Source organism: Ensifer sp. 1H6 (genome assembly GCF_001976035.1).
Taxonomy (GTDB): domain Bacteria; phylum Pseudomonadota; class Alphaproteobacteria; order Rhizobiales; family Rhizobiaceae; genus Ensifer; species Ensifer canadensis.
On sequence record NZ_MOAI01000041.1, the window covers coordinates 1 to 50201 of the forward strand.

Consider the following 50201-nt stretch of genomic DNA (forward strand, 5'->3'; position numbering starts at 1 on the left):
AGCCGGTCTTCGTCATCAACGCGCAGAACTGCGTGCACTGCAAGACCTGCGACATCAAGGACCCGAACCAGAACATCAACTGGGTGCCGCCGCAGGGCGGCGAGGGACCGGTCTATCCCAACATGTGAGTGCCCGACTACGTTCGTCCACAATCAGGCGTGGTCGGGGGAGATCCTAACCGAAGTGCATCATGCCGGTTTTGAGGGTAGGGCTTCAGCCTCCATCTTGCAAATGTGCCCGGAACACTTCGGCCGGCGTCCTGTAGTCGAGGCACTTTCGCGGCTGGTCGTTGAGATTGCGAGCAAGCTGGATGAGCTTGCGTTGCGACACGGCTGCAAGATCGGTATCGCCTGGCATGAACCGTCGGATGCGCTTGTTGGTGTTTTCCACGGCACCCTTCTGCCACGGCGCACTGGGGTCACAAAACCAACTGCGCGCGCCGATGCCATCTTCCAAAGCCCTGAATCCGGCAAACTCCGTGCCGCGATCAAAGGTGAAGCTCTGCCGGGCAAAGGCTGGCAAGGAGAGAACGTTTCGATGATCTTGTCCATGATCGGTCGTGAGTGCCGGCTCTGGTTTTTGATCATGACGGTGTAGCGGCTCTTGCGCTCGATCAGTGAGGTTAGGTTGGCGTTGCCCAAGTCACGTTGGAAGATCAACAAGTCGCCTTCCCAGTGGCCGAACTGCGAACGATCACCAATGAAATCAGGACGTTGCGATATCCTGCAGTCAGCAGGAAAAGTGCCGTCGCGAGGTTTCCTCGAGCCACGGGGGCGGCGTTTGCGGCGGCCTTCCGGCAGATGCTGATAGAGCTCCAGCGCCTGATCTTCCTTGCCGTAGATGAAGCGATAGATCGTCTCGGTGCAGACCCGCACGGCGCTAACGCCATCGGCGAGCAGACGACCGGCGATCTGTTCCGAGGACCACAGCGCCTTCAGCTGCTCGATCACCAGTTCACGCAATTGCGGGTGCCGTACAAGCTTCCTCAAACGCTGCCGCCGCTCTTTGCGGATGTCGTCAGCAACTGTTGGGAAGTAGCCGCTATAGTCGGGCAGCTCGCGATCGTGGAAGGTGTTGCGTCTGATCTCGCGATAGATCGTCGTTCGATGACGGCCGAGTTCGCGCGCCATTTCTTTGATCGGCAGTTTGCGTTCGACAAAGTGGAAGAGGCGGCGTCGATCGGCCAGATTCAGTTGCGAATAGTGTTGCGACATTCCAAAATCTCCAAGGGGAAACCATTGAAATCATTGGCATGTCGCACTTCAAATTAGAATGTACCCGGCTGCCACTCAAGATCGCATAATGTATCTATGGGAATAAGGCGATTTGGCCTCGTGCAGTTCAGCTGGAGGATGCGAGCCGTGGGTGTGGCAACCGGGAGCGGGCATTCCGCGGTGCCAGTCAGGGGCAGTTGCCAGTTTGATGTCCCGCCAGCAAAGGTTTGGCGCACCGTGCACTACGGCGTCTGCTGCTTTCGTTTTCCTCGTCGTATGCGCGGTGGCCAACCAACTTGCTATGGGAGAACTTCGACCGTAACCGGCCGGTCCGCAAGCTTCTCGAGAGTTCCCGGCGACGCCTTATAGGTCCCGATGTGAAGCGTCTGGTCTGAGTAATCGATGCCGGCTGTATTGTAGTAAAAGCCGAGGTTTCCCCACGGGACGAAGTAGATGAGGTCGCCGTCTTCTGGGTCTGATCCGGGCGAGCCGATGTGCTTGAGCTTACGGGGCAGATAGCTGATTTTTTCGCGGCCGGCGAATTCCTCAAGCTTGAGTGTGAGCGGCAGCATCGAAAGGAAGTCGCGCACTGCTGGACTGTCTTCGCCAACTGTTACGTCCACCGTCGTTGCACCATCGGTGAACCGCACGACCGTACCGATCACTGACGTGGGATTGCGATCCTTTGTTTGAGCAAAGGACATGGTGGGCAATGTGACCGAATGGGCTGCGAGCAAGAGCGCAAAGATTTGACGATTGAACCGCGACATTCTTTCGTTCTCTCGACTGTTGGCACCGGCTACCTGTTTCCGGTTTGACATGATCGGGCTCGAGGGGCCTTCGTTCCTGCTCAAGCCGTTCGATACCGACCAATATAAACGGTCGAGCAGCATCCGATTACCTCTGCCACTTCGCTTGCCGTCATGCGCCCAGTCCATGAGTGCCGCTCGGTCGAATGAAGATCATCAGCCGACTGATCGATCCGCTTCATAAGCGCATGCGCATTTCCGGCGCTAATCGCGCAGCCAGATCGAAGGTACTGTCTCTTCCAGGTTGATCGTTGACCGCCAGCAATCGCCGCGAAGCCACACAACCCAACGGGAGGATCGATGAAAACCCGTTTTGAGCCAGTGTTGAAGCCTTGGACGACAACGCGGCGATGCGTTGCCCTTCTGATGGGGCGCGCCCGACGTCACTTGGCAGGTAAGGCAACCGGCCCCGTGGTCTCCGCGGAGGCGCTCGGCGATGCTATCGATCGTGAAGTAAAAGAGGGCCTTGCCTACATGTTCTGGGGCCGGCTGGTCGCGCTGGGAACGCTCGCGCTGGGGGCGATCTTTGCCGTCCCGCTCGACCGTTCGGGCCTATATGTGGCTGCCATCGTGGCTTTCGGGTTGCTCAATGCACTTTCCTTTGGCCTTGCCCGCAGCAGTCGCTTTGCGACAGTGGCGACATGGTCGTTCGTCGTCATCGACGCAGCGATATTGACTTACATCTTTGTCACGCCTTCGCCGTTCGCCGTCGAAGGCTGGACGTCCCAGCTCAATCTTCGCTTACCGAATTTCCTGTATCTAGGTGTGTTTCTGGTGAGCATGGCGCTCACCTACTCGCCAGCCCTCGTCGTCTGGAGCGGCGCGGTTACCATCGTCGTCTGGAACATCGCCTACTGCTGGGTCGCGATGCGGCCCGATTCCATCGCCTACGGGAGAGATTTGCTCGATGGCGGGTTGAGTGATGCTGAGATCATTGCGCTGGTGCTCGATCCGCGCTCCGTGAGCCTGATAAATCTCTCTTATCAGATGATGTTCTTGGTGCTCGTGACGATTATCCTCGCGATCGCTGTTTGGCGCGCGCGCCGGCTTGTTCGTAAGCAGGTCGCGGCGGAGGCCCAGCGCAGCGCCTTGTCGCGCTACTTCTCCCCGAACATCGTCCGCGAGTTGTCCAGCGGGACGAGCGGATTTGGAGAGCCTTCGCTCCAGACGGCCGCGATCCTCTTTGCCGATATGGTGGGATTCACCAGGATTTCGGAGGGGCTTGCACCAGAGGATCTCGTTAAACTGCTGAAGGAGTATCACGCACGTCTGGCGACGGTTGCCTTTGCCCACGGCGGGACCGTGGACAAGTACATCGGAGACGAAATCATGGTGCATTTTGGCACCCCTCGTCCCCGGAAGGACGATGCCGCGCGAGCGCTCGCTTGCGCGCGGGACATGCTGGAGCAGGTCCGGCAGTGGAACGAGCAGCGGCTCGCTTCTGGCGAATACCCAATCGAGGTCGGCATCGGCGTCCATTACGGCGAGGTCATCGTCGGAAACATCGGAGACGAGCGGCGCCTCGAATACACGGTGCTGGGCGACACGGTGAATGTTGCGAGCAGGCTCGAACGGTTGACGCGCACAATCGGGACGTCCCTTGCGGTCAGCGAGGATCTGCTGATCGCGGCACGGGCGCAAAGCGCGACGAATCTAGCGCCCACAATCGAGGAGCTGCAGCCCGATCAGATGCACTTCGTGCGCGGGCGTCGGCGACCGATCGTCGTCTGGTACCTTCCGCGGGCGCACAGGCAGGATAGGCGAAGCGTAGCGAGCCGCCGTCAACACTCCGTCCCAGCACAGTCTAGGCAAGTGGATCGAATCCTTTCTGTGACCGGAACTACGACCTTTGATATCTCAAGGCGTCTACCACCACCTTGAATGCCGGCGAGTTCTGATGCCGGCTCGGATAGTAGATATAGTAGCCGGAGAAGGGCGGCGACCAGTCGGAAAGCAGCGCGACCAGACGTCCGGCCTCGATATGGTCGGTCACCAGATCTTCCGGCAAGTAGGCTATGCCGTGACCTTCCAAGGCGGCGTCTACCATGGGATAGGAGGTGTTGAACGCGAGTTGTCCGTCGACCCTGACGCGAAGCTCCTGGCCGTTCTTCTCAAACTCCCAGATATAGAGACCCCCGCCGGTTGCCTGGCGCATGTTGATGCAGTCGTGCTGCATCAAATCCTGTGGATGCTCCGGGATCGGCCGATCTGCAAGATACCGCGGAGAGGCCACGGCGAGCATCCGCCAGTCGGGTCCGATCCTGACCGCGATCATGTCCTTTTCGATGCTTTCGCCGAGCCGAACACCTGCGTCGAAGCCGTCTTCGACGATGTTGCGCAGGCCATTGTCACGACTGAGCTCAATCTTGATATCAGGGTACTTCGACAGGATCGGTTTCAGCTTGGGCCAGACGATGGTTTCGAGCGCATGATCCGACAGGGTGATCCTGATCGTACCCGACGGCGTGTCGCGCAACGCCGTAAGTGCCGCCAGATCGCTCCTGATGGCGGATATTCTCGGCGACAGCGAATGAAACAAGCGATCCCCGGCTTCAGTCAAGGCAACGCTTCGCGTCGTCCTGGTCAGCAGTCTCAGCCCCATCCGGGTTTCGAGCCGCTTGATCGTGTGACTGAGCGTCGACTGGGTTATGCCAAGCTTGGCGGCTGCCTTGGTGAAGTTGCGCTCCTCGGCAACGGCGAGGAACCATAGCAGGTCATTGAAGTCTTCCTTGGCCATCGATTTTCGCTTGGTCCGCCTCGGTCGATTTATGGTGCGTGTCGATAAATGTAAGCGAAGCATGGCGTCTAATCCATAGCCGTCTCCTTTGTTAGCGTCTGTGCTGAGACAGTTTCGTTCGAGATCGTCGTGCGCATCCTAAGGAGACCGCCATGGAACTCACCATCAATGGGACCAAACACCAGGTCGACATCGAACCCGACACACCGCTGCTTTGGGTCCTTCGCGACGAACTCGCGATGACGGGCACGAAGTATGGTTGCGGACTCGCCCAATGTGGCGCCTGCACCGTGCTTGTCGATGGACAAGCGACGCGGTCTTGCGTCACTCCCGTTGAGAGCGTCGCCGGCGCCGACATCATGACGATCGAGGCGGTTGCTGATGACCCGGTTGGTCAAAAGGTCGTTGAGGCCTGGGTGGCCAACCAGGTCGCCCAATGCGGCTACTGCCAGTCCGGTCAGGTCATGGCGGCAACGGCGCTCTTGAAACAAACCCCGAAGCCGACGGACGAGGACATTGCCGGTGCGATGGTCAACCTCTGTCGCTGTGGCACCTACAACGCGATCGCGGCGGCTGTCCGCGATGCCGCGCAAGCTTGATCGGAGGTGAACCATGAACGACATGACACCCATCATTCCCGAAGCTCAGGCCACCGAGAACGGCAAACCCTTCAAGGTATCCCGACGCGGCTTTCTTGGCGCATCGCTCGGCGCGCTTGTTCTTGGCGTGACGCTTCCGGCGGCTCGAACCCGCGCACTAGCGGCCGCTCCGGCGTCCGTCACGCCAGGTTCCCGGGTTGCGGCATTCCTGGAAATCCGGCCCGACAGCACGGTACTTTTCCGCAGTGCCTTCATTGAAGGAGGCCAGGGGATCTTTACCGCCATGGCGCAGATCGTCGGCGAGGAACTGGACGTCGATCCGGCGAACTTCGTCGTGGAAGGCGCTCCCCCCGGCCCGGATTATCTCCTGACCGGTGGCGGGCGGTTCACGGGCGGCAGCATGTCGGTCCGCATGAGCTACGACACGATGCGCAAGCTCGGTGCATCCGCTCGGCAAATGCTGCTGCAGGCGGCCGCGACAAAGCTTGGTGTGCCTGCGTCCGAGCTTTCGACGGAACCGGGAAGAGTGGTCCACGCCGCTTCGGGTCGCGCAGTTCCCTATGGCGAGATAGCCGACGACGCATCGACGTTGCCGTTGCCTGCTGATGTCGCGCTCCGTGATCAGGCAAACTTCCGCTGGATTGGCAAACCTTTCGCGCGGCTTGACGCGCGCGATAAATCGACGGGCAAGGCGAAGTACTCGATCGACCAGACGATCGACGGCATGCTCTATGCCGCCGTCCAGCACAGCCCGCGCCTGGGCGGCGAGCCCGAGATGATGCAGAACGAAGCGGACGTGCGTGGCATGCCCGGCGTTCACTCCATCCATAAGCTACCCGGCGCTGTTGCAGTGGTCGCCAACAGTTGGTGGCGTGCGCGCCGCGCTGTCGAGGCTTTGCAGATGAGTTGGACAGAGGCTGCTTCCGGGATGTCGCACCCCATGCCGGCGGACTTCTCTTCCGAAGCGCATATGGCGAAGTTGAAAGCCACATCCGGCGATGGCGTAGCCTTCGAAACGGAGGGCGATGCGGCTGGCACGCTTGCGGGAGCGGCGCGTGTGATCGAAGCGGTCTATGACGCACCCTATCTCGTGCATGGACAGCTTGAACCGCCATCGGCGCTCGCGCGCTGGAACGAGGACGGATCTCTCGAGCTATGGCTCCCCAACCAGGCACCGGAGATGTTCCAGGCCGATGCCGCGAAGGTCGCCGGCATCGCACCAGAAAAGGTCATTATCCACTCACCGATGCTGGGCGGTTTCTTCGGACGCCACTTTCTCTATCAGACGGCGAACCCGTATCCCCAGGCAATTCTGCTTGCCAAGGCGGTTGGACGCCCGATCAAGCTCCTCTGGAGCCGAGAGGAGGAATTCCTGCGCGATGCGCTCCGGCCGATGGCTGCAGTCCGTTTCCGCGGCGGAATTGATGCCAGCGGCACGCCGGTGGCACTCTCAGCCGTTGCGGTCGGAGAGGGGCCCACGGGCCGGTGGTTCGGTCGCCAACCCGACAAGGTCGACAGTTCCGCCGTCGAGGGGATAGCCGGCAAGGTCTATGCGATCCCCAACCGACGTGTCGGCCAGATCCATGTTGACGACCCCGCGATGATCGGCTTTTGGCGTTCTGTCGGCCATTCGATGAACGACTTTTTCTACGAGACGTTCTTCGATGAGATGGCGGATGCAGGTCAGCAGGATCCTTACGAACTGCGCCTCCGTCTCCTGGCTGGCAGTCCACGTCACAGGAAGCTGCTGGAGGTCGTGGCCGATCTCTCCGGCGGGTGGAAACGTGGACCGTTCGCTGCCGAAGACGGCACCCGGCGCGCGAGAGGCGTCGCTATGGCCTCGCCGTTTGGCAGCGAAGTGGCGACGATCGCCGAGGTGTCGTTGCGCGATGGTGAAATCGCCGTACATGACGTTTGGGTGGCGATCGATCCCGGCAGCATCGTCAATCCTGCAATTATCGAAGCGCAGATGAACTCGGCCGTTGCCCTTGGACTTTCATCGGCTCTGCTTGAGGAAGTCGTCTACGTAGACGGCGTGCCGCAAGCACGAAACTACGACGGCTATCAGATCCTAACGCCAGACCGCATGCCGCGGGTTCATGTCCGGATCGTCGAGAGCGGTGCGCCCATGGGTGGTATTGGCGAGCCAGGTCTGCCCGGCGTTCCGCCGGCCGTAGCCAATGCCCTCTCAGTCCTCGCCGGCGAGCGTGTTCGAAGCCTGCCGATGTCCAAATTCGATCTCAAGGAGGTTGACGGTTGAAGACACTCGTTCTGGCCTCTTTGGCTTCTCTCATCGTGGCCGGTAGTGTTGCGCCTGGCTATTCCCAGGAGACGGATGCCGCGCCTGGAGCGCGGCTGTTCCAGCAACGCTGCGGCACATGCCATCAGATCGCCACCACTCGCAACGGCGTTGGGCCCCATCTGCAGGGGGTCGTCGGACGGACGGCCGGAAGTGATGAGGGCTTCAAATATTCTCCCGCCCTCAAGGCATCGGGAGTGACCTGGACGACGGAAACGCTGGATACGTTCCTGACAAACCCGGGCGCGATGGTCCGGGGCACGCGGATGACGCAACGCTTCAACAACGTGGAAGAGCGGCGTGCGATCATCGAGTTCCTCGGCTCGCGCTAGGCACAGGCAAGCATGCGGGGTGGCGGCGGCATTGCTCGGCGCCGCCACCACGCACTTCGTTGGTTCGCGGATTTATGCGCCTCTTCGATTAATGCAAGTGAACGATGTCGGCTAATTCGATTTCTTCCACCGTGCTAATCAGTTTCGCACGGGAGAAAACTCGCTGAATTGAAGGGCGAAACTGATGACCCACGTGACGTACGAAGAGACACTGACGAGACCCGCCGCGGCCTGGGGCGCCGTCGTCTCGATGGCACTTTGTGTCGCGGTACTGATCGCTTCAGAGTTCATGCCCGTCAGTCTCCTGACGCCGATTGCAAGCGATCTTGTCATGACGGAAGGCCAGGCAGGACAGGCAATTTCGATATCCGGGCTGTTCGCCGTGGTGACGAGCCTGTTCATTGCAGGGATCACCCGGAGCATCGATCGCAAGGTTGTCCTGTCATCGTTCTCGGTCTTGCTGGTCGCTTCAGGCCTCATCGTCACATTTGCCCCGAACTACACAGTCCTGATGATCGGTCGTGCACTGCTTGGGATTGCAATTGGCGGCTTCTGGTCGATGTCCACCGCAATTGTCATGCGCCTCCTGCCCGCCACCGCTGTGCCGAAGGGGCTTGCGATATTGAACGCTGGGAACGCGATTGCGGCGACGATTTCCGCACCGCTGGGCAGCTTTCTGGGCGACTACATTGGATGGCGCGGAGCATTTTTCTTCGTGGTGCCTTTGGCGCTGATCGCGCTTGTCTGGCAGTGGCTGAGCATGCCCTCGCTGCCGCCGCGTCGACGGAGCGCCGCCGGCAATGTTTTCCACCTGCTCAAGCGCAGACAAGTCGCGATCGGCATGACAGCAATCCTGCTGCTGTTCATGGGGCAATTTGCGCTCTTCACCTATCTCAGACCCTTCCTCGAGTCCGTCTCCGGCTACTCCGTTTCCGCCTTGTCTCTGGTGCTCTTGTTAATGGGACTCGCCGGCGTGGTAGGAACCTGGAGCATCAGTTCGCTGCTTTCGACGCGCCTTTACCCGATCGTGGTTGGTATTCCCCTTGTCATGGCAGCGATAGCTGCAATGCTGATTGCATTTGGCTCGGCGAAGATTGCCGTTGCGGCCCTCCTGATTGCCTGGGGCTTCTTTGGCACCGCCGCGCCCGTCGGCTGGGGAACCTGGTTGAGCAGGGTACTCCACGATGATGCAGAGGCAGGCGGGGGACTGCAGGTCGCCGTCATCCAGTTTGCCATTACCGTTGGCGCGGCTGCTGGCGGATTCCTGTTCGACTGGAGCGGATGGTGGAGTTCGTTCGCATTGGCAGGCATTCTCCTGCTTGGATCGTCGGCGGCAGCTTTTGCGGCGTGGATGGATTGGGAGCGTTCAAAATGAAACGGCAAGCCACCTCGATGACGCGCCGCACTCTGCTCGGCGCGGGTATCGTCGGCACGGCCTTGCCGCATCTCGCATGGGCTGAGGAGCAGACACACATGAAGGCACGTTTCATCTTCGCTGATCACGACTTTACGGTGACACTAAATGACAGTCCGTCTGCCCGTGACTTCGCCTCGATGCTTCCGCTGGATCTGACGTTCTCGGATTTCTCCAACGAGAAAATCGCCTATCTGCCGCGCAAGCTCCATCTGGAAGCAAGAGGACCTTTCCCCAACGAGGCTGCAGGCGACCTCTGCTACTACATCCCGTGGGGCAATCTTGCCTTCTTCCACGGCGATTACATCTCAACGAGAGATCTCATCCGGCTCGGTCGCATTGATGGCGGCATCGAGCCGTTGCTTACGCGCGGCGAGTTTCCGCTTCGCATCGAACGCCTGTCTTGACGCCATCGAAAGGGAGTGAAGCATGCTGGCTACGGTTCTGCACGGCAAAGGCGATATCCGTTGCGAGGAGGTCGCCGAACCAAAAATTCTTAAGCCCACCGACGCTATCATCAAGTTGGCGGCTTCCTGTGTTTGCGGCTCCGACCTATGGCCCTACCGTGGGCTCCAGTCGGTGGGCGGGCCGACACACATGGGCCATGAATATTGTGGCGTCGTCGTCGAAGTCGGCGAAGACGTCAAAACGGTGAAGCCAGGCCAGTTCGTCGTGGGATCATTCTGCATTTCCGACAATACGTGCCCCCACTGCCGCTTCGGTTTTCCGTCCTCCTGCGAACAGCGGGAGTTCATGTCTGGTGCGCAGGCGCCATATGCCAGAATTCCTCTTGCTGACGGCACCCTGGTGGCAACGCCGGAGATGCCGGAAGACGATCTCATTGCGAGCCTTTTGGCCGTTTCGGATGTTCTTGGCACCGGCTGGTATGCAGCCGACGCCGCGCGCGTCCAGCCCGGCTCGACGGCCGTCGTCGTCGGCGACGGCGCGGTCGGTCTGATGGGCGTGCTCTCGGCCAAGCAAATGGGGGCTGAGAAGATTATCGCCATGAGCCGGCACAAGACTCGTCAGGATCTCGCGCTCGAATTCGGTGCCACGCATATCGTCTCGGAACGAGGCGACGAAGGTGTCGCACGGGTCAAAGAGTTGACAGGTGGTGTGGGGGCTGAATCCGTTCTTGAATGCGTGGGGACGCAGGAGGCGATGACGCAGGCGATGAACTGCGCTCGTCCCGGCGGGCATATCGGTTTCGTCGGAGTTCCGCACGGTGTTCAGATCGACGGACAGACCTTGTTCTTTGCCCAGAAGAGCCTGATGGGCGGCCCGGCTCCCGTTCGTCGCTATCTTCCGTACTTGATGGATTTGGTGCTTAACCGGGAGATTAACCCCGGTAAGGTCTTCGATCTCGAAATTCCCCTCGCTGACGTCGCAGAAGGTTACCGTGCGATGGACGAACGCCGCGCGATCAAGGCGTTATTGCGGGTTTAAGACTTAGACTAGTTGTCGGGCGGGTTATACGGCCCGGGACGCCGTTGCCGCGCAGTTGAGGACGCTGCGCGGCAAGCCGCTATCTCCATTCTTGTGTTTAAACCTGGCGCCGGGGAGGTGGCGGCCTTCGACCGAAGGAATCTAATGTGAATGATATTTCACTTGACGTTCTGCCAACACCTGTCAGAGCCCTTCTCACGGATGATCCGATTGAACTCCTCACGTTTGCCGCTGACGCCTCCAGGGAAGGGCAGGTTGCGATAGCAACACTCGTCCAAATCAGGGGCGGCGCCGCTCGTGCACTCGGCTCTCAGGTGATCATCCTAAGCGACGGACGCTTTGCCGGATATGTTTCCGGCGGATGTGTCGAAGCCGCGGTTGCCGCTGAAGCACTGCTTGCCATGGCTGACGAACGCGATCGTACCGTGATGTTCGGCGAAGGATCCCCATTCCTCGACGTTGTGCTTCCTTGCGGAGGCGGGATAACCGTCTCGATCCACGTCCTGCGACGAGTCGAAGAAATCGAGAAAGCCCTCGAACACCTGAAGCAACGCCACGCCATCAGTCTCCGGTACTCGCCTGAGCGACAGCAGTTGCTGGCCGTGGCCCTACCGGCGGACAGGGCGGGATGGGTAGGTGACAGCTTTTCGACCATCTATCGTCCCCGCACAAAAGTGATCATCTCAGGGCAGACGCTCGACGTGCGAAGTGTTGCGCGCCTCGCCGAATGTTCGGGATTTGAGGTAACCGTTTTGGCGCCAGACAAGGGATCGAGTTTGATCCGAGAGTTAGTTGACCCGTTTTCGGCCGTGCTGCTTCTGCACCATGACCTCGAACAAGAGATTCCGGTTCTTGAGGCCGCGTTGCAAACCTCTTGCTTTTACCTTGGCGCTCTGGGGAGCAGGCGGACGCACCGACAGCGCGTCGACCAATTGTTGAGACTGGGTCACAACGAAATCGAACTCGCACGCATCAAGGCACCGATCGGCCTGTTCGGCCCTGCGCGAGACTCTGCGTCGCTGGGACTTTCGATCCTTGCGGATGTTGCGGCGTCCCGTCTGGAGACGTTTGGATGAGCCTTCGCGCGCTTTGGTTGTCAGCATGCTTCCCGGCTTCATGCATTTTCATTTCGCCCGACAGCTGAGGTGCGGTCCATGCTTCAAGCAAGCGCCTAAGCGGGTTCTGGCGCCGCAATCCGGACCGTACTATCCGCTTGCAACAGCGAGTGGAGCACATATTTGCTTTTGCAAAGCAATAGCGAACTTTTATCCATGACCTTCTACGATTTGCTAATGTACTCAAAGACCAAGTGACGCAATGGCCAATAGCTGGCCTGCATCAGACGGGGCGACACTTGCATTCCTTTGATACGGGCTGCCCTAGGGGAGCGCTACGCCATTACGCCTCCGTGATTTTCACGAATCCCTGTTGAACAAGCTGGATGGTACGCGCCATCGCATCCGTGTTAATTTTCACGTTAGGAAGTAGGTCCGCATTGCCCCAGCCGTTCGCCTCCGCGGTGGCCCCGCAGAGCTCTATCTTGACACCTCGCTTCACCAAATCGGCTATCAGGTTCTTGTTGGGATTTCCGGCTGCGATCTTCCGTGAGTCGTTGTACGCCTCGTCATGCAAAGTGAGGTGTCCCGCGTTCGTGTGGAATACCACTATCACTTCGGAGTCAGCGCCCCAGTCCGCGATATCGTTCGTGATGAGTTGAAGGTGGAAAATCGCGGCAGGCAGATCGCCTTCGAACTGAAGCGAGCCGATGCTGTGCACGGATTTTACAGACTTCAGTTCAACCGGGACATCGATAGTGATTGCGTGCTTGGCATCTGACATGTCGTGGCTCCCCTGTTGGCGAATAAGGCGCGAGCGGCTTACGATTTCCCACTGTGGAAAGATGCCCGCTTGAATAAAGCTACACATCGGGGCGGTCCCCACCAATCATGGGTTCATATTAGGTTTCGATTGCTGCAAGCGATGAACCAATTCCTCCAGGCCATCAGGACCCTTGAAGCACCACTGAAGCAGATCCGTCGGATCAACGTTCTTTCGCCTCATCGCCTCCGCAAATTCATCGAGGTCCGTTCGGTTGAGTTCGGCAATATGCGCGGCGTTCGCGACCGTCACCTTGCTTCCGAGGGCTTGCAGGATGAAGCTCCCGCCACTGCTGCGCGCGAGCCCGCCAAGCGAAAGTCCCACGGCGTCTGTCGCTGCTCGTCACCACGATAACGCGCGCGCCGTGCGCAACGGCAAACTGAATTGCGAATAACGCGACACCTCCCGTACTCTGGACTACAACGGTCTGGCCGGCTCTTACGTGGCCGAGCCCAACCAGCGCAAACCATGCCGTCAGTCCCGCGACGGGAAGAGTGCTTGCTTCGATATGTGTGAGATTTTGCGGCGGAGCAACAAGGCGCTCTTCGGGCACGCAGACATATTCGGCGAGCCTCCCAAGAAGCGGGAGCTATTGGTCTCGAACGCGGAGCGGGGCCATCGATCCAGTTCAAGGTATCCGCGGAGATAACACGGTCCCCGATCGAGAAGCGTTTGGTATCCGGTCCTAGTCGGAAAACCTCTCCCGACATGTCCGAACCCGGGACCAGAACGCCGCCTGGTCCGGAATCCATCGCTCCGTCGATCAAGGCGGCATCCCGATAGTTGAGAGACACCGCTCTCGCCTTGACGAGGACTTCCTTGGGCCAGGCTCCGGGATCGGGACATCACATAGCGCGAGACCACTCTCCTGCGGCCGATATTCCCATCGTTTCATCGCTTTATCCACCTGAGATCAAAAGGACCGGGCGGCCCAGAGTTTCGCCTGCTTCGAGTGCCCTTTGCGCTTCACCGACACCCGTGAAGGGTACCACCCTGTCAATGTGCGCCCGCAAGCCACCTCGATCGACGAGTTCGGCGATCTGGGCGAGCGCAGCGGTTTGGCGAAGGCGATGTGCATGGTGGCGGCTGATCTGCGGCAGACCGATGTTGACGAAGCTGATGTCCAGGTTTTTCCACTCGGCCTGCCCGTTTCCCTCGGCGGGCCAATCCGACACTACTGTGTTGATCAGCCTCCCATAGGCAGCCGTATGCCTGAAGCTCTCTGCGAAGTTGCCATGTCCTACAAAGTCGAACACGATGTTAGCTCCCGGTTCGCCCCGCCACGCCTCAAGGGCCTTCTCCACGCTTTCTGTCCGGTAATTGATTACGAGTTCGGCGCCGAGCACTCTCACCAATTCCGCCTTTGCCTCGTTCGAGATGGTCGTGGCGATCCTGGCTCCGAGGGAAGCGAGATATTGGATTGCGATATGCCCGAGCCCGCCCGCGCCGCCGTGGACCAGGACATGATCACCTGGGCTTACCGTCGCCTTCTCGAAAACGGCCTCCCATGCGGTGAGGGCCACCACTGGCAGGGCAGCGGCTTCCACGAAGGTCAGCTTTTCCGGCTTCGAGGTGACATAGTCTGAACGGACGACCTTGTATTCGGCATAGCTTCCCGGGTTTCCGGCGTAGCCGCCGTCCACGTACCAGACCTCGTCACCTACTCGGGCGTTCACCACCTCTCGTCCGGCCTCCACCACTACGCCGACACCGTCAATTCCGAGGATCGTAGGCTCTTTCTGAGACCTCCCGTCGCTATCGTAGACGGCTCCGTTCTTCCTGTTCTGCCAGTCAGCGGGATTGATCCCGGCTGCCTTCACTTGGACCAAAACATCAAGCTCGTCCCTTAGCCGAGGGCGGTCGACTTCGCGCACCTCAAGGACTTCGGGTCCGCCGGGTCTAGTGACAACGAGGGCCTGCATTTTCTCAGACATCGCGCCGTTCCCCGTTGCCAGAGGCGATGGCATCCAGAACGCGATGCAGGTTCACAGCGTCTTCGAATGTGGGAGACAGTTTGGTGTGATTTCTCATATCAGACGCGATGCGGGAATAGGCGACCCCGACGCTTTGGCTGAACCCATCCTCGAAGCCGAGGGTCTCGTAGAGAGGCGGCACTGGCAATTCCTGCATCTGCTCGGCCCCCTGTGCGCCTTTAACAGTGAAGCCGCCCAGCCCGACATAGCCGACGGGGCTGGTCAGGATGAGGTCGCCTTTGGTGCCGTTGATCTCGATATGGAAGTTCGTGCCGCGCGAGAGGCCACCGCGGAAATGTGCGCTGAGGGCTGCGCCGTTCGTGAGCAAGCCAGCGGCAATGATTTGATCTGGCGCTGTCAACGGAACTTCTTTCCCCGTCTCCGCTATTCGCGTCATCGCTCGGCTGTTCGACAGCGCGCCGCTGATGGACTTCAGTCTCGACCCGAGGGCGTAGAGGGTCGCGTCGAGCGTGTGCGCGAACGGCACGTGGAACATCGAGGCTCCATTTGCCATATCCAGGGTGTATAGGTAGCTCTCGTTGATCTCCTCACCCCAGATGATGCCAGAACCGATCATGGAAACAGACAGGACCTCGCCGACATAGCCGTCCTTGATCAGATCCTTGATGAAGTTGATGGCCGGAACCGAACGCGTTTGAAGCCCGATCGCCGTAAATGCATTCCTGCTCTTCGCCAGTGCTAGCATTTTTTCGGCGTCGCGCAGGTTCATGCCCAGCGGCCACTCCGAGAAAACCGCTTTCCCTGCTTCCAGGGCCAGGGTGACGAGTTCAAGGTGATGTGGAACCTTGACGGTCACGACGACCAGGTCGACGTTCGGGTCATTCACCAGCTCATCCGTCGTTCCATAGCTGTTATCCGCGCCAAACTTCTCGGCAGACGCGCGAGCTATTTCGGGCCTGTTGTGGCTTACAGCCGCGATGCGAAACTCAGGCAAGGCTTTCAGGGCGGGGATATGGGCGGTGGTGGCCCAGCCCTTGTCCGGATGGACGCCGATGATGCCGACTTTGATGGGATTGGTGGTCATGCCGCATTCTCCTTCGGCTTGATTTCTAGGATCGTGCGGCGAAGCTCCAGGTGCGCCAAGCGCCACTGTCCGCCTTCGAGCCGCCATGTTTCGTGATAGTGGCCGTACCCGTGCATCGAGGCGGGACGGCCATCATTGACATCGGGAAAAATCAGGTAGTCTTCCATGGACCAGATGGCGCGGACTTCCGTTTCCGAGACCACGTCGATCTCGTCATTGTGGACCTGATGGATTGTCCGGACCCCAGCGAGGTAGTTCTTGGTGACGGCCAGGAACTCATCAATGGAGTCAAACGCGGCGGCTGTGACACCGTCCTCGCCTATAAAGCGTATCGATGGATGACGTGCGAATAACGCAGCGAATTCCGGCCAGTTCTGCGTATCCACGTATCGGCAATAACGTGCTTTCAACGTGCGTATGGTTTCGACCAGAGCGAGATGGTTTTGCAATTGGAATCTCCTTTTCGGGCCACCATATAGCGACGAACAGCAAGAGCCTTCAGTCTCGATCGTCCCAAGTTTTGGCTCGATCGTCCATAATAGGAATGTTTAGTTGGACCCTTTGACCGACATCTTCTCTTCGATGCGAATTAGGAAAGCGAAGTTCACGACGCTGGACGCGACTGCGCCCTGGGGCGTTGCCTCGGACGGTGATCCGGCGATCAAATTCGTTCTCGTGGTCCGCGGATCTGGCGTCCTGACCACACGGGAAAACCCCCATGCGGTATCGTTGCGCGCAGGCGACGTCTTCATCATGTTCGGGAACGAACCTTACCAGGTCTACGATCATGCAGACTCGCGCACGGCGGACTGTCTTGATGTCGAGACCCTTCGGGTGGGCAACCGCATTCAGTTCGGAGGAGGTGGCGCGACGACGACTTTCATCAGCGGCTTTTTCGAGATCGAAAAGCTTGACGCCCAGCCCTTGCTGAAGGTGCTACCAAGATTGCTTCACCTTAAATCGGAGCAAAGCCGGAGCCAACAGTTCCAGTCGGTGCTTGAGTTGCTCGCGGCAGAAGCCGATGCTCCTGGGCTGGGTTCGGATGCCGTCGTGCGACGCCTGTTCGAACTGCTTTTCGTTCATGCGATCCGCGCGTTTGCGCAACAACGGTCGACGCCAAAGACTGGATGGCTGGCGGCCGTCTCCGATAGGAATCTGGCATTGGCGGTCGAAGCCATGCATGCGGAGCCACAAGTGCCGTGGACGGTGGGTCAACTCGCAAGTAAGGCTGGAATGTCGCGCTCAGCTTTCGCCGCCCGCTTCAAGGATCTAGTCGGACAAGCTCCGCTATCGTATCTGACAGAATGGCGAATTTACCAGGCTGCCAGACTGATTGAGGGGAATGCAAACAAGCTTTCTGTCATCTCGCGGAGCGTGGGTTACCAGTCCGAGGCAGCCTTCACCAAGGCCTTCAGAAAGGTAATGGGGACCGCGCCCAGCCAATACAAGAAAAGTCTCGCTGAAACCGGTTCGGGATCGGCGGATCCGATCATTGCCGAAATGCAAGAAGCCGCGTAATCGCCTGGAGAAGCACTTTGCTGTTCAGTGGTTTTCGCATGAAAACCCTGCGGTCATCGGCTCCCGCGAAACCACGATCATCGATATCGCTGCGACCCGTCATCAGTATCATCGGCATTTCAGGTTCCCGGCCTCTGACCGCCTGCTCCAACTCGAACCCGTCCATCGAGCCCATGCTGATATCCGTGATTACGCAGTCACACGCGGAGAGGTCTCCACTCGAGAGAAAAGCCGTCGGCGACCTATAGGTACGGGCCAGATAACCTACGGACTCAAGAAGCTCACGCAGCCCCTCAAGAACCCGCTTATCGTCATCCACAATTGCAAAGGTATGGCTCGCCTGCGCCATCATTCGTCAGTTTCCATGTCGGGAGTGCGTAATCGGTATGCTGAGTTTGGAGGCGATCCGCACCAGGTCGGCCAAGGAGTCGGCATGCATCTTGCGCATCATGTTGCCTCGATGGATTTGGAAGGTGATCTCGCTTATTCCAAGCTGGGCGGCACCTTGTTTGTTCATTAACCCACTTACAACGAGTGGGAGGACATCGCGTTCCCTGGCGGAAAGGCATTCCAGCCGAGATTGTAGTTCACTGAGTGCGGCTCGATCGTGTCGCGCCTCGCGGTCGCGCGCGAGTGCCAATTCGATCGCAGCGCGCAGGTCGTGCTCCCTGAACGGTTTCGCAAGGAAATCGACTGCGCCCAGCTTCATCGCGCGGACCGTCATCGGTATGTCCCCGTGGCCCGTTATGAAAATGATCGGAGGATGCGGTTCATCCGCCAACCGCGCTTGGAGCTCGAAACCGTCGATATCTGGCAGCCGTATGTCGAGTACGAGACATGAAGGATTCTGGGGCTTTGGGGCATCCAGATATTCCTGCGCCGTTGCGAACGTCGCAACGTTGACCTGCCACGATTCCAGGAGCTCGGAAAGGCCGTCCCGGACGCGCTTGTCGTCGTCTATCACGAAGACTGCATGATCCTCACTGTACATCGGTTATTCTCCGGACAAGGGGAGTGCAAAGCTGAATACCGTGCCGGTGGGCTCCGCGGGCGAAGCCCATAGCTTTCCGGCGTGTGCGCCGACGATGCTTCGGCAGATCGACAACCCGATCCCCATGCCGTTATGCTTCGTGGTGTAGAATGGTTCGAATATCTTCTCATTGTCGTGCAGCCCGACCCCGCTGTCCCGCACATCCACGAGGATTGTCCCGTCATCGAACCGCGAGCGGATTTCCAGTAATCGTATTGCCCCGTTCAATGTCGCCATCGCATCCATCGCGTTCTGAATGAGATTGACAAGCACCTGGAGGATGAGGCCCCTGTCGAAGTTCGCCGTCGGCAGGTCCGGCTCCAGGCGAGTTCGCAGATCGCATTTCGAACCCGAAATCCTTTCGCGCAGCAGCGTGCAGGCTTCCTCGATGACCTCGTTGATGTTTCCCGGGCTTTTCACCCCGCCCGATTGCCTGAAGAGAGCCTTTATCCTGCTGATCACTTCGCCTGCGTCGTTCGCGGCATCTGCCGCCTTTCTTGCACTGGATTTCGCCCTGTCGATGTTTGGCGGCATCGCACTGAGCCAGCTTTCGGTGGCACTGCTGTTTGTGACGACGGCCACCAAAGGTTGGTTCAACTCGTGGGCAATTGAAGCGGATAACTCAGATAGACTGGCGGCACGTGTCGCGAGTTCAAGCTGATGTTGGGCCTTCTGAAGCTGCGCCTGCGCCTGGGTTTCTTCCTCTACGTCGACAATGACACCGTACCACTGAAAGAGCCTGCTTTGGCAGTCGCGCAGGACACGTGCCCTGCAGTCGACAAGGTGATATTGGCCGTCGGCCAAACGATGGCGGTATTTCAGTGCAATGGGTTCGCCGGACTTGAAGCTTTGCTCAAAGCGATGCCGCAAAAAAGGCGCGTCCGCCGGGTGAACGAGACTGCTGATCATCGGCGCGAAGCCTGAACCGTTTACCCCACGAAGCTCCTCGAGCGTCACCCCGGAATATTTCATCAATGGCTCGTTGAAATAGGTGGGCTGTCCCTCCGGACTCGCGCACCACACAAAGGCAGGAAGCGTGTCGAGCATCAATCTCAGCCGGTCGGCGTTCGCCCGGAGTTCCTCCTGCGTCCGATGAAGCTCCTCGATGTCGACGTTGGTCCCATACCACTCGATGATTTCACCGTCCTCGCCGAGGAGCGGGGCCGCGTCGATCCTGTTCCAACGGTAGGTGCCGTCCTTATATCGCAATCGGCAGACCAGTGAGAGCGATGCCTTTCGTTCGACGCAGGCCGCCCACGCCGACTGGAAACCTTCAACATCATCCCGATGAACGACACCGAAATTGTTCGCCCTGATCTCTTCGAATGTCGCTCCGAGGTACTGGAGGGTCTTGGGGTTCTGGTAGATCGGCACGCCCGACGGGGAGGCGCACCATATCATCACCGGCATCGTATCGATCAGTGTTTGAAGCTGCCTTTCGCTATCCTCCAGCCGCTGCTCAGCGCGCTTCTTCTCATCGATGTCGATTGTTGTTCCGAACCACCCGAGTGTGTTGCCCTCCTTATCGACATGGGGGCGGCCGTAAGCGTGAAACCAGCGATACTCGCCGTCCGACCGTCTTATGCGATGAATTGACTCGAAGGAGGTACCGGTCCGCATGCTCGTAAGCCAAGCCTCGGTTACGCGCTCGACCTCGTCCGGGTGAACGGCCTCCAGCCCTGTTCGCCCTGTCGCGTTGAATTCGTCGGTCCGCTTGCCGACGTACTCGACGACGCTTGGATTCACGTAGACGAAGTTTCCCTTGGCGTCGGTGGCCCAACCTAGGCCGGGCATGCTTTCCACGATCAACTTCGCGTCTTGCAGGTGTTGGTCGACATCAGCACGCGCTCGCCAAATGCTCGCAAGCCAGAAGGCGCCCAGGGCACACAACAGAAATGCCGTCGGTCGGGCTATGGAGGCGAACCCATCGGACGATAGGAAACGATCAGAGCGCCGACGACAATCAAGAGCAACGCAATTGCCACAGCGACCTGCCTGCGTTTGACAAGCATGAGTGCCGCAAGGGCTAGGAACAACGCACCGTACGGCTCCTGTTCCATTATCCCCAGAGCAGTTCCGGCGCATCCCGTAGCAAGTGCAGGTGCGTATTGCCGTACTTGATGCACCCTCACGACATTCTCCCAGGTTGGCACCATTGGAGTTCGGTGAAACTATACTTCGATCAATAAGATCAGGCTAGTTGCGCCTCCACGACTAACGGAAACATATGATTGGCCGAGCGGGGTCTCCTGTCTAACATTCAAAACACCGAAAGCGACCGACGCACGCGATTGAAATCCCGTCGAAGTCGCTGTCCCAGCCGCCGTCCAAGCGATGGCCCACTGAAGGATGTAGGTCATGGCAGAACGAAAATCAGAGCTTCCTCCGATCTCACGTCGCGCCGTATTGGGCAGCGCCGCAGGAGCTGTCGGAGCTTCCCTCCTTGGGTTTTCACCAATTGCTCCGGTATCGACCGCGAGTGGACAGACACAGCAACGATCAGCCGAGGAAAAGACAATGGGCACGATCACGACCAAGGACGGAACGCAGATTTTCTACAAGGACTGGGGAACGGGCCAGCCTATAGTCTTCCATCACGGTTGGCCGCTTAGCGCCGATGACTGGGACAACCAGATGCTCTTCTTCCTCAGCAAGGGCTACCGGGTAATCGCGCACGACAGGCGCGGCCATGGCCGTTCCACGCAGACCGCGACCGGTAATGACATGGATACCTATGCGGCCGACGTCGCCGAGCTTGCAAAGGCGCTCGACCTGCGTGACGCGATCCATGTGGGTCATTCAACAGGAGGCGGCGAAGTCACTCGCTACGTTGCCCAGCATGGAAAGGGTAGGGTGGCCAAGGCAGTGATAATCTCGGCGATCCCACCGGTGATGCTGAAGTCCGACGATAATCCGGGTGGCTTGCCCATCGGAGTGTTTGACGATCTCCGCGCCCAACTCGCAGCCAACCGCGCGCAGTTCTACCTCGACGTTCCCACGGGTCCTTTCTACGGCTTCAACAGGAAGGACGCCAAGGTGTTCCCGGGGCTGATCCAGAATTGGTGGCGGCAGGGAATGATCGGCGGAGCGATCGCGCACTATGAATGCATCAAGGTCTTCTCGGAGACAGACTTCACTGACGACCTGAAGAAGATCGATGTTCCGGTTCTGGTAATGCACGGCGACGATGACCAGATCGTTCCGATCGCCGACGCTGCCCTCTTGTCGATCAAGCTACTGAAGCACGGTACGCTGAAGGTCTACAAGGGGCTGCCGCACGGTATGTGCAGCACACATCCCGATATCATCAATCCCGATCTGCTGGCGTTTTTCCAGGCATGATCGCCCGGCGGGAAAGGCGGCTTCAGGTGATACCCCAAGCTCCCTGGAGCCGCCCCGCCCGTTTCCGAAAGGATCTGTGATGACCCAGGACTTTAAATTTTCTCGCCGCGGGTTTTGTCTATGCTGCATGGCAGCCTCCACGTTCGCGGTTTCCGGAGGCTGGCTAAGTCCCCGGCAGGTTTTCGCGAAAGCCCAAGGTATCGTGGACATGATCCGCGACGAAGCGGCAAAAGCGCCGATCAAGGTTCACAAAACTAAGGCGGGCGTTTCGATCCTTGAAGGTTCAGGCGGGAACATAGCAGTGCTGACCGGGGGCGACGGAAAGGTCCTGATCGATGGAGGCATAACCGCGTCCCGTCCTCGCATACTCGATGCCTTATCCGGCCTCGGAAAACAGCCGATCAAGCACCTGATCAACACACACTGGCATTTCGATCACACGGATGGAAATGAGTGGCTCAACGCCGAAGGGGCCGCGATCCGCGCGCACGAGAACACCAGGAAACATCTGATGACCGTTCAAAGGGTGGACGACTGGGACTTCGAGTTTCCACGCCCGCCGCTCGCCGCGGTGCCGTCGGAGACGGTCGGCGACGAAATGTCGCTCGAGCTCAACAAGGAAACGTTGATGCTGAAGCACCATCCGAACGCGCATACCGACGGCGACATCTCGGTCACCTTCAGCGACGCAAATGTCGTCCACACCGGAGACCTGTACTGGAACGGCATTTACCCATTCATCGACTATTCGACTGGTGGAGGGATCGACGGCAAGATCAAGGCGGTTGAAGACATTCTCTCTAACATCACCGAAGAGACAGTTGTCATACCGGGGCACGGTCAGCCTCTCAGCAAAAAGTCCGAATTAAGTGACTACCGTACGATGCTCGTCGACATCCGCGGAAATGTGGCAAAGCTGAAGTCCGAGGGAAAGCCCATCGACGAGATCATTGCCGCGAAACCGACTGCCGACTTCGACGCAAAGTGGGGGCAGTTCGTCATCAGTCCCGAGTTCTTCACGCGCCTTGTCTATCATGGCGTCTGAGTTGCGAAATCACGAGGGTATGTGATGTCTATGATCGATTGGAATGCCTATCATCAGCAGGTGCTTGCGGGGGTAGGCGAAATCGCCGCACTGAGTCCGGACGTGATCAGAGGCTACCAGGCAATCGGCGGAGCGGCCCGTAAAACCAATCTGCTGGGTAGCAAGGTCAACGAACTGATCGCTCTAGCGGCTGCGGTCTCGCTGCGCTGCGATGGCTGCATCGTTGTTCACACCGACGCCGCGCTTAAAGCGGGTGCGACGCGCGAAGAGATCGCCGAGGCGCTCGGGACGGCTATTGGCGTCAACGCTGGAGCAGGACTCGTTTATTCCACGCGAGTGATGGATGCCGTCAAATCAAAGGCTTCATGACAACCTCAGCGGTTACATTGAGGCTCAGCCCACTTTGGCCCTGTCAGGGAAACCCGCAATTGGGTGAACGGAGGTTCGGTTGAGAAAAGAAAGATTCGGTTCATGCTCAGGCACTCCCGAAAGCTGCCTGAGGCCATCGTGGGCGACGAAGACCTGCCTCGATGTGAATTGCAGGACTCGGCTAAGCCGGCATACCAGAGCCAGATCGCCTGAGCCAGGAGGCCCAAGTGTCCGTGCTGTCATCATCTGGAAATCTCGGCGAGAAGCGCTTCGATATCATCGACAAGGTCCTGATGATCTTCAAGGCCAACACTTATGCGCAAGACGAGATCATCTGCGTCCCACCTCCGCACGGTGCGGTAGGCCTTGACAGGCATGGGCGCAATGAGACTGCGCGTTCCGCCCCAGGATGCCCCTATCGCAAATGTCTTGAGCACATTGAGAGAAGGCGAGACGCGATCGGACAGGCCTCTTTTGAAAACGACGCCAAAGACACCTGACGCCCCAAGAAAGTCCCTCTTCCAGATCGAATGGCCAGGATCGGTCGGCAATGCTGGATGGATAACACGTTCCACGATTTCCGCTGCCTGTATCGTTTCGATCAACTGCAGGGCACCTTGACTTGCATGTCTCATGCGAACGCCGAGCGTTTCTAGTCCTCTTAAGACCAAAGAGGCGTCATCCGGTGACACGCAGATCCCCATTCGTCCGAGCGTTGACCGTATCGGAGCGGTTAGTTGTTCATCGCGGACCGTCAACGATCCCAGCAGTACGTCTGAATGCCCCGAAATGTACTTGGTCAGCCCCTCTGTGACGATGTCTGCTCCGAGCGTCAGGGGTTTGTAGTTCAGAGGTGTCGCCCAGGTATTGTCGCAGCCAACCAGTGCCCCGTGCCGATGGGCTATGTCCGCAATAATGGGTAGATCTTGGACTTCCATTGTCGTCGACCCAGGAGATTCGCACCAGACTATCTTGGTTCTGGCGTTGATTTTAGCGACGAGATCGGATGGATCGACGGGATCGTAGTAGGCAACCTCGATACCGAAGCGCGCGAGTTCCGTATTGGCGAAATCGCGCACCGGGGGGTACACAGAATCGGCTATGAGGATGCCGTCACCCGCCTTGAGAAATGGAAGCATCGCAATCGCGTTGGCCGCCTGGCCCGAGGGTACGAGGAATGTTCTGGCACCGTTCTCGAGAGCTGTCAGTTTTGCCTCGAGCGTTCTGGTGGTCGGTGTTCCGTAAAGACCGTAACTGTAGCCGTCAGGTCCGCGTTGTCCGCGGTTTGCGCTATCCTCGGCGGTGTCGAAGACGATCGTTGAGGCACGATGCACTCCAACCCCGAGCGTTGCGAAGCCTTCGGCATTTACGTTGGGTGTCACGACACAGCGCGTGAGGTCCTTCATCGCATTTTCCTTTTCACCGAGGCGGAAATCAGCAGTGTCCACCATATCCGGCCCCTGCAAGTGCGTGGTCGGGTGCGAACTCTAGGCGACCGAAAATTCCAGACCGCTTACATCAATGGATATCATCAAGCGAGACAAATCGGGCGTGAGGTCTGCTAGGCGAGGGTACCCACGTAGCTTCGTTGGTATGTTGACCCCATGACACTCTTCGTAGTGAGAAAGCAATTCCGTGATGGTTATGCCCGCGTCGCCATCGACATGGTAGTCATGCCTCCGCAAGAGGAAGTTGCCGTCAAAGAAGTAGTCGTGTACGCGGGCAGCGGTTGCAAGGTCCGGCGGCAACTGGGCCCTGAGAACCCGCCATTGGTTTCCACCTTCGTTCCAGGGAACCAGTTCGCATACCTCGACACCTTCCAGCATTAAATGGAATGGAGCGGTCAAAAACGACCTAACAGTGGAGCATGCCAGCAAAACTCCGACCAATGCATCGACTGGCAGTTTGAAGTCATATTGCAATTGCGCGGAACGCACGTCCTCGACTCCGGTAACAAGGGAGCCGTCGTCACCCAGGATGGACAAGCGGTTGCGTTCGAGGTCGCTTCGGCAATTGACGCATCCAAGGGGTTCAATGATCGCTCGTTGCAGATGCGGGAACACAGTTATCTGTCGAGGCGCCAGGTCGCCAAAATTCACACATAAATCGCCACCCAGTAAAGCCGTTGCCTTCGCAACATTATGTGCGCCCCAGTTTGTTAGCCCCCCATGAGCAACGATGGCTTTGTCGAGCAGCTTGTTCAAACTTTCGCTCCCGATACCAAGTGGCAACGACCCGCTCGATCATGTCTGATCAGCTCTTCCTATAAGGTACACCTCTGCTGAAAATCCGAAATCATATCTTCCATTAGGGCGAGAGCTCTAACCTGAACTTGCAACCGCCGGGCTCGGTTTCCACTTCGTCGAAAGCGCGTATCTAAAGGTATATATGATTTCCGCCACCAGGAAGTTGGCGCACAGTCTCCCCCGACGAACGCTACAAGGAGACGCGAGATGCCGACGATGCGAGCAGCGGTGGTCGAAGCCGCGAATGGTCCTTTCCGGATTTCTGAATTGGAGCATCCGGTATCCAAGTCTGGCGAGGTGTTGGTTCGTATCAGGGCTAGCGGTGTGAATCCCCTGGACACGAAAATCCGTGCCGGAGCCGCGGCGCATGCCCGACATGAATTGCCTGCGATACTTGGAATCGATCTTGCCGGGGTCGTGAAGGAGGTTGGTGAGGGTGTGACGAGGTTTTCTCCCGGTGACGAGGTCTACGGGATGGCCGGAGGTGTGGGCGGCAATCAAGGATCGCTTGCGGAGTATGCGGCGGTTGACGAGCGCCTTCTGGCAATCAAGCCGTCGAACATCTCGATGCGCGAAGCGGCGGCACTGCCACTGATCTTCATCACCGCATGGGAGGGGCTCGTCGACCGAGTGAACGTTCAGGCCGGACAATCAGTTCTCGTAATTGGCGCCGGCGGTGGCGTTGGGCATATCGCCGTCCAGATCGCTGTGGCGTTGGGAGCTGACGTCTGTGCCGTCGATTCGGGGAGCAAGGCAGACTATCTGCGCAGTCTGGGAGCAACGCCGATCGATTACTCATCCGAAGACGTGGAGACCTACGTTGCAAAGCACTCCGGCGGTAGAGGATTCGATGTCGTTTACGATTCTGTCGGCGGCGCGGGATTGGACACCGCATTCAAGGCCGTTGCCCGATTCGGACACGTGGTGAGTTGCCTCGGTTGGGGAGCTCATGCCTTGGCTCCCCTCTCGTTCAAGTCTGCTACCTACTCTGGTGTCTTCACTCTGATCCCACTCCTGACCGGTGAGGGGCGTGAGCACCATGGCGATATCATGCGGGAGGCTACGAAACTGGTGGAGGCAGGGAAGGTGTCGCCGCGCCTCGATCCGAGGACATTCACGCTCGAGACCGCTGCAAGCGCCCACGAGCTAATCGAGACCCGAAAGGCCAACGGCAAGCTTGTTGTCGCGCTCGATTAGTTGCGGTCGGCCCTGTCGAATTTCCCTAACCAAAGAAACCAGAGGAGAATACGATGCCCTTTGTGAACATCAAACTCGTGGATGGTGTGTTTACAAGCACCCAAAAACACGCGCTGGCGAAGGCGATCACCGATGTGATGGTCAAGTTCGAAGGCTCCGAGGCGTTCCGTTCCGTTACCTGGGTTCTGATAGAGGAGCTTCACACCGATGGCTGGCACATTGGCGGGCAACCCTTCGCCGTGCCATCCTCGCTAATGGAAACCCTTGGCCGCTCTAAGGCCGTCTACGAGATGATTGACGGGAACCCGACGTCTCGTGACGAGTTTGCAGCGGCGTTGCCACCCAAGGCCGAGGCCAGCTAGCCTTCAACAGCATCCATCTCGATTTCGATGGTGAGGGAACGGATACATGACCATCGACTACAACGAGACTACCACTCCTGCGCTCACCGGACTAAAGGGGCGTTGTCCGCGTTGTCAACGGGGACACCTGTTTAACGGGCTCCTGTCATTGGCGCCGTCTTGTGAGGTCTGTGGTCTGGACTATGCGTTCGCTGACCCTGCGGACGGCCCCGCATTTTTCGCCATGAGTATCGTCGCCGTTCCTGCGCTTGCTTTCGCTCTGTGGCTCCAACTGACATTCGAGTCCTCGCTCTGGGTACATCTCCTTTCAACTCTACCTTTAACCACGGCAGCATGTGTCGTGCTGTTGAGGCCTTTGAAAGGCTGGCTGGTATGCTCCCAATACTTTCATAAAGCCGAAGAGGGCCACATCGATCGGGACTGGCGAAGTTGAATGGAAGACCTCGCGTCGGCGCGGAGGCAGTCTTGTTCGCCGTCGGGATCACGGTCCGTTCGAACGACAGGTCCTTTGCTGCTAAACCAGACACACCAGATCTGTTCCACCCAGCCGTCCCGCATGATCTTTTGCGAGCGAGACAAAGAGAAGGACATCCTCGCGTCTGGGTGTATGCAGAACTCGATGGGATTGCAGGGCAAACGGGTCCCGGCCATGATGACGCGGGACCCTGGCCTTTAAGCGATGTCTACGACGAGCTTTCCGTCAACCTTGCCGGCTTCAATCAACTCGTGGGCCGCCATCACATTCTCAAGTGTGAAGGACCGACCGTCGAGACGCGGCATCAACTGACCCCTTTCTACAAGGCGCGTTGCTTCCCGCATGATGTCCCCGTGATGCTCACGACCTTCGCCAGTGAGTAGCGGAAGCAGTGTGAACACGCCGGAGTATGTCGCCGCCTTGAATGAAAGCGGGGCGAGGGCATGCGAGCCCCAGCCGAGGCAGCTAACCACATGCCCAAATCGGGTGACTGCCTTGAACGCAGTGTCCAGACCAGCGCCGCCAATCGTGTCGTAGACGACGTCGAATCCTTGCCCTTGTGTGTATTTGGCGACGTATTCTTCGACGGTTTCCGTGGCGTAGTCGATCGGCGTCGCATTGAGGCTCTTGATGTAGTCAGCCTTCCGGGCTCCATCGACTGCATAGACGTCCGCACCAAGAGATTTGCCAATCTGAACTGCTACGTGACCAACGCCACCACCGCCACCGATGACGAGCAACTTCTGGCCAGCCCGGATGCCGACGCGATCCACGAGGCCTTCCCACGCCGTGATGAAGATGAGGGGTAGAGCGGCCGCTTCCCGCATGGAAAGGTGAGATGGCTTAATGGCCAGCAACCGTGCATCGACGGCCGCAAATTCTGCCAGCGAACCTTGAACGGCACCCACACCGCCTGTCATGCCGTAGACTTCATCTCCGCGGCGAAATCCGGTCACGCCTGCGCCGACTTCTTCAACGACCCCAGCAAGGTCGATACCCAGGATTGCGGGAAGAGGATGTCTGGCATGAGCGGCTGCTCCCGCGCGGATTTTCGTGTCCAGCGGATTTACGCCGCTCGCCTTTACTCGGACGAGCACCTGGCCTTCGGCCACAGCCGGTCGTGCGATCTGCGCGATGCGGAATTCGGTACCGTGATTTTCAAGAACTAATGCTTTCATCGTGCCCATAGGATTGATCCCTTTCAGTTGATGTCAGCACTTTGATATGGAACTTTCCGAATGGAAATCATATAGATTGTATGTTGAACATGCATTTTTGAATGGGCCGTAAGTCATGATGGAATGGAGCGACATCCGTCTTTTCCTTGCGATCGCGAGGGAGGGAACGCTGGGTGCGGCCGCGAGGAAGTTGGGCCTGACGCAGCCGACGATGGGAAGACGGCTAAAGACCCTTGAGGCCGCGGTCGGCCACTCGCTGTTCCAGCGCACACCGGACGGGTTTGTCCTGACAGATGAGGGCACCGTCGTGATGGGGCACGCCGAACGGATGGAGGAGGAGGCGCTGGCACTCCAGCGGCAACTTGCGGGCACCGAGAACACGTTGTCCGGAACCTTGCGGATATCGTGCTCTGACTGGTTCGGCATCCATATTCTCGCCCCCATCCTTGCCGACTTCGGACGTTTGCATCCCAGTGTAATCATCGAAATTCTCACTGACGCCAGGCTTTTGAACCTGGCGCGTCGCGAAGCCGATCTGGTTTTCCGCATACGGTCTTTCACCGAGCCGGAAGTCATTTCACGCAAGCTGCTACATATTCCCTATGGCCTGTATGTCGCAAAAGGATCGGACGACCCTTCGCCCAGCACTGGAGCGGGATTCAGCGTGATCATTATGGACGAGGCATTTGGAAGCATGCCCGACGTAGGTTGGCTTAAGAGCCGGTTTCCGAATGCGAAAGTTTCGATGCGAAGCAACAATCGCGATGTTCAGGCAAGGTTATGCGCAGGTGGTGCAGGGATGGCCGTTCTTCCGAGACCGCTGGGGGACTCGATGGAGGGATTGAAGCGTGTCGACGTGTCGGAGACTCCCCCTGGAAGGGATACTTGGCTAGGATACCATCAGGATCTCCGGCGCCTTCCACGGCTACGAGCTCTTATTCAATTTGTTGGTGAGCATGCACAAGTGATACAACGCCAATATCGATAGAGCCGTCTACGCGGGCGGCTCGCGCTGAGAACAGCCCTAGGATGCTCATGATGTCGGACACCTGTACGCCATCTTGGCCGTCATCATAAACTGGCGTTCGGCGGCGGCGATCGTGCTGTCGCTGGTGACGTTCTTCACGCTACGCGCCCTCTCAAACCTGAAAGAAGAGGGCGGCGACGATCGAAGAAACTCCGAGTAGACCACATCGGCAGTCGACAACGTGTAGATGCAGCCATGGAGTCCGATATGGATACCGCTTTGGTCGTTGGCTATCTTGCGTCGGTTTGTTCAGTTACGAGCTTCATTCCGCAGGTCTGGAAGAGGACCCGAAACACCGCGGCAATCTCGCCAGGATGTACACGCTGACTGTAACCGGGTTCGCACTATGGACGGTCTTTGGCATCCTGCGCGTCGAGTGGCCGATAATCCTTACAAATCCAGGCGGTCCGCGCCAAGAACACATAACATCACAATGGTGGTCCTGAGCTCCAGCGCCTTGAGCCGCGTGAACATCCAGTAGCCGCCTATTTCAATAAGCCCGTTTCAAACATGCAGCGTCCAGGGAACATCGGCCTTTCAAGCGAGTTAGCCTCGCGATGATTCCCGTCCCCCTCGGTGGGATCATGATTTGATTCGGCGCGGAAAAGGAGGCTGGTCGATGACGGATATTCGCAAGCACGGCTTTGACAGCGATATGCAGTGGCGTGAATACTTAGCAGAGATAGAAGAGGCGGCCGTCGCGAATAGCCCCAGCGAGCCGCTTGAGCCGAACGTCACCCAGGAACTGGCAGATCTCCGTCGACAGGTTGCTGCGCTACGCGAGCGGGTAGTTGCCTCCATCCGGCATCAGCGATCGGGACGGCCCTGGTGGGTTATCGGCGCGGGTGCCCTTTTGCTCGTTCTCATGACAACCTTACGGTTGGCAAAAGTCTCGCGCCCGTGATGCGGGCCGCAATCTGTAGAGGTGGCGATGGCTATTTCCCTAGCCCAGCGGCACGGCACCATAGCGGCCATCGTGGCGCATCTGGTGATAAAGTTTCGTCGCGGATGCCGAGGCGGTGTCAAAGCAATTAGGTTGTCAGGGCGACCGGAGCGGATCTGAAGAACGGTCTTCTGTCCATCGATCTCGTTCGTGAAATTCCGGAGGCACTGAAGCCGAGGAAAATCTCCATTAAGAGCGATCCAGCTCTGGCGCCGTCGGCCGCTCCGGCACAGATCAAAGCAGAGAAGGCCGCTTAAGCAGCATGCAGTGAGGGGCGCCGGTGCGTCGGCGCCCTATGACACTTCGGGTAAGAAAGGAGAGAGCGATGAAACCCGATATGTTCAAAGAGCCTGTACCCATTCTCGTCGGCCTCGGTTGTCCCGCGGAGGTTCGCAGTGTCATGGACGCCTACCGATATCTGTCCGAGTGTCCGGCGTCGCTTAGAGACGCGGCACATTCTATTGCCTTGAAGGCATGTGGAGCCGCGCTTCGCGGCGAAATTCAAGCAGAGACCGCCCGTGGCTTGTTTACCGCCTTTGCAGAGAAACACGATGTGCTGGCGCCGAACACCAAGTCCATCGTCGTGTTGCGCCTGGCGCGCGATAGAGATCCGCACGTGCGTTGAGGTGACCCAATGACCCACAAAACTTTGGAGCACGCGGTCAACAATGCCATGACGATAGGGCAACAGTTCTGGCCTTGCAAAGGCTGGAGTTCCGACGACCAATCGATGTTGTGATGGCGCCCACACTTTCTGCCGATGAAGCGCGCGATCCTCGCCGACTGGGCTTCGGACTATTACGCGAGAGGCTCGCAACCGATCCTCCCCCGTCGCTTGCCGTAGCGTTCAGTTCGGGCTTGGCTCGAGCGGCCTCTCAGACAGTTTGATCCATAACCAGCAGGCCGGATCAGATGGGGCGACAATCAATCGGCGCGATGTTCCGGGGTTGTAATCCACATGCAGACCGCCGGACGCATTGTTTTTTGCCGTCGCCCCGCCACGCATGCTGCCCGTCGGGTGCTGGCCAAGCCGAAGCCGAAACTGAGCACGCGGTGGCGGTCGAACTCTGGGAGAATCGTCCCCGCTCCTGTTCACGTTGATGTCCCTTCACATCTGAGGTGACGCCCACTGATGAGCCAGTGTGAGTGTGGGCGCGTTGCGATCGACCAGTAGATCGGGCCACAATTAACCGAAGCGCAAATGAATCGACGCCTTCGTATCAGTGCGCGATTTCTAAGGAGAAAAGGGGCACTAAGACCGAAATCAACGAATGTCACCGACCTTCAAGGGTCTTTGGCTGAAACCTCTGTCTTGGCTGTAGCCCTTTAACGCCGCATCGCGAACGTTTCAGCTAGGCAAGAAGCCGTGCGTACGGAACCAGGCCACTTCATCACGCAGGGTTTCGGTCACCGGCCGGAACTCCAGACCCAATTCTCGTGTGCTCTTCGCACAATCGTAGCGAGAGCGGTCATTCTCCGTGGCAACTGTTCGCGCCATGGCCCAACTCAAGAGTACAGGCTTGCCAGTCATCCGCGCGTAGAGCTCATTGCCGGCGCCGATCAGGTAAAGGAAGAAGAGTGGAATGCGGCGGGTCGGTGCCTTTGCCCTGGTGGCTTGTGCGATCAACGGCAACAAATCGGCCATGGTCATATGCTGTCCGGCGGCGAGGTAACGTTCGCCGCGTTGCCCCCTGTGGCTAGCGAGGATCATCGCCCGCGCCACATCGCGCGCATCGACCACCGAGAAGGAGCCGGGTGGAACGCCGGGCAAGCGTTCGAGCGCCACATCCAGCACTGTCTGGCCAGCCGAGGTCGGCCCGATATCCCCCGGCCCGTGCATCCAGCCCGGAAGCACCATGGCTGCCCAGAAATCGGGATGTTTGTCGAGAAAGTCAAGCACCACGCGGTCCGACAGGATCTTGCTGCGGTAATAATCATCGGCATCCCGCTCATCCCGCAACATGGACTCGTCTATGGTTTGTCCCTTTGCACCGCGCAGCACTGCAACCGAGCTGGTATGCACGAAGCGCCGCACGCCGGCACGATAAGCGTGATCGAGCAAGCCACGCGTACCCGCGACATTGGCCGCGTAGAGCGCGTCCCAATGCTTCCCGCCCTTGTAGGAGTCGCGGAAATAGGCCGCTGTGTGGAAAACCACGTCCACGCCCTTAAGCGCGTTCGCAAAACCCGGCACGTCGAGCATGTCGCCGGTGATGATCTCCAAATCCAGCCCGGCGAACTGCAATGCTGCTTTCTCGTGCGAGCGAACCAGCGCTCGCACGCTCCAGCCATCGGCGATTAGTTCGCGGACCAGATTGTTGCCAAGAAGGCCGGTTGCCCCAGTCACGAAGGCAGTCGGCTCATGGAAATCGTTATTGGGATGGTTCAGCATGAAAGTGTTCCACAATTGAGGGAACGCATCATATAAGGCTGGACTAAGGTCCATGGTCAACAGCTTAAGGGGTGAAAATATGCTGATCGGAGAATTCGCCCAGCGGACAGGATTGAGCCAGGACACTGTCCGCTTTTATGTCCGCAAAGGTCTGCTCAGGCCGCAACTCGGCGCCAAAGGTGGTCGCAATCCCTATCAGATCTTCACCGACCAGGACGCCTCGACGGTTCGGATGATCCGTTTCGCACAATCACTGGGTCTGCCACTCAAGGAGATCGCGGAGATTGCCACGGAACTGCAACGCGAGGGCTTATCGCCGGCGCGTGAGATCGAGATCATGGACGTCCAGCTCGTCAGGCTTGAGCAGAAGGCAACTGAATTGGCCGAGCTGACCAATTACCTGCGGGCGAAGCGCGACTGGGTCGCGTGCGGCAAGCCGGGCGATGAACCGCGATTTACCGATGACACGCTTTGCTAACCTCAACAGTGGCCGACTTCCGGTAAATGTACCGCGAGCGGCGGCGTTTGGCGTAATTGTTGCTCAGAACGCAGCGACATGCTGTGCAGTCGACCAGGTTGCCGAAGACACCACCGCAAACGCCGATAACGGCAATCACTGGCTTGAGGGGACGAACGTTTGGCGTAGTAACCATCGTCGATTCCATTGAAGTTCAGCTCCCGGACAAGATTTCATGACCTGGTTGGGCGAAGATACCCGTCAGCCAATGGAAGATGAGCGAGGCACGCTTCCACCTGGCCAACGCTTGAAAAGTGCGCTGGCATTGACCCCGCCAAAGCCGAAACCGTTGGATATTGCGTATTCTGCGTCTAATTGGCGCGCGTGGTTCGCCACGAAATCGATACCGTCGGCTTCCGGATCCGGAGCGTTCAGGTTGAGGGTTGGCGGCGCGATCTGGTTCTTGAGTGCCAGAATGGTGAAGATCGCTTCCAGCCCTCCCGCCGCGCCGAGCAGGTGTCCTGTTGCCGATTTCGTGCCGCTGACGGCTATGGATTTTTTGGAGCCAAATACACTTTTGATAGCCCTCATTTCACCGAGATCTCCCACTGGCGTCGAGGTGGCATGCGCATTCAGATGTCCGATCTCACGCGGGGCTATACCGGCCTGCGCGATGGCGATCTCCATGGCTCTGCGCGCGCCGTTTCCGTCTTCGGGGCCGGAAGTTATGTGATGGGCGTCAGCTGTCGTGCCGTATCCGACGAGTTCGGCAATGGGCGTTGCGCCGCGAGCAAGCGCGTGACTCAATGCCTCGATGACAAGTATGCCCGCTCCTTCGCCCATGACGAAGCCGTCGCGTGACGTATCGAAGGGGCGCGATGCCTGGCTCGGCGTTTCGTTGAAGCCAGTCGACAGCGATCTGGCGGCGGCAAAACCACCGAGACTGACGATATTCATGCAGGCTTCTGTTCCGCCGCATATCGCAATGTCGGCTTCGTTGGATCGGATCAACCTGGCGGCATCCCCGATCGCCTGAACGCTGGCGGCGCACGCGGTTACCGGTGCGCCGAGGGGGCCTTTGAAGCCATGACGGATCGAGACTTGTCCCGCTGCGAGGTTGACGAGAAACGGCGGTACTGTGAAGGGTGAAAGACGACGCACACCGCGTTGATCGACGGTGCGGACCGCTTCGGTTATTGCAGGGAAGCCGCCAATGCCCGACGCAACGATCGTTGCGGTTCTCAGCCGGTCTTCATTCGAGGTCGGCTTCCAGTTCGCCTGCGCGAGGGCTTCTTCAGCGGCCGCCAGTGCAAAGATGATAAACCGGTCAACCTTGCGCTGGTCCTTCGGAGCCATGATCGTATCCGGATCGAAGCCGCCTTCTGGATCCTCCGTGAACAAGGGGACAACTCCCCCTATTTTCGAAGGGAGATCCCCGACAACCTCTTCACCCAGTCGACGAATGCCGCTTTGGCCCGCGAGGAGCCGTGTCCAGGAGATATCTACATTTGCACCAAGAGGGCTTACGGCTCCCATTCCCGTGACAACAATACGACGCATCTGTTTTCCACCTGTCTTCACTGTAAAAATGGGCATGCCTTCAGCCTCCCGACGATGCGGTCAGGGCCTGTTCTCTAAACATGCGGTTTATGCAGGAGCCTTGGACGCTCTCAGCCAAACCGGGTGGCAGCTAAACTTCGGCCCTTATCCAGGCCAGGCCATCGAACCCGGCTTAGCCTTCAGGCAACATCGTCACCGCGCGCAATGCGCCTGACTTCGCCAGCCGCTGCGTCGAGGATGCCTTGCGACATGTTCCGGTCCTCCGTGATGCGGGAAAGCGTGACGGCACCCACCATGATAGACAGTATTGCCATCGCCTTGCTGCTGGGCTCGGAGTTCTTATCATCGCCCATTAGTTCATCGAGTACTTCGAAGTGAGCGCGGACTCCGTCCTCGAATGGACGTCTGACCTCTTCACTCTGCCGAGCGGCGTCCGATCCGAGCGCCACCAAAGGGCAACCTTCCGCCTTTTCTCCACGATGGTCGGGGGAGAGGTAGAATGCCATCACAGCCTCGAGGGGATCGGAACTGTCCGCGGCGGCCGCTGACCATCTCCGGGTCGCACTTTCCATGGCGCGCCTTGATGCAAGTGCAGCAAGGTCGTCCTTCGATGCGAATTGCTTATAGAAGCCGCCTTGCGTAAGGCCAGCTCCCTTCATCAGATCCTTCAGGCCAATTCCGTCAAAGCCATGCTCTCGGAACAGACGGCTTGCGACGTTGATGACCGTCTCACGGTTCTCCTCAGCCTGTGCCCGGCTCACTCTCATGACGATCTCCAATTAGATTTCATTTGACATCTATAATGCGAATAGAGTTAGATCGCAATCTAATTTGTTTGGATCGCTGGTCAAGAAGAGAAACTTAAAATGAAACGCAAACATGTCCTGACTTTCGTAGGTCTCGTGGCAGCGGCCGGGGCAGCCGGTGCCTTTTTCCTGGCTTTCGAACCCACAAAGTCGGAAGCCGAGGCTGCCGACCCAAGGACTGTTTCACCGTTGGTCAGGGTGGCAGAGGCGACAACGACTGGATCGGCGGAGCGCTCGTTTACCGGAACAGTCGCATCACGAATCCAGAGCAACCTCGGTTTTCGGGTTCCGGGCAAAATCATCGAACGAATGGTGGATGTGGGCCAGCAGGTCAGGCAAGGCCAGGCTCTGATGCGCATTGATGAAACCGATCTCCAGCTCGCGCTGACAGCTAAGCGCAATACGGTCACCGCAGCACGCGCTGTCCTGGTCCAGGCGCAAGCAGACGAGAAACGCTATGCGGTGCTGGTGAAAAATGGCTTGGCAGCCACTCCACAACGTTATGAACAGGCGAAGGCTGCTCTCGACATGGCTGCGGCACAGCTTGCTGCGGCTGAAGCCGATGCAAAGGTCGCAGAAAACGAAGCGGCATATACGGTCTTACTCGCAGACTCGGATGGAACCATCGTCCAGACGCTTGGAGACGCCGGACAAGTCGTGTCAGCAGGCCAGACGGTCGTTCAACTGGCGCAGGCGGGGCCGCGCGAGGCTGTTGTCTGGCTGCCGGAGACGCTGCGGCCCGACATCGGATCCGAAGGACAAGCCACTGTTTATGGAGGCGACGGCCTCAGCGGAAAGGCCAGGCTGCGACAGATTTCCGATTCTGCCGACCCGCAAACCCGGACATACGAGGCGCGTTATGTTCTTGAAGGCGCCGCTGCCTCTGCCCCCCTTGGTTCGACAGTGACGATCAAAATATTGGATGCGGACAGGCAAACGGAGGTCGCTGTTCCAGTCGGTGCTATCCTTGACGACGGCAGCCGGACAGGTGTGTGGGTTGTCAACGGCGCCACGTCCACTGTGAACTTCACGCCTGTTGAGATCAAACGGATCGGCGAGGAGACTGCATTTGTCACCGGCGTCGTGGTTGGTCAACAGGTTGTTGCTCTGGGTGCGCATCTGCTTGAGAATGGCGCGAGCGTCAGGGTTGCCTCGCAGCAAGAGGTGACAAAGTAATGAACTTCAATCTTTCCGCCATCGCAGTTCGCGAACGCGCTGTCACACTGTTCTTCATCGTTCTGTTAGCGGCCGCGGGGGTGTATGCCTTCGTCAAACTAGGCCGCGCCGAGGATCCCTCCTTTACCATCAAGACCTTGACGGTCACGTCGGTTTGGCCGGGCGCCACTGCACGTGAAATGCAGGATCTTGTGGCCGAGCCCCTAGAGAAGCGTATCCAGGAACTCACATGGTACGACCGTGTCGAGACGACAACGCGGCCAGGCTACGCATTCCTCACAGTTACCCTCAAGGACAACACGCCAGCATCTGCCGTCGAAGATGAGTTCTATCAGGCTCGCAAGAAGCTCGGTGACGAAGCCCGAAATCTCCCTCCGGGCGTTATGGGCCCGTTTGTCAACGATGAGTATTCCGACGTGAGCTTCGGCCTTTATGCCCTGAAGGCGAAGGGAATGCCGATGCGCGACCTCGTCCGGCAGGCGGAGGTCATCCGTCAGGATCTCCTGCATGTGCCGGGGGTCAAGAAAATCAACATTCTCGGAGAGCGCCCCGAACAGATCTTCGTCGAATTTTCCTATGCCAAGCTGGCAACGCTCGGAATATCGGCGCAGGATATTGCTGCAACCTTGCAGAGACAGAACACGGTCACACCCGCCGGCTCGATCGACACCCATGGCCCACAGGTCTTCATTCGTTTTGACGGGGCTTACAACAGTGTACAGGCGATTGCCGAAACGCCGATCGTGGCCGCCGGCCGGACGCTGAAGCTCTCCGATCTCGCGGATGTACGGCGAGGCTACGAGGATCCCGCAACCTATATCATCCGGCATGAGGGTGAGCCGACAATCATGCTGGGTGCGGTTATGCAATCGGGTTGGAACGGCCTTGAGCTTGGCAAGGCGCTTGAATCACGATCTGCGGCAATCGCGCAGACATTGCCGCTGGGCATGACTCTCACGAAAGTCAGCGATCAAGCCGTCAACATCGATGAGGCGGTCGGTGAATTCATGCTCAAGTTCGCCATGGCGCTCGGTGTCGTTCTGTTCGTCAGTCTGGTCGCACTCGGTTGGCGCGTCGGCATTGTCGTCGCACTCGCGGTGCCGCTGACGCTGGCCGTCGTCTTCCTGATCATGCTGGAAACCGGCCGGTTCTTCGACCGCATCACGCTCGGCGCGCTGATCCTTGCGCTCGGCCTTCTCGTGGATGACGCCATCATTGCAATCGAGGTGATGGTAGTGAAGATGGAGGAGGGCATGGACCGCATCAAGGCGGCCGCTTATGCCTGGAGCCATACGGCCGCCCCGATGCTTTCCGGCACACTTGTCACAATCATTGGACTGATGCCCGTCGGCTTCGCCAAGTCGACCGCAGGTGAATATGCCGGCAACATCTTCTGGGTCGTGGGCTTCGCCTTGATCGTTTCGTGGTTTGTTGCGGTGATCTTTACGCCGTATATGGGCGTGAAGATGTTGCCTGACATCAAACCGGTCGAGGGTGGACACCACGCCATCTATGATACGCCCAACTATCGTCGCTTGCGCTCCACGATCGAGTTTGCGGTCCGTTATAAAGTCATGACCTGCGCCGTGGTCGGTATCACCATGGCCGTTTCGGTCGTCGGGATGGGCGGCGTAAAACAACAGTTCTTCCCCACATCGGACCGGCCAGAGGTCCTGGTCGAAGTTCGCATGCCTGAGGGTACAAGCATCGAAACCACGACGGCCGCAGTGGAGAAAGTCGAAGACTGGCTGCAAATCCAGCCGGAAACAAAAATCGTCACCAGCTATGTAGGGCAGGGTGCGCCGCGCTTCTTCTTCGCCATGGCACCTGAATTGCCTGACCCTGCCTTCGCCAAGGTCGTTGTGTTGACGCCCGATGCACATGCACGTGAGGATTTGAAGCACCGCCTTCGCGCCGCCATTTCGGAAGGGCTTGTTCCTGAAGCATCTGTGCGTGTAACGCAGCTTGTCTTTGGGCCCTACACGCCGTTTCCGGTCGAGTTTCGGATCATGGGACCGGATCAGGAAGAACTGTACAAGATTTCCGAGCAAGCCTTGGCGATCATGAAGACTGTACCCGACGTCAGACAGGCCAATCGTGATTGGGGCAACCGCACGCCGGTGTTGCGCTTTATTCCGGATCAGGAGCGGCTTAATCTGATCGGTCTTTCACCGTCGGAGGCGGCCCAGCAGATGCAGTTGCTGCTTACAGGGGTCCCCGTCACGCAGGTGCGCGACAACATCCGTAACGTGCCTGTCGTCGCCCGAAGTGCGGGTGAGAACCGCCTCGATCCATCACGGCTGGCAGATTTTTCGCTGATGAGCCGGAATGGCCGCCAGGTTCCACTCGATCAGATCGGGCATTCCGAGATCCGCTTCGAGGAACCGATCCTGAAGCGTCGCGACCGGACGCCCGTCATCACGATCAGATCCGATATCAACGAGGCGACACAGCCCCCGGAGGTTTCGCAGCAGGTCATGAAGGCCCTTCAACCGCTGATCACTTCGCTTCCAGTCGGATACCGCATCGAGATGGGTGGAAATATCGAGGAATCCCTCAAGGCCAACGTCGCTCTGGTTCGGGTCTTTCCGCTTATGATCGCGGCCACCTTGACCGTCATCATCCTGCAGGTCCGCAGTCTGTCGACGATGACAATGGTGATGCTGACCGCACCGCTTGGTCTTGCCGGAGTGGTTCCCACCTTGCTCCTGTTCAACCAGCCATTTGGCTTCAACGCCATTCTCGGGTTGATAGGGCTGGCAGGTATCCTCATGCGCAACACGCTGATCCTGACAGAGCAAATCAAGGAGAACCAGGCGGCCGGTCTTGATGACTATGATGCCGTCATTGAGGCGACGGTGCAGCGGACACGACCTGTCATCCTGACCGCACTAGCAGCGATCCTAGCCTTCATACCTTTGACTCATTCGGTGTTCTGGGGATCGATGGCCTACACCCTGATTGGCGGAACGGCGGCGGGCACCCTGATGATCCTGCTCTTTCTTCCGGCGCTGTACGCTGTTTGGTTCCGGATCAAGCCACCGAAACAAGAGAGCCACCGGGAAACGATCATCGATGAGCCGCAACTCGCTAGGGCAATGGCCGCCGAGTAGGGCACCTCATGCGCAGGACATCCTCTCCGGTTTTTCAGTGGCCACTTCCCATGCTCGCCGGCAGGCGTATGGGAAGTGGATTCTCCGCAAAATCGGAGGCGTCCAGGGAAAGCCAGTTGGTCGGAACCTTCGTGCTGGAGATGTCATGAGTCGCCGTACCCCTAGAGAGATTGACGTTGACCTTTCGCGGCAGACCATCAATGTCTTAGAAGGGTGAGGGAGGCACGGACAGAGTTCCGTTCAGGCCCCTAGCCGCGTCTCTGCATGGAGATCGTTGTAATCGTCGTTTGCGTGTGCGATCTCATGCCTGGCGGCTCGAACCAAGAAGCCTGATCGCGTCAGCCCTTGCGCTTCGGCGAAAGCATCGATCGCCTTTAGGACGTCTTCTGGCAGGGTGATATTTACGCGAACCGCTCTTTTGGCTTCGGTCTTGACGCCAACGAGAATTGCAACACCGTCCAGGTTATCCGCGTTTGCCATCACCGCTTCCAGCGTGGAAGGTTCGGGAATTGCTTCGCCGTCTTCGGCTAGACCTTCAATGTGTAGGGACAAGGCTTCCTCGGCCATAGCTCGCGCATCGTCGAGGTCGGTTCCAGCGGTGATCAGGCCAGGAAAGTCGGGAAAGGACACGCCGTAATCACTGTCGGCATCCTTATGGATCAATCCGATATAATTGCGCATGTTCGTTACCTCAGCTTGAGTCCGGCTTGTTTCTCGATGCTCTTCAACGTTCCGATCGGGATGTCCCTTTTCGGATGTGGAACAGTGACGCGGCCAGGTTTCTCGGGATGCTTGAATTGAACATGGCTGCCCTTGGTGGCAACTTCGTACCAGCCATCCTTTTGCAAGGCCGCAATGATATCACCGCTTTTCATCTTCAGAATGATACACACGAATGTGTATTTCTGCAAGTGCCGCATCGCAACGATCGCGACATCGCCCTTGATCGAAAATGGGCTCGCCGGTTCTCGGTTGGCCAGCAACAAGCGGCGGACGCTTCATGATAGGGGCCCGTTCCCGCTCTATGCCTCGACAGTCGCATAATGTATCGTCAGGAATGTCGAACCAGGCCGCGTGTAGCCAACGCGAGTCTTGTTCGCCAATCCTTACCGTGGTGTTGTTACATGCGCCCCTTGTAGAGTTAAGAGACTGGCGATGATGCCTTGCCTAGCTTTACCGACGGTTCTCGAGCCCAGACGCGCAGTTTGCCGAGGTTGGTGACAAAGGCCGAAAGTCCATCCTCGCCCGGAAGAGCGACAACACCCTCGTCGAGCGCATCGGTGATTCCGGCCTTTTCGAGTAACGGCATCGCCGATGGATCGTATCCAATGAACTTGCAGTGCTGGAAGGCATCGGCCACGAAATCGCGGGCGGTCGCCTCCTTTACTACATCATCGATCGCATCCGCCGAGGTAAGTAAGGCGACGGCGTCGAAGAGAACGGAAGGTCCTCCGTCGATCATGTGATGCGCCTCGATCCAGGTGCCGTCCGAAGCCATAACGCCACCGACCTTCGGAGCGATCAGTTCGCAAACAGCTTTTTCTTTGGTAATCGCCGCCGTCAGACCCTTCAGCAACTTCGCGTCGACGCCATCGGTGATCAGGATTCCGAGCTTGCGGCCCTCGAAACGTTTTGGCCCACGCTCGACAATGCTGAGAGCCGGCGACGGTTCGAGATCCTGACGTGTGGGCCGGGCGGCCTCCGCAGGCTTAGGCATCGACTGGAATCCTAGTTTCTGGGCAACGGTGTTTGCCAGTGTCTCGTCGATATTGAGGAGGTGCGAGACCATGCGTTCACGAATGACCGGCATTTCGACCTTGCTGAGTTCAAACGTCAGGGCTGCCGCGATATGGCGCTGCTCAGGCGGGGTCTGGCTGATGTAGAATTGCCGTGCCTGGCTATAATGATCGGCAAAGCTTTCCGGCCGGAGCCGTACCCTGGTGCCATTCTCTTCGGCCGGGAAGTGGCGATAGCCCTCGATTGGCGACTCCCGCGGACCCTCGTCTAATGAATTGGGCTGGTAGTTCACGCGGCCTACCGGGTTGCGCATCGCCATATGCCCGTCCTGCTGGAAATGCGCGAAGGGACACTTCGGCGCATTGATCGGCAGATGGGTGAAGTTGGGACCGCCTAGCCGCTTCAGCTGTGTATCGAGATAGGAAAAGTTGCGACCCTGCAGAAGTGGGTCGTTGCTGAAGTCGATGCCGGGCGGCACGTTCTGAGTCATGAAGGCGACCTGTTCGGTCTCGGCGAAAAAATTGTCGGGCATGCGATCAAGAACCAGGCGTCCGATGGGCTGGGGCGCCAGGATCTCCTCGGGGATAAGCTTCGTCGGATCAAGCACGTCGAAGTCGAAACTGTCTGCGAATTCTTGATCGAAAAGCTGAACCTGCAATTCCCATTCTGGAAAATTACCCGATTGTATCGCCTGCCAGAGGTCGCGACGATGGAAGTCAGGATCTGCACCATTGATCTTGACCGCTTCGTTCCAGGCGACGGACTGCAGCCCAAGCTTCGGCTTCCAGTGGAATTTCACGAAGGTCGACTCGTCCTTGGCATTGATGAGGCGGAAGGTATGAACGCCGAAACCTTCCATGAACCGGAACGAGCGGGGGATGGCGCGGTCTGACATCACCCACATGATCATGTGCATGCTTTCAGGGGTCAGGCTGATGAAGTCCCAGAATGTATCGTGCGCGGATTGTGCCTGGGGAAAGGCCCGGTCCGGCTCAGGCTTCACCGCATGGATAATGTCGGGGAATTTGATGGCGTCCTGGATGAAAAAGACAGGTATGTTGTTTCCAACGAGGTCCCAGTTTCCTTCGTTGGTGTAGATCTTGACTGCGAAGCCGCGAACGTCCCGTGCCAAGTCGAAGGATCCTTTGCTGCCGGCAACCGTCGAGAAGCGCACGAAAGCCGGTGTCCTCTCACCCGCTCGCTGGAAGAGGTCGGCGCGTGTGTAGGCCGCGAGTGAATCATAGGTTTCAAAAAAGCCGTGGGCGCCATAGCCGCGGGCGTGAACGACGCGCTCTGGGATGCGCTCGTGGTCAAAGTGGAAGATCTTTTCGCGGAAGTGAAAGTCGTCGACAACCAGCGGACCACGGTCACCGATACGCAACGAATTCTGGTCGTCTGCCACGGGGCCACCTTGAGCGGTGGTCAGAAGAGGCGTTTCGCCCTCCGCGGTCTGGTGAAGCTCCCCACCTTCTCCTCGACGCAGCTTCTGATCATGGATTGTCACGGTTTCGCGCTGCTTCGAGGGTGACGTTTCGAGAGATTTCTTGACCATGGGGTGAACTCCAGTGTGCTGATTTGGCTGGGCTGGTGGCCGCGCGCGCGGCTGCCGGCGGCGCCCGTTCCGGAATGAAAAAGCCGCCTGTTAAGGCTGCTTCTCGATATCGAAGTGAGACTACTCGGCGGCCTGCCTGGACGCCTTGGGGTTTGCTGCGGCCTCGCCAAGTGCCGTCAGCTTCTGATCGGTGGCGATCTCTTCCTGGAGGTTTGCGTCGAGGAGAGCGACGGCTCCATCGAGGCCAAGCTGGGCGGCCCATGATTTGAGCGTTCCATACCGGGCAATTTCATAATGCTCGACCGCCTTGGCGGATGAGATCAAGCCAGCATCGAGTGCCGGGCTGTCGCGATATTCTTCCATGATCTCCTCGCCTTCGGCGATGATGCCCTGAATGGCTTCGCACGTCTTGCCGCGAGCTGGTTTTCCGATGATTTCAAAAACCTGCCCAAGCCGCTCAATCTGGCCTTCAGTCTCATCCCGGTGCTTCAGGAAGCCGGCTTTACCTTCTTCAGATCGCGCGGCCCGCGCCATCTTGGGCAGCGCCTTCAGGATCTGTTTTTCCGCGAAATAGATATCCTTGAGCGTATCAAGGAAAAGGTCGTTCAAAGTTTTTTCAGCGGGCATGTCTGGTCTCCGATCGATTTTCAGGGATGGGAAATTACCAAACCTGGAAGATCGGACGACGTTCCGTTACTCGTGAAATAATTGTGTTGGCGCGGTACCGCCGATCTCCCATTCCTGCCAGGTGCGATTGCTGAGAAGGAACATTAGCACTGTGTGCGAGTTTGTCGGATTCAACCCTCTGAGCAACGCATGAGGCTGAGATCGTTTAGGCACTTATAGCCGCGAGTAATGAGGGTGGGAGAAATCTCACCCGGCCAAACTCCAGCATTTTTCTGAACACGCCCTGCCTCAGGTTGCTTGAAGGTGCATTCGAAAAGCCTAGTGCCATCCAGGCTCGCTTTTTTCGCTCTTCGGGAGGAAGTTATGGACGCTGTTGCACTTCCCGTGGATTCGAAGCGGTGGACGGTCGAGAACGCGATACCTGCCTTTTCCGCAAGATCACGGACAGACCATTTTAGGATGGCGCGAGCGGCTCGGTTAGCTTCCGGGGTCAGTTCGGCCATACGACGCTAAGTGCATTCATTATGCCCGCATGGCCGAGTTCCGGCTGATATGTCGGCTTTCGGTCACGCCGCAGCTCGCCATATCAGAACCATCACTAACAGCGAGTGTTGGTGGTTCCTGCCCCCGCGCTATTAGGACCCGCGTGATTAAAGCCGAGTTACGCCAGCGTGTTGGTTGTCCTCTGCGTCCGTTCCGGCAAGCCAAGACCGGAAAGAGAGCAGTTCCGAGTTGATCTCACGCATGGCGTTCAGATCGACAGGTTCTGCACGCAATGCTAGCGCGCAACGCGAGCCATCTCGCGCAGAGGCTCGCCGACGCCAATTATCCTGGCAGAACCATTAATCGGCCCCAGCTTCGCTAACGACTACCCTCCAAGGGAGCATGTTCGGCCCTTGAACTTACGTTCACTGAGAAGTCGCGTGGGCGCTAATCGAATATTGCGCCCTTTGCCCCTTCAAATTCCCGCGAGAGGCGTGCAATCGCGTCGCAAACTTCCTCCGCCGTCCAGCCGACGGATTCTGCACAGATGCCGAGGGAACAACCGCTGGCGTTGCCGGTTTGGAAGAATTCGACAGGGAGATTCGACCATGGCAGAGGATCAGTGGGAACGTGAAGAGCGTTACGGCAACGACAGTGAGAAAACAGAGGTAAAGCAACCCGCACCCTGGAATGAAACAGTTGTCATTCGCTCAGCGCGCGCGGACAATGATGTCCTGGTTGGATCAGCGAGCCAAGCGGCATCGCTCTTGCAGGACAACTGGCCAGGACCCAAGACCAGTCCAGCCTATCAGGCAGCCGTGACCGCGTGCCAGCAGGCTATGAATGGGCACGCACCGGGCTATATCGCAAGGTAGGCCTTCGTCGAAGCGGCGCGCGAGGCAGCACTTCTGCGCTGAGCATCGGTCCGCCGTGTTCGCTCGCGACAGGCGCGTTCCTCAGTTTGTTGGGTCGCCTATCGTAAATACGTAGCGATTGCGGATGAATGTGTTGAAAAACCTGCCTTTTCCAAATGCCAACCGAAAGCTTTCGAAAGTCTCAGGCGGCACTTCGCGGTAATCATAGCGCCTGCCAGAGGGCCGGAGCCAAACAGAGAGGATCCTCGATTGGGGGTCGTATTCGAGTTTATGAATGAGCGTAGAGGGCAATGTTGTCTGTCGCCTCCAGTTCATGCGCTTCGAAACAACTCACTCTCGTTGCTTAAGTTCCCCCCGGGCGGCGTGGCCGTCGTAAGGACCCGAATGGTTGGGATCAAGACAGCCATTCCCCTTCTGACGGATCAGCGGCGACCGTGAGGACAGGATGGCAGCAGGCCGCCCTTTCTCTTCTCACCGTATTGCCAAATCCTATCGCCTCGGTGCGGTGGCACAGGTTGAAGCTCGCTGGAAAGGTTCATTCTGACTTCCAGAACTTTATCGCCAAAATTCCAGTCGATAGCGATGACGCCCTCGGATCCCGAATACACGATCACGCTTTTCGGCGCGCCGATCAGTGGAACGATGTACTTGAAACGGATCCCGATCAGTTCTCGCAGACGGTCGCGGATGGTTTCGGGCCTTCCCGATTTCGTTTCAAGGGGTTGAATCGATGCCGGTCTTGTTGAACCATTGGGAATGATTTTCTGCATGATTTGAGAGTTTGAAATGCGATCCGATGACAATTCCGATATGTCGAGTGGTAGCCCAGCGCCGTCCATGAACGATTTTCCCACAGGACACGATGCTGCAGCGCTATTGACAGCGATTGTCGAGTCTTCAGAAGACGCAATCATTAGCAAGAGCCTCCAGGGCGTGATCACCAGTTGGAACCACGGAGCGCAACGGCTTTTCGGCTATCGCGCCGACGAGGTTATTGGCAAACCTGTCACGATCCTTATTCCCCCAGATAGGCTGGATGAAGAGCTGATAATTCTGGCCCGTCTGCAGGCCGGGAACGTGTCGACCATTTCGAAACCGTCAGACGTCACAAGGACGGCACGTTGCGCGACATATCACTGACAGTTTCACCTATCCGCAATTCGCAAGGCATAATCGTCGGTGCCTCCAAGGTCGCACGTGACATCACAGAGCGAAAACGCAATGCCGAGCGGCAATTGCTGCTGCTGCGCGAAATGCACCACCGAGTGAAAACCTGTTTGCCCTGGCAGGTGGACTGGTCACTCTGGCAGCATGCAGAAACGCCCTCAGCACTTGCGCAATCTCTAAGGGCGCGACTGGGCGCGCTGGCCAGAGCGCACGAGATAACGCTGCCGAACCTCCATGTTGAGGGTGTGCCTGCCCAAAACACCACGACGCTCTTTCGCCTCGTGCAAACCTTGATGGCGCCTTACCAGGAGGATGCCAGTCAAAGAGGTGTTGTGTCAGGCGTCGATATCGACATTGGTGCTGGGAGTTTGACAAGCCTTTCCCTACTTCTGCACGAGTTCATGACCAACGCCGTTAAATATGGCGCGCTCTCTACAGACAAAGGTCAAATCACTGTTGAAAGCGAGCTTACGTCCGGCTTTTTGCATCTGACGTGGCGCGAGATTGGCGGGCCGCCCGTGTCGCCGCCGGATGTCGAACTCGGGTTCGGGACGCGCTTGGAAACGGTGCTGAAGGCCAATCTTGGGTGCCAGATCCTGCGCGAATGGCGGCCCGAAGGTGTCGCGATCCGAGCGGTGTTCCCCGTCGTCGAGATCGACGGCGCAAAGACGATCTGAGAACCTCTTTCGTGGAGTTTGTGGATTCCTCCCCAAACGACGTCACCGATTTCGCGGGAGAGAGACCCGCTAGCCATCCTGGCTGGAAGGGGAGCCTCTTTTCCGAGTGTGTCGGCAACATATGCCCCGCGATCGCCCATACCGCATGCTCAACCCCTCTTGACGAACGGAATATGCCCATTTGCCGCTCCAACGGTTTCATGCCCGTGCGGTGCTGATCGGCCATGCCTTTTATTGGGACCGCTCCTGCAGAAACCAAACCAGGACTCGCGGGGCGCCCGATCGAAACAAGGACAACCAATGTTGCCGGAGCGACAGCGCTTACTTCACCGGGTTCTCCCCGGGGCGGCGGCTTCGGAGAGACACCTGTTTCTCGGCCTCATTTGCAAGCTGTTGGCTGAGTGCTTTGGCTTGTTCGGCAGTAAGGCTGAACTGAAACGCCGAGACGCTTTCAAGATCATGACCGACGCCGAACTCCAAACGAAGAAAAACGTTCGTGTCTTCGTTCAACGGCGTCGCAGTTTTCCAATCAAGGACGGGAGACACCTTCACTTGTCCCGAACCGTCTCTGTTCCAACCATTCATCGCACCAGCCCTCAGTCTAGCGACGCCAATTGGACTGTAATTACTTCAAGATGTCGAGAATGGAGCCGTAGCGGCTTCGTTCTCGGTCACCGATGACGTCTAGCGTTGGGAACTGATGGGTATCGGTGCGCTCGGTGTCACCGGCATTGCGGCGATGGCGCTTGGTGTCAGTTTAGCAGAAGCAATCCGGCGCATCGTATTCGCCGCCTTGGCAAGTCCTGAAAACAAGCGCACGCCCCATCGTGATGGCGCGCGCAACTAAAAGGATGACCTCCGATGGCGGAGGTCATCCTTGCACACGATCCCGACGGATCATCATCTGGATCGCTTGCGCGTGCACTAATATAACAGCAAAAGCCGAAAATTGTTCCCACAGCCCTTTGCGAGGGGCGCTCTGCGATCAGAGATACTCCGCCATTTGCTTCAGCGCCTACCTAGATTGCTGCTGATGTAGCTTTGCTGCATTCGCAGAGGTTTGGCCGCTGTCGTCCAAATCGACCGCCTCGCCGAGAGGTGTAGCTGCGATTGTCTTGATCTGTCGAGCGAGAGCCGCAAGCTTTTTTGCAAGGTACTGTAATTCGATCGGCGAAGCCGCGCCCTCGCGGGTGTCGTTGACGCTAGGTCCGTGCACGGTGTCGTCCTCTCTCCCAAAATCGGAATATAAAGCTACTTCGCAAAACGCGTTCTTATCGCGGTAACACAGCCAGTGGTTTGATTTTACAAAGGTGGCTGTCGCGTTGGCTATCCATCGATCGCCTCGTGTGGGTGGAAGGCTGTCGTTTGCAATTGCGCGGTGTTTGGTTTGCCGCGCACTGTAACAGACCTTACCCCAAGCCGAGCAAAAGCGCGTCCATGATGTACCTGAACGTTTCAGCCGTCGGGCGGACCAGAATGGCTTCGAGGCTAGCGAACCGACCATCAATGATCCGTCCTCGCCTGCTTGAAATGCCGCCTCCGGGCGCCTTCCCAGTCGTAGGTCATCATGGCCTCTCTCGGGCGCGCACGATCGCCGCCACTCTTTGCCCTTCGCTCAGTGATGCTCCGACCGCTATCGTTCCTACGGGGCATACGACAACACGTACCAGCCATTTGTCGGTCCCCGCGAGCAATGCTGGTCACCCTACAATTGACGCCGTCGCGAAAAGCTGATGCCTTGCCGACTGCGTGTTCAATGCGGCAGTCGGTAAACACTAAGGGGTGACCCGATACATGAACGACAGAGCGACAATCACCGGCAACCTTCGAGCGCTCGGCGTTCAGTCCGGCGATCTACTCATGGTGCACGCGTCTCTGAAGGCTATCGGCGCCGTGGAGGGTGGCCCCCGTGCCATCGTCGCATCGCTCCTTGAGGCCGTCGGGCCGAACGGCACCTTAATGGGCTTTGCCTCATGGGATCGATCCCCCTATGACGAGACGCTCAACGGCGCCCGGTTGAGCGAGGAGCGACGCCGGAGGTGGCCGCCGTTCCACCCGGAGACGGCGGGAACATACCGCGGCTTTGGCGTCCTCAACCAATACCTCGTCGAGACGCCGGATGCTCTGCGCAGTGCGCACCCGGATGCATCCATGGTCGCGCTTGGATCGCTTGCAAGAGAGATGATCGAGCCGCATCTTCTTGGACGGGCATTCGGCCAAGGGTCTCCATTGGAGCGCTGTGTCCGGCGGGGCGGAAAGGTGCTGTTGCTCGGTGCTCCCCTGGATGCCGTCACCGTCCTGCACTATGCTGAGGCAATCGCCGAAATTCCAGAAAAGCGCCGCGTGACCTACGAGATGCCGCTTCTCGGCCCGCAAGGCCAAACCATCTGGGCGCATGCGGAAGACTTCGATTCGAACGGCATCCTGGATTGCTTTGCGATCGATGGAGAGCCCGATGCCGTCGAAACGATCGCAGATGCGTATGTCCTCTTGGGCCGGCATCGCGAAGGCCCGGTGGCGAGCGCGCAAAGCTACCTATTCGATGCCGAGGATATAGTCGCATTTGGCATCGAGTATCTCGAGCGGAATTTTGGTGCGGCGGGACGTACCTGATGCTGAAATTCGCCAATGGCGACTGACCCAGATCGAACGTTGCATGTCCGCGAAGTATATGATGCCGGCCGGCGTCCTCTTCCCCGACTGTGGCGTTCATTCGCCTGACGTTCTTGCCGACAAGGTATTTGCCGAAACGATAGCTATGCCTGGACACGTGTCACCGGCATAACCTCGCTGAAATTTCGGAGATTGCATTTTACTGCGGGAAACATCGGGGTCACTGGTTCAAGTCTCATCAAGGCGAGGGATAGGAGACATCCGTGCTGCCGGCTTCCGGTCGTCGAGTGATCTGAACGCCCGAGGAGCGTCAGGAGCGGATACTTGGCCAGTGCGACCCGAGCGTCTCAATTGGGCCGGAGAACGAACCCGCTGCGCGGGAGGGCGTCTGCGGTTGAGGTAGAGGGCACAGGCTGAAGGTTGCGCCTGGATTGAACGTCGTCCGGCAAGGGCGGAGCATGACGAGCTTCTTCAACAAGGGAGCCTGA

At 58.3% G+C, this 50201-nt stretch carries 49 protein-coding genes and 5 pseudogenes; 30 read left to right on the forward strand and 24 right to left on the reverse strand.

All coding sequences use genetic code 11. From position 1 onward, the window contains the following. Positions 1-128 (forward strand): 4Fe-4S dicluster domain-containing protein (locus BKP54_RS30915; RefSeq protein ID WP_143347948.1); only part of this gene is annotated, 128 nt, incomplete at its 5' end. A gap of 85 nt (positions 129-213) precedes the next feature. Here BKP54_RS30915 and BKP54_RS30920 read toward each other — a convergent pair. Further along, positions 214-1214: pseudogene (locus BKP54_RS30920) on the reverse strand (IS30 family transposase). Between the two features lie 299 nt (positions 1215-1513). Next, on the reverse strand, positions 1514-2107 hold the full coding sequence (locus tag BKP54_RS30925; protein ID WP_245317942.1) for a cyclophilin-like fold protein: 594 nt from the start codon (positions 2105-2107) through the stop codon (positions 1514-1516). Positions 2108-2323: 216 nt separating this feature from the next. Here BKP54_RS30925 and BKP54_RS30930 point away from each other — a divergent pair, with 216 nt between their 5' ends. Continuing rightward, the gene (locus tag BKP54_RS30930; RefSeq protein WP_084815389.1) at positions 2324-3904 is read left to right on the forward strand and encodes an adenylate/guanylate cyclase domain-containing protein; all 1581 of its coding nucleotides are present in this window, start codon (positions 2324-2326) and stop codon (positions 3902-3904) included. Here the strand turns inward: BKP54_RS30930 and BKP54_RS30935 are convergent. Further along, positions 3864-4760, reverse strand: coding sequence for a LysR family transcriptional regulator (locus tag BKP54_RS30935; RefSeq protein WP_084815390.1), 897 nt, complete (start codon positions 4758-4760; stop codon positions 3864-3866). The genes BKP54_RS30930 and BKP54_RS30935 overlap by 41 nt on opposite strands. Before the next feature lie 152 nt (positions 4761-4912). Here BKP54_RS30935 and BKP54_RS30940 point away from each other — a divergent pair, with 152 nt between their 5' ends. The 7 genes from BKP54_RS30940 (at position 4913) to BKP54_RS30970 (ending at position 11926) form a co-directional block, all read left to right on the forward strand. Then, positions 4913-5359 carry a (2Fe-2S)-binding protein gene (locus tag BKP54_RS30940; RefSeq protein ID WP_057210704.1) on the forward strand — a complete coding sequence of 149 codons (447 nt, stop codon included), beginning with the start codon at positions 4913-4915 and terminating at the stop codon, positions 5357-5359. A 13-nt stretch (positions 5360-5372) separates the two neighbouring features. Beyond that, on the forward strand, positions 5373-7619 hold the full coding sequence (locus tag BKP54_RS30945; protein ID WP_025431026.1) for a xanthine dehydrogenase family protein molybdopterin-binding subunit: 2247 nt from the start codon (positions 5373-5375) through the stop codon (positions 7617-7619). Then, positions 7616-7990 (forward strand): cytochrome c family protein, encoded by a 375-nt coding sequence (locus tag BKP54_RS30950; protein ID WP_025431025.1) that lies wholly within the window; start codon positions 7616-7618, stop codon positions 7988-7990. The genes BKP54_RS30945 and BKP54_RS30950 overlap by 4 nt, the downstream gene beginning before the upstream one ends. A 184-nt stretch (positions 7991-8174) precedes the next feature. After that, the gene (locus BKP54_RS30955) at positions 8175-9365 is read left to right on the forward strand and encodes an MFS transporter (protein ID WP_084815391.1); all 1191 of its coding nucleotides are present in this window, start codon (positions 8175-8177) and stop codon (positions 9363-9365) included. Further along, positions 9362-9811, forward strand: a complete 450-nt coding sequence (locus BKP54_RS30960) for a cyclophilin-like fold protein (protein ID WP_245317944.1) — start codon at positions 9362-9364, stop codon at positions 9809-9811. The genes BKP54_RS30955 and BKP54_RS30960 overlap by 4 nt, the downstream gene beginning before the upstream one ends. Before the next feature lie 22 nt (positions 9812-9833). Beyond that, a complete protein-coding gene (locus BKP54_RS30965; RefSeq protein ID WP_025431022.1) occupies positions 9834-10850 on the forward strand; it encodes a zinc-dependent alcohol dehydrogenase family protein in 1017 nt (338 codons plus the stop codon). 146 nt (positions 10851-10996) lie between these two features. Further along, positions 10997-11926, forward strand: coding sequence for an XdhC family protein (locus BKP54_RS30970; RefSeq protein ID WP_084815392.1), 930 nt, complete (start codon positions 10997-10999; stop codon positions 11924-11926). A 322-nt stretch (positions 11927-12248) separates the two neighbouring features. Here BKP54_RS30970 and BKP54_RS30975 read toward each other — a convergent pair whose 3' ends face one another. The 5 genes from BKP54_RS30975 to BKP54_RS31000 all read right to left on the reverse strand — a co-directional run bounded on the left by BKP54_RS30975 (position 12249) and on the right by BKP54_RS31000 (position 16195). After that, positions 12249-12689 carry a DsrE family protein gene (locus tag BKP54_RS30975; protein ID WP_025431019.1) on the reverse strand — a complete coding sequence of 147 codons (441 nt, stop codon included), beginning with the start codon at positions 12687-12689 and terminating at the stop codon, positions 12249-12251. 105 nt (positions 12690-12794) lie between these two features. Next, positions 12795-13052 carry a hypothetical protein gene (locus BKP54_RS30980; RefSeq protein ID WP_025431018.1) on the reverse strand — a complete coding sequence of 86 codons (258 nt, stop codon included), beginning with the start codon at positions 13050-13052 and terminating at the stop codon, positions 12795-12797. Positions 13053-13627: 575 nt separating this feature from the next. Then, positions 13628-14662 (reverse strand): zinc-binding dehydrogenase, encoded by a 1035-nt coding sequence (locus tag BKP54_RS30990; RefSeq protein WP_025431017.1) that lies wholly within the window; start codon positions 14660-14662, stop codon positions 13628-13630. Continuing rightward, complete coding sequence (locus BKP54_RS30995; protein WP_025431016.1) at positions 14655-15746, reverse strand: Gfo/Idh/MocA family oxidoreductase; 1092 nt, start codon at positions 15744-15746, stop codon at positions 14655-14657. Before BKP54_RS30995 ends, BKP54_RS30990 begins: the two co-directional genes overlap by 8 nt. Then, positions 15743-16195 (reverse strand): nuclear transport factor 2 family protein, encoded by a 453-nt coding sequence (locus tag BKP54_RS31000; RefSeq protein WP_025431015.1) that lies wholly within the window; start codon positions 16193-16195, stop codon positions 15743-15745. Before BKP54_RS31000 ends, BKP54_RS30995 begins: the two co-directional genes overlap by 4 nt. A gap of 103 nt (positions 16196-16298) precedes the next feature. On the opposite strand from BKP54_RS31000, the gene BKP54_RS31005 reads away from it, so the two are divergent. Beyond that, entirely contained in the window at positions 16299-17264 is a 966-nt protein-coding gene (locus tag BKP54_RS31005; RefSeq protein WP_084815393.1) for an AraC family transcriptional regulator, read from the forward strand. Here BKP54_RS31005 and BKP54_RS31010 read toward each other — a convergent pair. From BKP54_RS31010 to BKP54_RS31020, 3 genes and pseudogenes are all read right to left on the reverse strand, one after another. Continuing rightward, positions 17236-17616, reverse strand: a complete 381-nt coding sequence (locus BKP54_RS31010; protein ID WP_025431013.1) for a response regulator — start codon at positions 17614-17616, stop codon at positions 17236-17238. The two genes, BKP54_RS31005 and BKP54_RS31010, sit on opposite strands and share 29 nt — an antisense overlap. A 3-nt stretch (positions 17617-17619) precedes the next feature. Further along, entirely contained in the window at positions 17620-18255 is a 636-nt protein-coding gene (locus BKP54_RS31015; protein ID WP_025431012.1) for a response regulator, read from the reverse strand. 3 nt (positions 18256-18258) lie between these two features. Beyond that, a pseudogene (locus BKP54_RS31020) lies at positions 18259-20306 on the reverse strand (PAS domain-containing protein). A 505-nt stretch (positions 20307-20811) separates the two neighbouring features. Here BKP54_RS31020 and BKP54_RS31025 point away from each other — a divergent pair. The 3 genes from BKP54_RS31025 to BKP54_RS31035 all read left to right on the forward strand — a co-directional run bounded on the left by BKP54_RS31025 (position 20812) and on the right by BKP54_RS31035 (position 23050). Next, the gene (locus BKP54_RS31025; RefSeq protein WP_025431010.1) at positions 20812-21636 is read left to right on the forward strand and encodes an alpha/beta hydrolase; all 825 of its coding nucleotides are present in this window, start codon (positions 20812-20814) and stop codon (positions 21634-21636) included. 79 nt (positions 21637-21715) lie between these two features. Further along, positions 21716-22681, forward strand: a complete 966-nt coding sequence (locus BKP54_RS31030) for an MBL fold metallo-hydrolase (protein ID WP_025431009.1) — start codon at positions 21716-21718, stop codon at positions 22679-22681. Positions 22682-22705: 24 nt separating this feature from the next. Beyond that, positions 22706-23050, forward strand: a complete 345-nt coding sequence (locus BKP54_RS31035) for a carboxymuconolactone decarboxylase family protein (RefSeq protein ID WP_025431008.1) — start codon at positions 22706-22708, stop codon at positions 23048-23050. 242 nt (positions 23051-23292) lie between these two features. Here BKP54_RS31035 and BKP54_RS31040 read toward each other — a convergent pair whose 3' ends face one another. Both BKP54_RS31040 and BKP54_RS31045 read right to left on the reverse strand, forming a co-directional pair. Next, positions 23293-24456, reverse strand: coding sequence for an aminotransferase class I/II-fold pyridoxal phosphate-dependent enzyme (locus tag BKP54_RS31040; RefSeq protein ID WP_084815394.1), 1164 nt, complete (start codon positions 24454-24456; stop codon positions 23293-23295). A gap of 81 nt (positions 24457-24537) precedes the next feature. Then, positions 24538-25254, reverse strand: coding sequence for a hypothetical protein (locus tag BKP54_RS31045; RefSeq protein ID WP_084815414.1), 717 nt, complete (start codon positions 25252-25254; stop codon positions 24538-24540). A gap of 249 nt (positions 25255-25503) precedes the next feature. On the opposite strand from BKP54_RS31045, the gene BKP54_RS31050 reads away from it, so the two are divergent. The 3 genes from BKP54_RS31050 to BKP54_RS31060 are packed head-to-tail and all read left to right on the forward strand — an operon-like array spanning position 25504 to position 27288. Further along, on the forward strand, positions 25504-26493 hold the full coding sequence (locus BKP54_RS31050) for a zinc-dependent alcohol dehydrogenase family protein (RefSeq protein WP_084815395.1): 990 nt from the start codon (positions 25504-25506) through the stop codon (positions 26491-26493). Positions 26494-26546: 53 nt separating this feature from the next. Beyond that, positions 26547-26855 carry a 4-oxalocrotonate tautomerase family protein gene (locus BKP54_RS31055; RefSeq protein WP_084815396.1) on the forward strand — a complete coding sequence of 103 codons (309 nt, stop codon included), beginning with the start codon at positions 26547-26549 and terminating at the stop codon, positions 26853-26855. 46 nt (positions 26856-26901) lie between these two features. Next, positions 26902-27288 carry a DUF983 domain-containing protein gene (locus BKP54_RS31060; RefSeq protein ID WP_084815397.1) on the forward strand — a complete coding sequence of 129 codons (387 nt, stop codon included), beginning with the start codon at positions 26902-26904 and terminating at the stop codon, positions 27286-27288. Positions 27289-27527: 239 nt separating this feature from the next. On the opposite strand, the gene BKP54_RS31070 is transcribed toward BKP54_RS31060, so the two are convergent. Then, on the reverse strand, positions 27528-28517 hold the full coding sequence (locus tag BKP54_RS31070; protein ID WP_198956894.1) for a zinc-dependent alcohol dehydrogenase family protein: 990 nt from the start codon (positions 28515-28517) through the stop codon (positions 27528-27530). 109 nt (positions 28518-28626) lie between these two features. Here BKP54_RS31070 and BKP54_RS31075 point away from each other — a divergent pair, with 109 nt between their 5' ends. The 5 genes and pseudogenes from BKP54_RS31075 to BKP54_RS31095 all read left to right on the forward strand — a co-directional run bounded on the left by BKP54_RS31075 (position 28627) and on the right by BKP54_RS31095 (position 31103). Beyond that, positions 28627-29496: a LysR family transcriptional regulator gene (locus BKP54_RS31075; RefSeq protein WP_025430999.1), complete on the forward strand. Its 870-nt coding sequence runs from the start codon at positions 28627-28629 to the stop codon at positions 29494-29496. A gap of 73 nt (positions 29497-29569) precedes the next feature. Then, positions 29570-29695 carry a hypothetical protein gene (locus BKP54_RS37215; RefSeq protein WP_280951692.1) on the forward strand — a complete coding sequence of 42 codons (126 nt, stop codon included), beginning with the start codon at positions 29570-29572 and terminating at the stop codon, positions 29693-29695. 459 nt (positions 29696-30154) lie between these two features. After that, a complete protein-coding gene (locus tag BKP54_RS31085) occupies positions 30155-30439 on the forward strand; it encodes a hypothetical protein (protein ID WP_084815399.1) in 285 nt (94 codons plus the stop codon). Between the two features lie 134 nt (positions 30440-30573). Further along, a pseudogene (locus BKP54_RS31090) lies at positions 30574-30735 on the forward strand (molecular chaperone Hsp20); the annotation flags it as partial. Positions 30736-30803: 68 nt separating this feature from the next. Then, positions 30804-31103, forward strand: a complete 300-nt coding sequence (locus BKP54_RS31095) for a DUF982 domain-containing protein (protein WP_025430998.1) — start codon at positions 30804-30806, stop codon at positions 31101-31103. Positions 31104-31826: 723 nt separating this feature from the next. Here BKP54_RS31095 and BKP54_RS31100 read toward each other — a convergent pair. Next, positions 31827-32870, reverse strand: coding sequence for an SDR family oxidoreductase (locus BKP54_RS31100; protein ID WP_084815400.1), 1044 nt, complete (start codon positions 32868-32870; stop codon positions 31827-31829). A 79-nt stretch (positions 32871-32949) separates the two neighbouring features. On the opposite strand from BKP54_RS31100, the gene BKP54_RS31105 reads away from it, so the two are divergent. After that, on the forward strand, positions 32950-33348 hold the full coding sequence (locus tag BKP54_RS31105) for a MerR family transcriptional regulator (RefSeq protein WP_084815401.1): 399 nt from the start codon (positions 32950-32952) through the stop codon (positions 33346-33348). A 240-nt stretch (positions 33349-33588) separates the two neighbouring features. On the opposite strand, the gene fabF is transcribed toward BKP54_RS31105, so the two are convergent. Together fabF and BKP54_RS31115 are read right to left on the reverse strand one after the other, a co-directional pair. Further along, on the reverse strand, positions 33589-34887 hold the full coding sequence (fabF, locus tag BKP54_RS31110) for a beta-ketoacyl-ACP synthase II (RefSeq protein WP_084815402.1): 1299 nt from the start codon (positions 34885-34887) through the stop codon (positions 33589-33591). Between the two features lie 179 nt (positions 34888-35066). Continuing rightward, entirely contained in the window at positions 35067-35654 is a 588-nt protein-coding gene (locus BKP54_RS31115) for a TetR/AcrR family transcriptional regulator (RefSeq protein ID WP_084815415.1), read from the reverse strand. A 99-nt stretch (positions 35655-35753) separates the two neighbouring features. Here BKP54_RS31115 and BKP54_RS31120 point away from each other — a divergent pair, with 99 nt between their 5' ends. Further along, positions 35754-36869 (forward strand): efflux RND transporter periplasmic adaptor subunit, encoded by a 1116-nt coding sequence (locus tag BKP54_RS31120; protein ID WP_084815403.1) that lies wholly within the window; start codon positions 35754-35756, stop codon positions 36867-36869. Further along, entirely contained in the window at positions 36869-39982 is a 3114-nt protein-coding gene (locus tag BKP54_RS31125) for an efflux RND transporter permease subunit (protein ID WP_084815404.1), read from the forward strand. Before BKP54_RS31120 ends, BKP54_RS31125 begins: the two co-directional genes overlap by 1 nt. Positions 39983-40222: 240 nt before the next feature. On the opposite strand, the gene BKP54_RS31130 is transcribed toward BKP54_RS31125, so the two are convergent. From BKP54_RS31130 to BKP54_RS31145, 4 genes are all read right to left on the reverse strand, one after another. Further along, a complete protein-coding gene (locus tag BKP54_RS31130; protein ID WP_025430991.1) occupies positions 40223-40663 on the reverse strand; it encodes a type II toxin-antitoxin system HicB family antitoxin in 441 nt (146 codons plus the stop codon). A 5-nt stretch (positions 40664-40668) separates the two neighbouring features. Then, on the reverse strand, positions 40669-40857 hold the full coding sequence (locus tag BKP54_RS31135) for a type II toxin-antitoxin system HicA family toxin (protein ID WP_025430990.1): 189 nt from the start codon (positions 40855-40857) through the stop codon (positions 40669-40671). A gap of 266 nt (positions 40858-41123) precedes the next feature. Then, on the reverse strand, positions 41124-43271 hold the full coding sequence (catE, locus tag BKP54_RS31140) for a catalase C (protein WP_084815405.1): 2148 nt from the start codon (positions 43269-43271) through the stop codon (positions 41124-41126). Between the two features lie 120 nt (positions 43272-43391). Continuing rightward, complete coding sequence (locus BKP54_RS31145; RefSeq protein WP_084815406.1) at positions 43392-43898, reverse strand: ferritin-like domain-containing protein; 507 nt, start codon at positions 43896-43898, stop codon at positions 43392-43394. A gap of 1091 nt (positions 43899-44989) precedes the next feature. On the opposite strand from BKP54_RS31145, the gene BKP54_RS31150 reads away from it, so the two are divergent. Next, on the forward strand, positions 44990-45256 hold the full coding sequence (locus tag BKP54_RS31150) for a DUF982 domain-containing protein (RefSeq protein ID WP_084815407.1): 267 nt from the start codon (positions 44990-44992) through the stop codon (positions 45254-45256). Between the two features lie 81 nt (positions 45257-45337). On the opposite strand, the gene BKP54_RS31155 is transcribed toward BKP54_RS31150, so the two are convergent. Next, positions 45338-45571: a KTSC domain-containing protein gene (locus tag BKP54_RS31155; protein ID WP_245317946.1), complete on the reverse strand. Its 234-nt coding sequence runs from the start codon at positions 45569-45571 to the stop codon at positions 45338-45340. A gap of 107 nt (positions 45572-45678) precedes the next feature. Then, positions 45679-46095, reverse strand: a complete 417-nt coding sequence (locus BKP54_RS31160; RefSeq protein WP_084815408.1) for a DUF3459 domain-containing protein — start codon at positions 46093-46095, stop codon at positions 45679-45681. Here BKP54_RS31160 and BKP54_RS36885 point away from each other — a divergent pair. Both BKP54_RS36885 and BKP54_RS36890 read left to right on the forward strand, forming a co-directional pair. Next, a pseudogene (locus BKP54_RS36885) lies at positions 46094-46428 on the forward strand (PAS domain S-box protein); the annotation flags it as partial. The gene BKP54_RS31160 and the pseudogene BKP54_RS36885 overlap by 2 nt on opposite strands. An 81-nt stretch (positions 46429-46509) precedes the next feature. Beyond that, positions 46510-47100, forward strand: a complete 591-nt coding sequence (locus tag BKP54_RS36890) for an HWE histidine kinase domain-containing protein (RefSeq protein WP_245317950.1) — start codon at positions 46510-46512, stop codon at positions 47098-47100. Positions 47101-47421: 321 nt separating this feature from the next. On the opposite strand, the gene BKP54_RS31170 is transcribed toward BKP54_RS36890, so the two are convergent. After that, positions 47422-47685: a hypothetical protein gene (locus BKP54_RS31170; RefSeq protein WP_128090538.1), complete on the reverse strand. Its 264-nt coding sequence runs from the start codon at positions 47683-47685 to the stop codon at positions 47422-47424. A gap of 115 nt (positions 47686-47800) precedes the next feature. Here BKP54_RS31170 and BKP54_RS31175 point away from each other — a divergent pair, with 115 nt between their 5' ends. The 3 genes and pseudogenes from BKP54_RS31175 to aac(3) all read left to right on the forward strand — a co-directional run bounded on the left by BKP54_RS31175 (position 47801) and on the right by aac(3) (position 49713). Then, positions 47801-47947, forward strand: a complete 147-nt coding sequence (locus tag BKP54_RS31175) for a DUF1515 family protein (protein ID WP_084815410.1) — start codon at positions 47801-47803, stop codon at positions 47945-47947. A 769-nt stretch (positions 47948-48716) separates the two neighbouring features. Further along, a pseudogene (locus tag BKP54_RS31185) lies at positions 48717-48815 on the forward strand (BA14K family protein); the annotation flags it as partial. 79 nt (positions 48816-48894) lie between these two features. Beyond that, on the forward strand, positions 48895-49713 hold the full coding sequence (aac(3), locus tag BKP54_RS31190; RefSeq protein WP_084815412.1) for an aminoglycoside 3-N-acetyltransferase: 819 nt from the start codon (positions 48895-48897) through the stop codon (positions 49711-49713). Positions 49714-50201 lie beyond the last annotated feature (488 nt).

Excerpts from the sequence above, each read along its gene's own strand:
- BKP54_RS30930 (WP_084815389.1), top strand. The coding sequence starts at position 2,324 with ATGAAAACCCGTTTTGAGCCAGTGTTGAAGCCTTGGACGACAACGCGG.
- fabF (WP_084815402.1), bottom strand. The coding sequence starts at position 34,887 with ATGCGTCGTATTGTTGTCACGGGAATGGGAGCCGTAAGCCCTCTTGGT.
- BKP54_RS31030 (WP_025431009.1), top strand. The coding sequence starts at position 21,716 with ATGACCCAGGACTTTAAATTTTCTCGCCGCGGGTTTTGTCTATGCTGC.
- BKP54_RS31150 (WP_084815407.1), top strand. The coding sequence starts at position 44,990 with ATGGCAGAGGATCAGTGGGAACGTGAAGAGCGTTACGGCAACGACAGT.
- BKP54_RS31025 (WP_025431010.1), top strand. The coding sequence starts at position 20,812 with ATGGGCACGATCACGACCAAGGACGGAACGCAGATTTTCTACAAGGAC.
- BKP54_RS30945 (WP_025431026.1), top strand. The coding sequence starts at position 5,373 with ATGAACGACATGACACCCATCATTCCCGAAGCTCAGGCCACCGAGAAC.
- BKP54_RS31160 (WP_084815408.1), bottom strand. The coding sequence starts at position 46,095 with ATGGACGGCGCTGGGCTACCACTCGACATATCGGAATTGTCATCGGAT.
- BKP54_RS31060 (WP_084815397.1), top strand. The coding sequence starts at position 26,902 with ATGACCATCGACTACAACGAGACTACCACTCCTGCGCTCACCGGACTA.
- BKP54_RS30960 (WP_245317944.1), top strand. The coding sequence starts at position 9,362 with ATGAAACGGCAAGCCACCTCGATGACGCGCCGCACTCTGCTCGGCGCG.
- catE (WP_084815405.1), bottom strand. The coding sequence starts at position 43,271 with ATGGTCAAGAAATCTCTCGAAACGTCACCCTCGAAGCAGCGCGAAACC.
- BKP54_RS30995 (WP_025431016.1), bottom strand. The coding sequence starts at position 15,746 with ATGACCACCAATCCCATCAAAGTCGGCATCATCGGCGTCCATCCGGAC.
- BKP54_RS31075 (WP_025430999.1), top strand. The coding sequence starts at position 28,627 with ATGGAATGGAGCGACATCCGTCTTTTCCTTGCGATCGCGAGGGAGGGA.
- BKP54_RS31170 (WP_128090538.1), bottom strand. The coding sequence starts at position 47,685 with ATGAATGGTTGGAACAGAGACGGTTCGGGACAAGTGAAGGTGTCTCCC.
- BKP54_RS30940 (WP_057210704.1), top strand. The coding sequence starts at position 4,913 with ATGGAACTCACCATCAATGGGACCAAACACCAGGTCGACATCGAACCC.
- BKP54_RS30965 (WP_025431022.1), top strand. The coding sequence starts at position 9,834 with ATGCTGGCTACGGTTCTGCACGGCAAAGGCGATATCCGTTGCGAGGAG.
- BKP54_RS31070 (WP_198956894.1), bottom strand. The coding sequence starts at position 28,517 with ATGGGCACGATGAAAGCATTAGTTCTTGAAAATCACGGTACCGAATTC.
- BKP54_RS31055 (WP_084815396.1), top strand. The coding sequence starts at position 26,547 with ATGCCCTTTGTGAACATCAAACTCGTGGATGGTGTGTTTACAAGCACC.
- BKP54_RS31155 (WP_245317946.1), bottom strand. The coding sequence starts at position 45,571 with ATGAACTGGAGGCGACAGACAACATTGCCCTCTACGCTCATTCATAAA.
- BKP54_RS30990 (WP_025431017.1), bottom strand. The coding sequence starts at position 14,662 with ATGTCTGAGAAAATGCAGGCCCTCGTTGTCACTAGACCCGGCGGACCC.
- BKP54_RS31035 (WP_025431008.1), top strand. The coding sequence starts at position 22,706 with ATGTCTATGATCGATTGGAATGCCTATCATCAGCAGGTGCTTGCGGGG.
- BKP54_RS31135 (WP_025430990.1), bottom strand. The coding sequence starts at position 40,857 with ATGAAAAGCGGTGATATCATTGCGGCCTTGCAAAAGGATGGCTGGTAC.
- BKP54_RS31085 (WP_084815399.1), top strand. The coding sequence starts at position 30,155 with ATGACGGATATTCGCAAGCACGGCTTTGACAGCGATATGCAGTGGCGT.
- BKP54_RS30925 (WP_245317942.1), bottom strand. The coding sequence starts at position 2,107 with ATGCTGCTCGACCGTTTATATTGGTCGGTATCGAACGGCTTGAGCAGG.
- BKP54_RS31115 (WP_084815415.1), bottom strand. The coding sequence starts at position 35,654 with ATGAGAGTGAGCCGGGCACAGGCTGAGGAGAACCGTGAGACGGTCATC.
- BKP54_RS31050 (WP_084815395.1), top strand. The coding sequence starts at position 25,504 with ATGCCGACGATGCGAGCAGCGGTGGTCGAAGCCGCGAATGGTCCTTTC.
- BKP54_RS31120 (WP_084815403.1), top strand. The coding sequence starts at position 35,754 with ATGAAACGCAAACATGTCCTGACTTTCGTAGGTCTCGTGGCAGCGGCC.
- BKP54_RS31040 (WP_084815394.1), bottom strand. The coding sequence starts at position 24,456 with ATGAAGGACCTCACGCGCTGTGTCGTGACACCCAACGTAAATGCCGAA.
- BKP54_RS31100 (WP_084815400.1), bottom strand. The coding sequence starts at position 32,870 with ATGCTGAACCATCCCAATAACGATTTCCATGAGCCGACTGCCTTCGTG.
- BKP54_RS30955 (WP_084815391.1), top strand. The coding sequence starts at position 8,175 with ATGACCCACGTGACGTACGAAGAGACACTGACGAGACCCGCCGCGGCC.
- BKP54_RS31145 (WP_084815406.1), bottom strand. The coding sequence starts at position 43,898 with ATGCCCGCTGAAAAAACTTTGAACGACCTTTTCCTTGATACGCTCAAG.
- BKP54_RS31175 (WP_084815410.1), top strand. The coding sequence starts at position 47,801 with ATGGGTATCGGTGCGCTCGGTGTCACCGGCATTGCGGCGATGGCGCTT.
- BKP54_RS31125 (WP_084815404.1), top strand. The coding sequence starts at position 36,869 with ATGAACTTCAATCTTTCCGCCATCGCAGTTCGCGAACGCGCTGTCACA.
- BKP54_RS31130 (WP_025430991.1), bottom strand. The coding sequence starts at position 40,663 with ATGCGCAATTATATCGGATTGATCCATAAGGATGCCGACAGTGATTAC.
- BKP54_RS30975 (WP_025431019.1), bottom strand. The coding sequence starts at position 12,689 with ATGTCAGATGCCAAGCACGCAATCACTATCGATGTCCCGGTTGAACTG.
- BKP54_RS31010 (WP_025431013.1), bottom strand. The coding sequence starts at position 17,616 with ATGATGGCGCAGGCGAGCCATACCTTTGCAATTGTGGATGACGATAAG.
- BKP54_RS30935 (WP_084815390.1), bottom strand. The coding sequence starts at position 4,760 with ATGGCCAAGGAAGACTTCAATGACCTGCTATGGTTCCTCGCCGTTGCC.
- BKP54_RS31105 (WP_084815401.1), top strand. The coding sequence starts at position 32,950 with ATGCTGATCGGAGAATTCGCCCAGCGGACAGGATTGAGCCAGGACACT.
- BKP54_RS31015 (WP_025431012.1), bottom strand. The coding sequence starts at position 18,255 with ATGTACAGTGAGGATCATGCAGTCTTCGTGATAGACGACGACAAGCGC.
- BKP54_RS31095 (WP_025430998.1), top strand. The coding sequence starts at position 30,804 with ATGAAACCCGATATGTTCAAAGAGCCTGTACCCATTCTCGTCGGCCTC.
- BKP54_RS36890 (WP_245317950.1), top strand. The coding sequence starts at position 46,510 with ATGCACCACCGAGTGAAAACCTGTTTGCCCTGGCAGGTGGACTGGTCA.